General features: G+C 38.4%; 41 protein-coding genes and 1 pseudogene. 20 read left to right on the plus strand and 22 right to left on the minus strand.

Annotation, left to right across the window (positions count from 1 at the left end; all coding sequences use genetic code 11):
• From VLZ86_RS02465 to VLZ86_RS02480, 4 genes and pseudogenes are all read left to right on the plus strand, one after another.
• A pseudogene (locus VLZ86_RS02465) lies at positions 1 to 1,957 on the plus strand (hypothetical protein); the annotation flags it as partial.
• A 13-nt stretch (positions 1,958 to 1,970) separates the two neighbouring features.
• Positions 1,971 to 3,488 (plus strand): SusD/RagB family nutrient-binding outer membrane lipoprotein, encoded by a 1,518-nt coding sequence (locus VLZ86_RS02470; RefSeq protein ID WP_325448374.1) that lies wholly within the window; start codon positions 1,971 to 1,973, stop codon positions 3,486 to 3,488.
• 327 nt (positions 3,489 to 3,815) lie between these two features.
• On the plus strand, positions 3,816 to 4,826 hold the full coding sequence (locus tag VLZ86_RS02475) for a glycosyl hydrolase family 18 protein (RefSeq protein WP_325448376.1): 1,011 nt from the start codon (positions 3,816 to 3,818) through the stop codon (positions 4,824 to 4,826).
• A 373-nt stretch (positions 4,827 to 5,199) separates the two neighbouring features.
• Positions 5,200 to 7,248, plus strand: a complete 2,049-nt coding sequence (locus VLZ86_RS02480; RefSeq protein WP_325448378.1) for a beta-N-acetylhexosaminidase — start codon at positions 5,200 to 5,202, stop codon at positions 7,246 to 7,248.
• Positions 7,249 to 7,312: 64 nt separating this feature from the next.
• Here the strand turns inward: VLZ86_RS02480 and VLZ86_RS02485 are convergent, their stop codons facing one another.
• The 8 genes from VLZ86_RS02485 to VLZ86_RS02515 form a co-directional block, all read right to left on the minus strand.
• Positions 7,313 to 8,158 carry an SMP-30/gluconolactonase/LRE family protein gene (locus tag VLZ86_RS02485; protein ID WP_325448380.1) on the minus strand — a complete coding sequence of 282 codons (846 nt, stop codon included), beginning with the start codon at positions 8,156 to 8,158 and terminating at the stop codon, positions 7,313 to 7,315.
• A 26-nt stretch (positions 8,159 to 8,184) separates the two neighbouring features.
• On the minus strand, positions 8,185 to 8,571 hold the full coding sequence (locus tag VLZ86_RS02490; RefSeq protein ID WP_325448382.1) for a hypothetical protein: 387 nt from the start codon (positions 8,569 to 8,571) through the stop codon (positions 8,185 to 8,187).
• A 176-nt stretch (positions 8,572 to 8,747) separates the two neighbouring features.
• Complete coding sequence (locus VLZ86_RS02495; protein ID WP_325448384.1) at positions 8,748 to 9,233, minus strand: hypothetical protein; 486 nt, start codon at positions 9,231 to 9,233, stop codon at positions 8,748 to 8,750.
• Positions 9,234 to 9,372: 139 nt separating this feature from the next.
• A complete protein-coding gene (locus VLZ86_RS02500) occupies positions 9,373 to 10,110 on the minus strand; it encodes a sulfite exporter TauE/SafE family protein (protein WP_325448386.1) in 738 nt (245 codons plus the stop codon).
• 150 nt (positions 10,111 to 10,260) lie between these two features.
• A complete protein-coding gene (locus tag VLZ86_RS16280; RefSeq protein ID WP_414652534.1) occupies positions 10,261 to 10,620 on the minus strand; it encodes a GldL-related protein in 360 nt (119 codons plus the stop codon).
• A gap of 227 nt (positions 10,621 to 10,847) precedes the next feature.
• Positions 10,848 to 11,555 (minus strand): membrane or secreted protein, encoded by a 708-nt coding sequence (locus VLZ86_RS02505; protein WP_325448388.1) that lies wholly within the window; start codon positions 11,553 to 11,555, stop codon positions 10,848 to 10,850.
• Positions 11,556 to 11,886: 331 nt separating this feature from the next.
• Positions 11,887 to 13,368: a potassium/proton antiporter gene (locus tag VLZ86_RS02510; RefSeq protein WP_325448390.1), complete on the minus strand. Its 1,482-nt coding sequence runs from the start codon at positions 13,366 to 13,368 to the stop codon at positions 11,887 to 11,889.
• A gap of 226 nt (positions 13,369 to 13,594) precedes the next feature.
• Positions 13,595 to 14,011 carry a hypothetical protein gene (locus VLZ86_RS02515; RefSeq protein ID WP_325448392.1) on the minus strand — a complete coding sequence of 139 codons (417 nt, stop codon included), beginning with the start codon at positions 14,009 to 14,011 and terminating at the stop codon, positions 13,595 to 13,597.
• A gap of 391 nt (positions 14,012 to 14,402) precedes the next feature.
• On the opposite strand from VLZ86_RS02515, the gene VLZ86_RS02520 reads away from it, so the two are divergent.
• The 4 genes from VLZ86_RS02520 to VLZ86_RS02535 all read left to right on the plus strand — a co-directional run bounded on the left by VLZ86_RS02520 (position 14,403) and on the right by VLZ86_RS02535 (position 20,721).
• Positions 14,403 to 14,945 carry a hypothetical protein gene (locus tag VLZ86_RS02520; RefSeq protein ID WP_325448394.1) on the plus strand — a complete coding sequence of 181 codons (543 nt, stop codon included), beginning with the start codon at positions 14,403 to 14,405 and terminating at the stop codon, positions 14,943 to 14,945.
• 42 nt (positions 14,946 to 14,987) lie between these two features.
• Positions 14,988 to 17,483, plus strand: coding sequence for a TonB-dependent receptor (locus VLZ86_RS02525; RefSeq protein WP_325448396.1), 2,496 nt, complete (start codon positions 14,988 to 14,990; stop codon positions 17,481 to 17,483).
• Between the two features lie 4 nt (positions 17,484 to 17,487).
• Complete coding sequence (locus VLZ86_RS02530) at positions 17,488 to 18,816, plus strand: hypothetical protein (protein WP_325448398.1); 1,329 nt, start codon at positions 17,488 to 17,490, stop codon at positions 18,814 to 18,816.
• Positions 18,817 to 19,161: 345 nt separating this feature from the next.
• Positions 19,162 to 20,721, plus strand: a complete 1,560-nt coding sequence (locus VLZ86_RS02535) for a serine hydrolase (RefSeq protein ID WP_325448400.1) — start codon at positions 19,162 to 19,164, stop codon at positions 20,719 to 20,721.
• Positions 20,722 to 20,785: 64 nt separating this feature from the next.
• Here VLZ86_RS02535 and VLZ86_RS02540 read toward each other — a convergent pair whose 3' ends face one another.
• From VLZ86_RS02540 to VLZ86_RS02555, 4 genes are all read right to left on the minus strand, one after another.
• The gene (locus tag VLZ86_RS02540; RefSeq protein ID WP_325448402.1) at positions 20,786 to 21,238 is read right to left on the minus strand and encodes a nucleoside deaminase; all 453 of its coding nucleotides are present in this window, start codon (positions 21,236 to 21,238) and stop codon (positions 20,786 to 20,788) included.
• 36 nt (positions 21,239 to 21,274) lie between these two features.
• Complete coding sequence (locus VLZ86_RS02545) at positions 21,275 to 21,571, minus strand: cupin domain-containing protein (protein ID WP_325448404.1); 297 nt, start codon at positions 21,569 to 21,571, stop codon at positions 21,275 to 21,277.
• A gap of 43 nt (positions 21,572 to 21,614) precedes the next feature.
• Complete coding sequence (locus tag VLZ86_RS02550) at positions 21,615 to 22,907, minus strand: alkaline phosphatase family protein (RefSeq protein WP_325448406.1); 1,293 nt, start codon at positions 22,905 to 22,907, stop codon at positions 21,615 to 21,617.
• Between the two features lie 720 nt (positions 22,908 to 23,627).
• A complete protein-coding gene (locus tag VLZ86_RS02555; protein WP_325448408.1) occupies positions 23,628 to 24,206 on the minus strand; it encodes a superoxide dismutase family protein in 579 nt (192 codons plus the stop codon).
• A 224-nt stretch (positions 24,207 to 24,430) separates the two neighbouring features.
• Here VLZ86_RS02555 and hemN point away from each other — a divergent pair, with 224 nt between their 5' ends.
• From hemN to VLZ86_RS02615, 12 genes are all read left to right on the plus strand, one after another.
• Positions 24,431 to 25,795 (plus strand): oxygen-independent coproporphyrinogen III oxidase, encoded by a 1,365-nt coding sequence (gene hemN / locus VLZ86_RS02560; protein ID WP_325448410.1) that lies wholly within the window; start codon positions 24,431 to 24,433, stop codon positions 25,793 to 25,795.
• A 94-nt stretch (positions 25,796 to 25,889) separates the two neighbouring features.
• The gene (locus VLZ86_RS02565) at positions 25,890 to 26,720 is read left to right on the plus strand and encodes a universal stress protein (protein ID WP_325448412.1); all 831 of its coding nucleotides are present in this window, start codon (positions 25,890 to 25,892) and stop codon (positions 26,718 to 26,720) included.
• Positions 26,721 to 26,902: 182 nt separating this feature from the next.
• On the plus strand, positions 26,903 to 28,348 hold the full coding sequence (gene nirK / locus VLZ86_RS02570; RefSeq protein ID WP_325448414.1) for a copper-containing nitrite reductase: 1,446 nt from the start codon (positions 26,903 to 26,905) through the stop codon (positions 28,346 to 28,348).
• Positions 28,349 to 28,485: 137 nt separating this feature from the next.
• Positions 28,486 to 29,262 carry a formylglycine-generating enzyme family protein gene (locus tag VLZ86_RS02575; RefSeq protein ID WP_325448416.1) on the plus strand — a complete coding sequence of 259 codons (777 nt, stop codon included), beginning with the start codon at positions 28,486 to 28,488 and terminating at the stop codon, positions 29,260 to 29,262.
• A 94-nt stretch (positions 29,263 to 29,356) separates the two neighbouring features.
• Positions 29,357 to 30,079 (plus strand): SCO family protein, encoded by a 723-nt coding sequence (locus tag VLZ86_RS02580; RefSeq protein WP_325448418.1) that lies wholly within the window; start codon positions 29,357 to 29,359, stop codon positions 30,077 to 30,079.
• 58 nt (positions 30,080 to 30,137) lie between these two features.
• Complete coding sequence (locus tag VLZ86_RS02585) at positions 30,138 to 31,397, plus strand: alginate export family protein (protein ID WP_325448420.1); 1,260 nt, start codon at positions 30,138 to 30,140, stop codon at positions 31,395 to 31,397.
• A 163-nt stretch (positions 31,398 to 31,560) separates the two neighbouring features.
• Positions 31,561 to 32,325 (plus strand): NosD domain-containing protein, encoded by a 765-nt coding sequence (locus VLZ86_RS02590; protein ID WP_414652535.1) that lies wholly within the window; start codon positions 31,561 to 31,563, stop codon positions 32,323 to 32,325.
• The gene (locus VLZ86_RS02595) at positions 32,312 to 33,019 is read left to right on the plus strand and encodes an ABC transporter ATP-binding protein (protein WP_325448422.1); all 708 of its coding nucleotides are present in this window, start codon (positions 32,312 to 32,314) and stop codon (positions 33,017 to 33,019) included. Before VLZ86_RS02590 ends, VLZ86_RS02595 begins: the two co-directional genes overlap by 14 nt.
• Entirely contained in the window at positions 33,012 to 33,794 is a 783-nt protein-coding gene (locus tag VLZ86_RS02600; protein WP_325448424.1) for an ABC transporter permease, read from the plus strand. The genes VLZ86_RS02595 and VLZ86_RS02600 overlap by 8 nt, the downstream gene beginning before the upstream one ends.
• 71 nt (positions 33,795 to 33,865) lie before the next feature.
• Positions 33,866 to 34,261: a hypothetical protein gene (locus tag VLZ86_RS02605; RefSeq protein ID WP_325448426.1), complete on the plus strand. Its 396-nt coding sequence runs from the start codon at positions 33,866 to 33,868 to the stop codon at positions 34,259 to 34,261.
• A 95-nt stretch (positions 34,262 to 34,356) separates the two neighbouring features.
• Positions 34,357 to 35,205, plus strand: coding sequence for a hypothetical protein (locus VLZ86_RS02610; RefSeq protein ID WP_325448428.1), 849 nt, complete (start codon positions 34,357 to 34,359; stop codon positions 35,203 to 35,205).
• Between the two features lie 134 nt (positions 35,206 to 35,339).
• Complete coding sequence (locus VLZ86_RS02615; RefSeq protein WP_325448430.1) at positions 35,340 to 37,337, plus strand: TonB-dependent receptor plug domain-containing protein; 1,998 nt, start codon at positions 35,340 to 35,342, stop codon at positions 37,335 to 37,337.
• Position 37,338: 1 nt separating this feature from the next.
• Here VLZ86_RS02615 and VLZ86_RS02620 read toward each other — a convergent pair whose 3' ends face one another.
• The 10 genes from VLZ86_RS02620 to ccoN form a co-directional block, all read right to left on the minus strand.
• The gene (locus VLZ86_RS02620; RefSeq protein WP_325448432.1) at positions 37,339 to 37,800 is read right to left on the minus strand and encodes a hemerythrin domain-containing protein; all 462 of its coding nucleotides are present in this window, start codon (positions 37,798 to 37,800) and stop codon (positions 37,339 to 37,341) included.
• A complete protein-coding gene (locus tag VLZ86_RS02625) occupies positions 37,772 to 38,998 on the minus strand; it encodes a hypothetical protein (protein WP_325448434.1) in 1,227 nt (408 codons plus the stop codon). The genes VLZ86_RS02620 and VLZ86_RS02625 overlap by 29 nt, the downstream gene beginning before the upstream one ends.
• A 249-nt stretch (positions 38,999 to 39,247) precedes the next feature.
• Positions 39,248 to 39,979, minus strand: a complete 732-nt coding sequence (gene ric, locus VLZ86_RS02630) for an iron-sulfur cluster repair di-iron protein (protein WP_325448436.1) — start codon at positions 39,977 to 39,979, stop codon at positions 39,248 to 39,250.
• 110 nt (positions 39,980 to 40,089) lie between these two features.
• Positions 40,090 to 40,524 carry an Rrf2 family transcriptional regulator gene (locus tag VLZ86_RS02635; protein ID WP_325448438.1) on the minus strand — a complete coding sequence of 145 codons (435 nt, stop codon included), beginning with the start codon at positions 40,522 to 40,524 and terminating at the stop codon, positions 40,090 to 40,092.
• A 97-nt stretch (positions 40,525 to 40,621) separates the two neighbouring features.
• A complete protein-coding gene (locus tag VLZ86_RS02640; protein WP_325448440.1) occupies positions 40,622 to 41,323 on the minus strand; it encodes a sulfite exporter TauE/SafE family protein in 702 nt (233 codons plus the stop codon).
• Positions 41,324 to 41,770, minus strand: a complete 447-nt coding sequence (locus tag VLZ86_RS02645; protein WP_325448442.1) for a FixH family protein — start codon at positions 41,768 to 41,770, stop codon at positions 41,324 to 41,326. It abuts the gene before it with no gap.
• A 127-nt stretch (positions 41,771 to 41,897) separates the two neighbouring features.
• Entirely contained in the window at positions 41,898 to 43,322 is a 1,425-nt protein-coding gene (gene ccoG, locus VLZ86_RS02650; protein WP_325448444.1) for a cytochrome c oxidase accessory protein CcoG, read from the minus strand.
• 65 nt (positions 43,323 to 43,387) lie between these two features.
• Positions 43,388 to 44,266 (minus strand): cbb3-type cytochrome c oxidase N-terminal domain-containing protein, encoded by an 879-nt coding sequence (locus VLZ86_RS02655; RefSeq protein WP_325448446.1) that lies wholly within the window; start codon positions 44,264 to 44,266, stop codon positions 43,388 to 43,390.
• Entirely contained in the window at positions 44,263 to 44,448 is a 186-nt protein-coding gene (locus tag VLZ86_RS02660; protein WP_325448448.1) for a CcoQ/FixQ family Cbb3-type cytochrome c oxidase assembly chaperone, read from the minus strand. Before VLZ86_RS02660 ends, VLZ86_RS02655 begins: the two co-directional genes overlap by 4 nt.
• Positions 44,449 to 44,454: 6 nt before the next feature.
• On the minus strand, positions 44,455 to 46,486 hold a 2,032-nt coding region (gene ccoN / locus VLZ86_RS02665; protein ID WP_325448450.1), incomplete at its 5' end, for a cytochrome-c oxidase, cbb3-type subunit I.

Here is a 46,486-nt window from a genome sequence, read left to right on the forward strand (position 1 = left end):
ATTGGGAGATTCACCTAATAACCTAGGCTATTCTTTAAGTGGTTTGGCGCCAAATATTGATCAAGCTTGGTTGAAAAATTATAAAGCTGAAGATGGCACCATTTACAGATGGAACACCAACGATTATTTATTAAATCCGTATTACGTGTTGAATGAAAACAGTGGCGAAACACAAAAGGATCGTTTTATTGGCTACGTCAGTGGTTACTATCAAGTAAACAAATGGCTTGGTGCGAATTTCAGAACAGGGATCGATACCTACAGTTTTGGTTCAAAAGATTTTATGGGCAGCGGTCATACCTGGCCAGGTCGTGCCAACGGCTATCTAGGTTTAAATAATATTAATGTATCCGAAATCAACACCGATTTAATCTTCAACATTGATGGCATAAAATTGGCAGAAAACTTCACCTTCTCCAGTATTTTGGGTTTAAACAGAAGAGATTTTTTAAGAGAACAAAACTCGAGATTTGGAAACAATATTATAGAGCCAGGCACAAAGTATATTAGCAATTTTGCCATTCAAACAGAAAACGCACCTTCGGAAACCAAAACCCGAACAAATTCGGTGTTCGGATCGGCTAAATTTGATTATAAAGGGTATTTATATGCTGAATTTACAGGAAGACAGGATTGGTTCAGTGTCATTGATGATGCTGCCTTTTACCCAGCGGCATCATTAAGCTTTGTGTTTTCTGATGCTTTTGATGCTACCGGAGATGTATTTTCTTATGGTAAGTTTAGATCCTCATGGGCACAGGTTTCCAACGCCCCAGGTGCTTACAAAAACGCACTCAATTATACGGTACTTCCTTCTTTTAACGGGAGTAGTGTCATCAATATTAAAAATGATGCTGCACCAAATCCTAATTTAACGTATCAATCAAAAACAGGGATTGAGTTTGGGGTCGATTTAGCCTTTTTTAAAAATCGCTTAAGAGCAGACTTTACCGTATATCGTGAAGATATTGATGATCAAACTATGGATTTGCCATCTTCGGCAACCTCAGGATATGAATACATTTCTGTAAATGCTGGAAAATTACGCAACGAAGGTGTTGAAGTGCTTTTATCAGGTTCGCCTATAAAAACCAATGATTTCACCTGGGAAGTTACTGTCAACTATAGTAAAAACAAAAACGAAGTCATTTCACTCCATCCAGATATTGACACCTATGTCATCTCTGAAGCGAGATGGGCGGGAGCGGCGATTGTAGCTCCAGTTGGAGGGCAATATGGCTCTATTGTTGGAAAGGATTTCTTAAGAACCGATGCCGGTGAAGTAATTAACAGTGCCAATGGCCTTCCATTGTTTACGAATGACAAAGTAATTTTAGGGAATGGTATTCCTGATTGGACTGCTGGTTTAAACAATCGTTTTTCATATAAAGGATTAACACTTCAGTTTTTATTAGATATCAAACAAGGCATGGATGTGTATTCTATGACCAATTCCGTTGGAGCAACCAAGGGTCTTTTAAATGTGACCACTCAGGGGAGAGATGCCTTTAACACCGCAAGAGAACTCGCTGAAGCTGCCGATCCGGATTTCAATATCAATACTTGGGTGCCTACGGATGGTTACGTGTCTACTGGAGTAATCAATACAGGTACAGCAGAAAATCCTGTATATGTACAAAATACAACACCTGTAAATCCACAGAGCTATTGGAATACGGTTTTCAATAATACACCGGCACCATTTATTTATGATGCCTCGTACGTAAAGCTGAGAGAATTGAGTTTAGGCTATGACTTTCCTAAAAATCTTGTAAGTGGTCTTAAAATGACATCGCTTAACATGTCTCTTTTTGCAAGAAACTTGTTGACCTTCAGTAAAGACTTGCCAAACATTGATCCAGAATCGATGTACACCTCAGGTAATGGGCAAGGTTTTGAATATGGGTCTTTACCATCACGTCAATCTTATGGCTTCAATATTAAAGTTACTTTTTAAATAAAATAATATTATGAAATATAAACACATCATAGCTATAGTAATGATTCTTGTTGCTTTTAGTAGCTGTACGAAAGATTTTGACACCCTGATCGAAGATCCGATTGCCCTGTCTCCAAACCCTGACGGACAACTTTCTTTTGTTCAGTTAAGTATGTCTGGCGACCGATATTACCAATGGCGCGCCAACTTGATTTATTCGGGTGGTTTTGTGCAACATTATTCTGGAGCCTGGAACGTTACGGAGTTTGGCGGAAGATTCAAGAAAAATGACGATTATGCACATGCTTATTGGAGAAGAGCGTATTCCATAGAAATGAAAAACATAGTGGACGTTATTTCCAGAACCAATGATATTCCTGATAAAGCGAATATCAATGCGATTGCAAAAATTGTTCGCGTGATGATCGGGCAGCGTTTAACCGATTTATATGGAGATGTGCCTTACTCTGAAGCCGGCGTTGGTTTTTCACAAGGTATTGTCGCTCCAAGATATGATAAACAAGAAGAAATCTATAAGTCATTCTTTGTTGATTTGGAAGACAGTTTCAATCAGTTGAATGTTGATGGTGGCACGGTTACTGGCGATCTTTTTTATAATGGCGACATCACAAAATGGAAAAAATTAGCGAATACCTTGCGTCTGCGGACGGGGATGCGTATTTCTGAGATTGCACCTGCCGAAGCAGAAAAACAAGTCAAAGCAGCTTTTGCCAATGGGGTTTTTGAAAGCAATGCGGACAATTGTATCATGCGTCATGGCGATATCGCCTTTAATGGTGATTTGTTCGATTTCCGGGGCAATGGTTTGGCACATGCCTTTATTGGAAATGATAATGCCGATCACTTTTCGTCCTTGTTAATTGACTTTTTAAGAGATCATGACGATCCGAGATTACCAATGATTGCCACTCCAAAAACATCAAGTGGTGTGAGTTGGGGCGGACCAATTCAGCCAGGCGAAGATTTATATGTAGGCGTTCCAGCCGGCTCTTTTCAATGGGATGTTTTTGGTGGTGCTGCGGCAACTTCAGGAATCCAAGATTATTTAAAAGAAAACACCACACCATTTCTACATGTGAGTTATTCTGAAACTCAGCAATTGTTAGCTGAGGCCGCTTTTAGAGGTTGGGTTTCTGGATCCGCAGCCGATTATTACAAAAACGGTGTGGAAGCGGGAGTTAAACAATTGGTACTTTACGGAGCGCCAGAAGCTTCTCAAGGAGATATTAATAACTTCTTAGCGGCAAACCCATTACAAACCGGTAAGGAATTCGAGCAAATCAACACCCAACTTTGGGTGACCTACTTGTTCAACAGTATCGAAGCCTATTCCAACTGGAGAAGAACTGGGTTTCCAGTATTGGACCCAATCACCGTACCTGACTCTGAAACAGGAGGTGTAGTTCCAAAACGCTTGTATTACCCGAACGATGAATTGCAGAAAAACGAAACCAATTATTTGGAGGCTATTGGTCGCATGGGAGGCAATAATGATTGGCTGAACAAAGTTTGGTGGGATGCCAATTAATTAAAATTTAATACACATCCCCTAATACATTTTTAATAATAAGTTTATAAGCGAGGCGATCTATTTCACCTCGCTTATTTTAAAATAATACAACATGAAAATTAAATTACTAGTTCTAACAGACGTTATCTTTTTTCAGCAGCAGATTAAGGGGCAAGTGGACCAAAAGTACTTAAGCGCAACTTTTGCCGATACTAAAGTGGCTATAAGCTGACGACATTGACCAACGCATTTTAAAAGCTTAGACCAATTATTTACAACCTTAACTTCAACAGTTAGCTATGCTGATTTAAAATCTTAATTTTATAGACACTTAATCTTGGTAATATGAAAAAAAGTTCGATTCTAATAACCCTTATTCTCACTGTTCTACTTCTAAATGGGTGTGGCTCTGGCCATTCCAAGGAGTCCGCCAATCTAAATGACAAGGAGAAGGAAGTTGCTAAAGTGGTCATTGGTTATATTCCAACTTGGAAAGACATGCGGAAAACCATTGATGCTACCGATTTGAACATTTTGACGCACATCAATCTATCTTTTCTTAATCCCGATGCATCAGGAGCATTTTTGTTGAACGGCGAGCCAATCTGTAGTGATGGTGCTTCGGCGGACATAAAATATGTGGTGAAAAAAGCCCACGAGAACGGTGTCAAAGTATTAGTGTCTTTAGGCGGGGGAACGATTCCCCAATGCTCTGGAGATTGGAAGACCCTCTTGCAATCGTCTCATAGAACTACGGTGGTCAACAATTTGAAAGCCTTGGCAGATTTCTATAACTTGGATGGCATTGATGTGGATATTGAAGGTGGACTATTGAATGATATCAGTGAGGCTGGGGATTATACACCGTTTATCCAAGAGTTAAGAGCTGTGCTTCATCCGCTTGGTAAATTAGTTACTTGCGCTACTGCAAGTTATGTTGGAGGGATGATTCCAAAATCGGCCATTCCTTATTTTGATTATGTCAATATCATGGCCTATGATAACCATTGGAAGCGTGCAGAAAATCACGCCACTTTTGAAGATGCTGTGAGAGATATGGAGCTGTGGCTCGATTTAGGTTGTCCAGCAGATAAATTAGTGTTGGGCGTCCCATTTTACGGATATATGGGAACCGTGGGAAGTGGTGGTGTAGCCTACAAAACCATTGTCGAACAAGATCCGAATGCCGCACAAGTGGATGCCTATAAAGAGTATAAGTATAATGGCATCCCAACCATGCGGGCCAAAACAGAATATGCCATCAAACATGGCGCTGGAATCATGATTTGGGAAATTTCAAATGATGCCTCAGATAGTTTGAGCTTATTGCAAGCCATCGGAAAAAAACTAAAATAAGGGAAGTCTGTTGTAAAGAGGCCAGAAGTTAAATAACTGCCTTCATTTTATTACAATAAAAGGGGTTTCATCTGCTTTTCAAAAAACTGCCATAAAAGATATCTTCTTAATAATCTGCTTCTTAATTAACAATTCAAAATACTTATTTGATGAATTTTTCTGTCGTGTTCTAGATGCTGTCTATCTGCCAAACAACGTCGTTGATATAATTTCTTTTAAAATCATTTATTTTAGTGATAGTTTGGCTTAGCCCTCCATTCTATTTAATGTAGAGCAAATTAATCGCGTAGGAATCAATCGGAATATCATTGAAAAGTATTTGGAATCAATGAAACGCCACATTTTTAAAATTCAAATTCAAATTCAAATTCAAATGAACAAAATTATCTTAATTCTTATCCTTTTCTGCTTTTCAAACCATGCAAGCGCTCAGAAAGTCTTGTCAGAAAACTTGGATTTGATGCCTTGGCCCAAAAATGTAGAGAAAAAAAACGCTGAGTTTATTATTGATAATAGCCTGAGCATTTCAATAAGTCCTGCGGATGAGGGTCGCGTCCATAATGCGGCGGTCAATTTTTTAAGACGTCTCAGTGGCAGAACAGGCGTGTTTTTAAATGAAGGTTTTCCTGTAACAGACCAACAAGGTTCCATCCAAATTATATTTGAAAATGTATCCAAACTTAGCATTGAAAACGACGAATCCTATAGCTTAGATGTTGGTGATTCGGTAATAACTATCACGGCTAAAACCGATGTTGGCGCCATCAGAGGATTGGAAACCCTTTTACAACTGGTTCAAAATAATAGTACCAACTATGTTTTTTCTGGAGTAAAAATCAACGATACACCCCGATTTGTTTGGCGAGGTTTAATGATTGACGCCGCAAGACATTTTCAACCTGTAGGTGTTATAAAGCGGAATTTGGATGCGATGGCGGCCGTAAAATTGAATGTGTTTCACTGGCATTTAACCGATGATCAAGGCTGGCGGGTAGAATCAAAAGTATATCCTAAACTTCACGAAGAGGCGTCAGACGGATTGTACTATACCCAAGAACAAATAAAAGACGTGGTGGCTTATGCCGATAATCTGGGCATCCGGGTGATTCCTGAATTTGATGTTCCGGGACACGCCTCCGCTATTTTAACCGCTTACCCAGAATTGGGAAGTAAAGACGGTTATGACTATGCCATTGAACGTTTTTCTGGGGTGTTCGATCCCACGTTGAATCCTACTATAGACCTCACTTACGAGTTTCTGGAGCGATTGTTCGCCGAGATGTCACCCTTGTTTCCAGATGATTATTTTCATATTGGCGGCGATGAAAATGAAGGTAAACATTGGGATGAGAGCAAGGCCATTCAGAAATTTAAGAAGCAGCACGATTTAAAAACAAACCACGATTTACAGACCTATTTCAATATCAAACTTGAAAAAATCCTCAATAATTTAGGTAAAAAGATGATGGGATGGGATGAGATCATGACCCCCAATATGCCTACAACAACGGTCATTCATTCCTGGCGCGGCCAAAATGAAGGGTTCCCTGAAGGCAACTCTTTGATAACTGCCGCAAAAAGAGGTTACCAAACCGTACTTTCAAATGGGTACTATATTGATAGAATGGAACCAGTGGAGAATCATTATTTGGTAGATCCCATTGGTGATGCTAAATTAACAGACCTAGAACGCTCCCGTATTTTAGGTGGCGAAGCGACGATGTGGAGTGAATTGGTCACACCTTTGACCATCGATTCCAGAATCTGGCCAAGAACCGCCGCTATTGCGGAACGCTTCTGGTCACAAGCAGAGGTCAAGGATGTGGATGATATGAAAAAACGATTGAAGCAAGTGTCTTTCAACTTAGAAGAATTGGGGATTACCCATATTAAGAACAGAGATGTTATTTTAAGAAATATGACCGACAATCAGGATATTTCAGCGTTGGTCACCTTATCCGAAATTTGCGAACCTTTAAAGATCTATTCCAGAAATAAAGGGGGCATTGAATACAAAACCTTTTCGCCATTTACTCTTTTTGCCGACGCTTGTGTGGTTGATGCCGAAGACGCTTTGCCTTTTAACCGTACAGTCCACCAGTTTACAAGTGCTCCAAACAGCGTTAATGCGAGTCAGGTTTTAGCTTATCTGAACATCTGGGCTGGAAATTATGAAGCGTTTAAAGAACTGACTAAAAATCCAAAACTCACTCCTTTGGAACCTTTGTCCGAAACTCTTTCTTCCACCGCTCGTTTACTTTCAAAAGCGCTGGAAAGCAAATCGCTGACCTCAGAAAATCTCACAAAAATCAAAGAGGGCCTTCTTATTTTAGAGCAACCTTTTGCAGATGTTGAGGTGGTAATTCTAGAGGGATTGAGCAAGTTAATGGCCTTTTGTGAAAGTCATTATTTAGTGAATTAGTTTATGTGGCCTTTGTCAATGGAATGCCTGTTTTCGGCAGGCTTCATTGGCAAAATTAACCCAGTTACAAATCTACTACTTCAAGATTGCCTCTATCGGCCATGGTGATATAGCATTTTTTGTAATCGTTGCTGAAGGTGAGGTTGGAGGGATTCTTTCCTATTAATTGTATTTCTCTCACGATTTCACCCGAAGACGATAAAACCACGACGGTACCTTTTCCATAACGGCAGACATACAGATTTCCGCTATCGTCAAAGCGCATTCCGTCCAATCCAAAATCTTCAAACGAAATAAATTCCTGTTTGTTGTCTACAAAGCCATTGTCAAGAATATCGTAGACCCATATTTTTCGTTGGACCGATTCATTCACATATAATTTCTTACCATCAGGACTCACTTCAATCCCGTTGGTCGTTCCCATCTGGTCTTCCAACAATTCAAATCCGTTTTCTTTGGTCACTTTCCATATTTTACCGGTATTGTCTGTCCAATTCGGATCGCTGGCATACAGCGTGCCGTTTGGGGCAATGGCGATATCGTTCGGTTGATTGGCGGTTGGCTCGTGGGCAAATACGGTTATGTTTTTGCTTCGCAAATCAATTTCCAGAACGTTGTGATTGACATAATCCGCCACAAACATCTGGTGCTTTTCGCCAAACCGTATGCCATTACCGATACTCCCGTTGGGCAATTTTACAAAAACAGAACCTTCCCCGCTAGGAGTGACTTCCCCAATGGTGCCCTGTTCTTCAAAATTCACTGCATAGATATTGCCCTCATAATCCGTCGCTGGGCCTTCCACGCCACTGGTAAAACTTCCTTCCTTTGTAAAATCACTGCTCTTTAACTGTTGCGCGCAGGAGCTGGATAGGACGAGTAATAAAGTTAAATTTGTAATTAATTTCATTGATATGTTGATTATATAACGTGATTTTAAGTAATTTCTACATTCAAATTTTCCAGGAAAGTCTCTAAATCCGCCAAAGAATTTTCTTCAATAAGATTGGTGTCGATGATCAATTCATCCGTATCGGTTTTGAGTTTATAATCTCCGGAAAACTTTCTAATGCCCTTAATGTCCACTAGGTTTATTTTTTTTGAAATCAGATGGTTTTTGGTGATTATTCCGTTTTCTATGGTGAGATATTGTTTGTTGTGTTCAAAAAGATAGATGCAGAAATATAAAATCCCAATGATTAAATAGCCATAATTGAAAATGTTGTGTGGAAAATATATGACTGCCGGAATCCCGACGATTACCCATATGCTTCCTAAGATTAGGTAAGTTCTAAGTCGCCTTCTTTTGAATTTTATTTTCATAACATAATTTTCAGATATCCTTTATGTATATAAGTTGTGACATAATTCGTCACGGACAATTGCAAACAGGCTTGGCAGAGGAAAATCCTACCTGCCACGTTTTAGGGCGTCGAGGATTTTCCAATTAGGCGAGAACCAAGCAACCCGCTAGAACGATTCTTTCGGGCTGGGTATTTTTACACGGTGTTGTAATGCGTTATTTTTTCAGTTTCAAGATGTTCTTTGAAATATCTTATTAATTTTTTCTCTTCGCTGTTAAATATCAAACTTATAATTACAAAAAAAACAATTGGAAAGAAAAAGAAAAGGACTGGAATCTCTAATCCATATGACAATCGTAAAATGAGCATAATAATTGGGATTATTAATATTATAAAAAGTCCGTATTTATATTTTGTTTCAAGTATAATCTTTGTTTTACTCTCGGTCAATTCAGATACAGTTCCGTAGATAACAATTGCACTTTTTGATTTATTGTCAATGTCAAAGGTATAATTTGTTCCAATTGAAAAGTTTAAACTAATTATGAATTCATTTTCAGTCAGCCATTTCAAAAAGAATATTTTTCCACTATTTTCAGACGTTATTCTTTTTAGGTCATTAATATTTAAAGTGACATTTAATTCCTCTTTAATTAATTTCAAAAATGAGATCGTGTTCATTCGGTACTTCTGGTTTTAAATGCACCACAACTTATCTATACAAGCCTCTAATATAATGAAATCATCCAACTTCGTGGGTATATAATTATGTCTACAACAATCTTTAATCGAAATAATTTCCCACTAGAGATATTGGTTTTTAACTTATCAACGATTGGCTCAACAACAGTAATCCAATCCCAATTAATCCCATATAAACATAATTTAAAAAAGTACCATCTTTTAAACGATGGTTCAGATATCGACCCAAAAAAATAGCGGGGATGATCACGGGAATTGAAATCAAAAAATAATAGGTGACCGTCCAACTCCATAAGCCTTGATACCAATATCCAAACATTCCAATGCTACTGACGGGTAAGAAATAACCTTGTAGCGTAGCTCTAAAGTTTTTTGGCGTCCAATTGCGAAGATTGCCGTAAATAACAATGGGTGGACCATTCAACCCATAGGCTCCGCCTAAGATTCCGGATAGAAATCCGCAAGCAAATAGCCAAATTTTGTTGTCAGTTTTTAATCTGAAAGTACTTTTTGAAAGCAGGGAATAACTTGAATAGAGGATGATCAGTAATCCCAAGATTGTTTTTATAAAGTTTTCGTTACCATAAATAAGCAAGTATAAACCAATGGGAATTCCCAATATCGCAAAAATAATGAGCCATTTTGCACTTTTCAAATGGATTTGTTTACGGTCTTGCACAACCACAATGGCCGCCACAAAAATGGAAATCAATACCGAAAGTGGCACGGCAATTTCAATGGGAATCAATAGGAGCAACAATGGCACGGCAATTAAAGATTCGCCAAAACCAAAGGTAGAACGGACTAAGGTTGCAATGAAAATGATGAGTAGAATGTAAAATGTAATGAGATCCATAGGTTTTTATTGCATCCAAGTTTTCTCATCTTGAACTCATCTATTTTTTGAAAAGATGATTTTTATCGATTTGTATTGGAATTGGTAGAGGAGCGCCGGTTTTTCCTGCTTCCGTGATGTTGGGCAGTCATTTTTTTCAATGATTCTAGTTTACGAAAATTTTTGTCTGAGTCTCAATAATTTATTTCTCTGAATCAAATAAAAGATGGTTGAGATGGAAGGCATAATGAACATTGTCAAAACCCAAAAGGTCTTATGGTAAATTTTGTACTTCACCATATCACTCAAAACAATGATCCAAGTAGAGAAGAATAACATTAATCCCATGCTAAGTAGGATTTGCGAAAATTCCCAATGTTGAATTTTAGCCAAAGCTCCGAGAATTGTTAAAATAAAATTTCCTATTACTAACACCCATACTGTCTTGATATCAATTTTAAAGTCTTGATTCTTCATAATAAAATGTTCTTGTTTATTATCTAATAAAAGATGGAAACCCTTTAATTCCATTGTAATTACTCTCTATTAATGTTTTCGCCACGTCCCCATTGCTATCGGGAACACGAACAATTATGTTCTTTTTATAACCTTTTAACAGCTATTTAACAAAGCAGACTTTCTGCCAATATAAAACTACGGATTTCCAATCTATAGTGGTTTGTTTTTTAGGTACTTTATAAATTATGAAAATCTTGATTTCATTTGACTTTAATAATTATGAATGCGCAAAAGTAAATCTAGTCCCTCAAACTCCAAATCTCATTGATAGGGTCTCCCTTACTAGAGAATCCTTTATGATGCCATTGCCCATCAATCAGTTCATAATTAAATTTCAAGCTCATTCCAACTCTGGAATTGTCTCTGGAAAAGAATTCGATGTTCTCCGTGTAATCGCCATTTAAGGTGCTGTAGGTGCCGCCGCCGGTACCCATAAATTCCTTGGTTTCTGTATTGTAGGCGATCCATTGAAATCGGGTTCCTGAAAGAATTTTCATCGTTTTACGTGGACCGCTCGTGTCACGGGTTTGAGCTTCGCCATCCACCATGCGTCCGGACATGAGCCAAGCGCCCTCTAACGCTCCCGGTTGGCCATCGTCAATTCTCGTGAATTTTTTTTTCGAATCATAAAGTTCTAGACCATCATCAGCAAACTTCACTTTATAACTTATTTCCGTACCAACACGTTCGGGATTATCCGTGTCAAATTCTATTTTTTCGGTAACCACATCGCCTTGTAGAGTCCAACTGCCGCCATGGGTTTCAACAAATTCACCCGTCACGGCATGAAATGTTGTTGACACTTGATACCCATCAACAAAAACGAGCACAGTTTTAAGTTGGTCACCGTTTTCCGAAGTGGATAGGTTTTCCCACGCACCCGTAATATTTTGTGCATGGGTGATAATGGACAGGAACAGGCAGATGAGCGATAGACTTGTTTTCATAATTTTATATTTTTAGGTTCTTTTAAAAATGGATGACTTAATTTCTTTTAAAAACTCACAGTCCTTTTAATATCTCAGAATGTTTAAACAACGAAAACTCATGGGCATAGCCATGCCTCTAATATACTGAAATTATTCCAATTTGGTGGGGGAATATCTAGTGTTAAGCTGATCCTAAATCTTGATCATGACCGTAGCTTTATCCTGGTAATGGCGTGATATAAAAAAGCGAATAAAATAAAATCCAAGATTTAGTTGAAGAATAAAACTCAGAAAATTTAAGGATAGACGGAGTTAATTGCCATCAGATATCTCCTCTTTTTATCCCTAATTAAGAGGTTTTTGCATATTTGGGATGGAAGAGGCATTCTTCAACTTTTTCATAATCTTCAGGTCTATCTGCAAGCACCATTAAAACATCATTGGCTTTAATAACGGTAGAGCCGCCGGGGCGAATATATTGATTGCCGCGTTTGATCATGACTATAAATGCTTCTGCGGGAAAATGTAAGTCCACGATCCGCTTATTTATTGGCGAGAATTCAGGTGAAATGGTGAATTCCTGCAACGCCGATTTTGGGAGGTCTAAAAGAAGTTCATCTATAGGCGTGATCTTTTTTGCTTGCTCCGGGATGCCTACTCTCAGCCATTTTGCAACAACGCCCAAAGACGTACCTTGAATGAGAACGGAGGTCACCGATATAAAAAATACGATACTGAATATCATATCGGCTTTTTCAATGCCGGCCAGAAGAGGATAGGTCGCAAACACAATTGGAACCGCCCCTCGCAAGCCTACCCACGAAATGTAGAAGCGTCTTCTCAATTTCATTTTAAAGAAAACGAGACTTATAAAAACCGCAATAGGGCGCGCAACCACAATTAAGAATAAAGAAATGAGCATCCCCACGCCAATATAAGGCACAATTTTGGAAGGGAAAACCAAAAGCCCTAAGGTAAGGAACAGAACAATTTGCATTAGCCAAGCCAAACCATCGTACATTTTTAAAATGGTTTTCTTTTGGATAATGTCCTGGTTTCCGAGGTAGACCGCACAAATATAAATGGCTAAAAAGCCGTTACCACCTACAAAATCCGTTGCCGAAAACGTGATGAACATCAATGAAATGACCAAAACAGGGTAGAGACCTTCAAAGCCAAGATTGATGCGATTAATGATATGTTTACTGACAAATCCAAATCCGAAACCTGCGGCGGCACCTACAATCATTTGTTGTAAAAACATAGGTACAACTGAGGCTACACTCTGATCCTGATTGATCACCAGGGTCAAAAAGGCAATGGTAAGCACATAGGCCATCGGATCATTACTTCCGCTTTCCAATTCTAACGTAGGCCTGATGTTTTTTTTCAGGGCCAAACTCTTTGAACGTAGAATTGAGAATACTGCAGCCGCATCGGTTGAGGAGACGATAGAACCCAAAAGCATACTTTCATAGATGGTAAAATCGGTAACGTAATAAACAAATCCCCCCAGGGTGATGGCAGTCAACAATACACCCAAGGTAGATAAAACAATTCCTTCTTTAAGAATGGGTTTTATGGAGCTCCAGTTCGTGTCAAGACCTCCGGAAAATAAAATAAAGTTAAGGGAAATGACACCAATAAGTTGGGCGTTCTTGGGATTGTCAAAGCGAATGCCGCCAATGCCTTCAGAACCTGCCAACATGCCTATGGTCAAGAAAAGCAACAATGTAGGAACACCAAATTTATAAGAAGTTTTACCAACTATAATGCTTATAAAAAGCAATATAGATCCAACTAATAGTATGTTTTCAATGGTTAAACTCATAGTTTATGCTTCCTAAATCGATTTGCGCGAAGATACTTCTTTTTATTTTTATGAAATAATGTTTTTGGAAGTGGTGTTTAAAAACTTGTTTCAAATTAAAATAGGTTTCTTAAAATGGAATAAAATTACTAAAAAAGGCATTCACAGCACTTTAGGTGTGATTCGCGTTCTAATATAAATGCTTTCCTGAACTGAAAAGAGCGCTAATTTCGAGTTGTAAATTGTTTTAATTTGACGGAAAGTTATAGGTTTTCAATGTGTTTTCCAATACCGCCAATGAAGTCGGGTCTACAATTTGAGCATCAATGACAAGGGTTCCATTTGCGGTTACTAATCTTATATCACCAGAGAAATGTTTGATTGATTTTATATCGGAGAGTTTTATTTTTTTGGGAAACAGCGTGTTTTTTATTATTTCACCATTTTTAAATGTCACGTATTGTTTTTTGTTTTCAAAGAGATACACTAGAAACATGAAAATGTTGACAAAAATCTGTGCAATTCCAATGGCGTCCAAGGAGATGTTTTTCCATTCGCCAATTCCAGTAGATAACAAAATAAGGAGAGTCCCAATGAAGATAAAGACAATCCCCATGGTTAAATTACTTTTTATTCTTTCTTTAGAGTATCGGATGGTAGTCATGGTTCAAAAGTATGGAATGGTTTTTAGGACCACTAATATACTTATTATCCAATAGGCTGTAACGTATAGTTGTAAGATATTTCATTCATTGGAAATTTTCGCTTTCATACAGACGACAGTTTTTCAATTTCAACTGCAACTTGCTATGAGAAAGATTCCTATTTATGCCTGAGAAATGCGATTTTGCCTGTTTCAACTCTAATGGAAGGGATTAAAAACTTAAGTACTAGTTATGGACTCTAATGACAATTCTAAAAGTCAAACGGTTTAAAATTAGTGATAGAGGAATTAAATTGTCGATTTTAAGTTTTTTAGAAAAACTATGGATTCCATTTAGTCTTGTTCTAAATAAGGCTTAAATTTGCATGAAATTTAAAAAAAATCAAATTCTATGAAGAAATTAGTTTTATTGAGTGCTGTTATTTTTGGATTGGTATTTTATTCATGTTCCAGTGATGATGATAACGGTACAGAAAAAACCGTCAGCTTAGTAGGCGAATGGCGATTGACCAATGTGGATTTTATTACCATGACAGAAGGTGGAAGACCGGCTAGTGATGCCTGTATTGTGGAGCTTGTTGCAGGATATGAATTCCGCGCAGATTCCAAGGCTTATTTCATTTTAGGCGATATGGATCGGCCATTTTTTGACCCTTATGCACAGGATTACTGGACATGGGAAGGCGATGCTTCCGATTTTAAAATTGTGCAAACCAACCCGATGAGCCCTCCTTACAATTTTAGTTTAAGCCCTAAAAACATTAAAACAAAGCAGGTTGATGGTAAAGTCGTGATGACCTTCCAATCAATAATGGGGAATGGTTCTGAAGCCAATTTCACTCTGGTAAAAGAGGCCATTGATAAAAGTAAAACACCATTATTGACTGATGATGAAGGTGGGGCATTCTATTGTGGATTTTTTGATCCTCAATAAGCATATGTAGTATATAATAGAAGCGCCGTTAAGGTACTTTAAATGTCTATACGGGCGCATCCTAAATTCATCTTAATCTATTGGGATGTACAGGATGCGCCCGTTGCGGACAAAATAATCAGGAGTTTTACAGTGCTCCACTTTTCTATGTTAAGAAATTTCACACTCTTCTTTTTTTTATTGTTTTCTCTGTTTTCCATGTCGCAAACTACTGGAACGCTTCGAGGGAAAATAATCAACTCCCTAGATGATCAGATAGAAAACATTGAAATTCGTTTGGTCGAAACCAACGGTCGTACGTTGACCAACAAAGAAGGGGAATTTGTCTTTAATAATCTGCCTTCCGGATTCTATAATGTCTATCCTGTACATGACGGCTTTCAGTTTGAAATTAAAAACATCCAAATCAAGGCTGGTGAAATACAAGAAGTGACGCTCTACATTGAAATGATGACCTATAATCTGGACGAAGTAAAATTGCGAACGCTCAGCCTTAGTGAAAAGTTAAAAAGCAGTGCCATCAAAGCAAATATTATCTCGGTGGAAGCCAATACTAGGCGTGCCAATTCGGTGGAAGATTTAGTGGATAAAAGTCCAGGGGTTAAAATACGTAACGTTGGAGGTCTCGGATCGGCAAGTAATATTATTGTTGGCGGATTTACGGGCAATGCGGTGAAATTCCTTTATGATGATATCCCTATTGATTATTTAGGGTCCAATTTTGGCCTGACAAAAGTGCCAACCAACGCCATCAGCCGCGTGGAGATTTACAAAGGTGTTTTGCCTACAAAGATAGGCGTGGACGCTTTGGGCAGTGCGATCAATATTATTCCTAAAACCAGTAAAAAAACCTCGGGTACCGTGTCTTATGAAACGGGCTCTTACAATACCCATATCGCTACGGCCAACGCGAATATTAAATTGAATGAGCATTTGTTTTTGGGAGTCAATAGTTTTTATAATTATTCAAAAAACAATTATAAAGTAGATAATCTGCCCTATAAAGATCCCAATAACGGTCAGGTTACTTATATTAAGGAACGCTTGTTCCACAACGGATTTAATCAACATTCACTTGAATTTTCCTTAGAAGCGCGACAATTATCCTGGGCCGAATCGATTGAGTTTAAGGTAAATTCCTACGGATTGGAAAGAGATATCCAAAACGATCCATTTTCTAGAGCCCGACCTTTTGGAGAGGTCTATAGACAGGAACGCGGCAATTTTATTCCTTCCTTGAAATATAAAAATCATTTTTTTGAAAATAAGTTGAGCCTCAATCAGTTTTTGGTCTATAGTAATATCGATTTTGAGATTTTCGATCAAGGCAAAAACGTGTATTACGATTGGAAAGGGGTTGCCCACAGTACAAATTCGGCATCAGAGATGGGCAATATGCTCCTTGAGAATGGCTATATGCACACTAATTTTGAGCAGTTCACCTCCAGAACTAATCTTAATTATTTGATCTCCAATTATTTTCAAATAGAAAACAATACGGTATTCAGTAATTACAACCGAAAATCGAATATAGGCGACCAGAATCTAAATGGGACCAACTATAATAAGCTCATTACCAACTTTGCATTGAATGCACAGTTTTTTGATCGGAAATTGGAATCGAATACCCAATTTAAATATCTCTATGGGAATTTCGCCGGACGGTATAATGCGTCAGATAATCCTTTGGAAGAGATTATTGTAGATAAGGAAGTGGTCAATACCGGATTGAGTTTTTCACAGGCCTTAAAGTACAATATCAATGAGAAAAGCTATGTTCGGGTTTCTTATGAAAATACGTTTAGATTGCCAGAACAGCAGGAGTTGTTTGGTGACAATAACTTTATTGTAGCTAATTATGAACTGACGCCTGAAGAAAGTAAAAACCTAAACTTAGGTTACACTTATACGGCAACGGACTTTGGTTTTGAAATAAATACCTACTATCGGGATACGCAGAATTTGATTCGGTTAAAGGATTTAAACCAATACCAGGCCATCCATCTCAATCTTGATAATGTCAAAGGATTTGGTGTGGAGTTGCAGGCCAATTACGAACCCGTTGACAAATTGCAGGTGTCGGGAAATTTAACTTGGAATGACTTTCGGTTGCAATCATCCAAAGATAAATATTTAAACAACCAGCATTTCAAGGATGCTCGGATTGCCAACATGCCGTTTTATTACGGAAATGTCAGTGCCTCCTATAATATTAAAGAGTTGTTGAAGCTTTCTACCGATTTATCCTTCTTTTGGGACTATTCTTATGTGCATCAGTACTATTTGGACTATATCGAAAAGCAATTTGAGCCGGATGGCTTCTTAGGACTTTTCGGCACATCTAAAATAAATACCAGCCGAATTATTCCGAATCAGCACACCCACAATATTGGGTTTATCTATGTCCGTGATTTTTCAAAACAAAGCGTATCTTTTAGTGCAGAACTCAAAAATGCCTTTGATGAGAATATTTACAACGAATTCAAAATGCAAAGCCCTGGCAGACATTTTAGAATGAAAATAACCTATAGTTTTTAAGTGTATGAAGTTCCATTTTATATATAAAGTCTTGATTGGTGTACTCTTGTTAGGGCTGATTTCCTGTGAAGTTAAAAACCTAGACGATGAGAATAAAAATCCGAAGACGGAATATTCCTCTTTTAATTATGTGCTAGCCACTGAAGATGCTTCCACCGCCGATATTACCCGATTTTTTAGTTTTAATTTGGAAAGGTTAGAAGCAGGCACCCCTTATGATTTGATTCAGGACAACAAAACATTTATAAATTCAGATCCTTCCACATCATCAGGGCATCATTCGTTTAAGAATTTTATCTTTAGCATGGCTAAGGATAAAAGAGGCTATTCGTCCACACCCGGACTTTTCCGACTCACCCTGAACACTTCAGATCAAGTATTTATTGACAGCGAATTATATATTGGAAAAGGCAATCTCTTCCCGTCGCGTAAGTTGGCTTTGGTAAATGATCACCTTGGTTTTTATTATAATGAGGATAGTGGCGGCCAGACCATTCAGGCCTTTAATCCCTTAACCATGCAATTGGCCGAGGCATTGGATTTGCGTCCTTTTATCAAGGCGTTTCGCCCAGAGGTTAAATTTGAGGATGAGTATGGAAATAATTTGGTGAGAACGGGATCTTTGGTTTTAGATTTTAAAGAGGATAAACTCTTTGTGAGCATTGTCTTTTTGGAAGAAGCCAGTTTTAACCTGATTTCGGAAGATGAAGAGAATTTCTATTTGGCGGTGATTGATATCCCGACGTTTAGTTTTGAAAAGATCATCCAATATCACGGGGTTAAAACGGTCGGATTTTTTGTTTCCGAAAATAATCCTACCACGAAGGATGAGGCAGGAAATCTTTACTTCTGTTCTTGGGGCTGGAATCAGTTTAATAAGCACAACCCTTCAAAAGTATTTAGAATTAAAGCTGGGGAAACAGAATTTGATACCAATTGGGAAATTGATATTGAATCGTTATTTGGAGAGGGAAGGATTGCCCAGTCTATTATGTCCTATAATAACAAATTGTATTTACACATTTCTGAAGCCCCCTATTTATTTGACTCCAGTGAGGAGGTCGAAACCCGGAATGGCTTAAAACTTTCGTATTACGAATTTGACACCAATGCCCCCGAAAACTACACAAAATTGGCCGTGCCAACCTCCAATCCTGCATCGCGCATGAACGTATTCAATATTGTGGACGACCGGCTTTTTATGGTGGTTCCAAATGCCATTGCGCCCAATTTTAACGGGGTGTATTCGTTAGACCGCCAAGGTACTCTCAAAAATGAGATGCAAATCTCCAATAAATACCGACCGACCCGGTTTTATAAATTGGAGAATTAATTTGGGTTTATTGGCGATATATTGAGAATCAATAACCATCAGTCTCAAAGCCCTGAAAAGGACGACATATATTCTACGATATATTTGCAATGATCAATATCACTCCGAATTCTAATCCCAAACCTAGCGCTCATCAAACTCTATCTCATTACTCACCATGTACACGCGGAATTCATCCTGTGACATTGGCTGATGGTATCTCGGCCCTTCAGGGCTACCAAGGATTATTGCCCTCGGTTAGGTTATGACGTCCAATCGGGGCTAACACCACACTAAATTAGGATATTAATGGATGTTATTCCCATGTGTAAAGTTGTAAGTATATTTGTCTAAAATCAATTGATCATGACTACACATTATTTTAAGCGTTTTTCAATTACGCTGCTTGTTTTTGTAAGTTTATTTATCAACTCACTTGTCGCTCAAGAATCCCTCCCGGAGAACCTTGATGCATGGATTGAATCTGGGAGAAAGGATTGGAAAATTCCCGGCATGGCAGTGGGAATAGTAAAAGATGGGGAAGTGGTCTATGCTAAAGGTTTTGGAGAAAAACGGTTGGGAAGCGGTGAGAAGGTTGATGCCAACACTATTTTCAGTATTGCGTCGGTCAGTAAAAACATGACCGCGGCAGCATTGGCAATTTTGGTGGATGAAGGAAAAATAAATTGGGACGATAAAATTGTCCAGCATATTCCGTGGTTTCAGTTAAAAGATCCTTGGGTAACCCAGGAAATCACTATTCGGGATGTTTTGACGCATCGCGTGGGATTAGGACGGATTTTAGGAAATAGGCTTCAGTTTATGACCAAGAGTTCGCGCGACAGTGTTCTGTACCAAATGCGATATATGAACTTGGAAAAACCTTTCCGTTCTTCTTTTGTTTACAACAACGTGATGTATTCGATTGCCGGACAAATCATTGAATATGCCGATGGACGAACCTGGGATGCCTTTTTAAATGAACGTCTTTTTGCGCCTCTTGATATGAATGCCTCGTCCACCAGTATTACTCAGATCAATGCTAACGCAAATCAAGCCTATCCACATCAAGAAATTGAGGGGAAAGTAGTGCCTATTTCAAGGAGAAATTGGGACAATGCCGGACCTGCTGGAGGGGTAAACGCATCAATAAACGACTTAAACAAATGGATGTTGATGCAATTGGGAGTTTCTGGCGAGTATAATGGAAAGACCATCATCAGTGAGAAGCAGATGAACGAAATCCACAAACAGCAAATGGTCGTTCCACAGGCAAATGCAATGGCAGCCCAGGGCAGTTATGGTTTTGGATGGAATATCACCGATTATAAAGGAAAACGAGTACTCACCCACGGCGGGGCAACCGATGGTTTCAATACGGCTATGTATCTCATGCCGGAGTTGGATTTGGGGATTATCGTCGTCGGAAATAATTTCAATAGTTTAGGGAATGCCGTGGCTTATCAAGTAATGGATGCCTATTTGGGGCATAGTGATATAGATTGGAATGAGCGTTATTTACAAGGCTATAAACGGTCATACGCCCGAGCGTTGGAAGCACGTGAAAAAATCCATCAAGCTCAAGTGCTAAAAACAAAACCTAGCTTAGCTTTGGATGCCTATATGGGGGTCTATAAATCTGCTGGCTACGGAAAAGTAGAAGTAAAAAAACAGGATAAGGATTTGGTATTACATTTTTGGGATACCGACGGATTGGAAGCCAAACTTGAGCACTGGCATTACGATACCTTTAGAGCCGTGTGGAAAAATCCGGCCCAACGTGAAGAGTTTATGCAATTCCATTTAGGGAAAGACGGCATGATTGAAGCGCTCGACTTCGAGTTTTCCTTGCGGCCATTATCCTTGCAAGTAGGTGCTTATCCATCAAACTATACCCATACGGAGCGGTTTATAAAGCTGAAATAAGTTTCATCACTTTATTTAGAAATGTCCATGCTTTATTGGCGTAAAAAACTGGGTTCTCTAATAATCAGTCATGCAGCGCAGAGCATTCCTTTTCCAAAACACCTTTTACGATGGTCGGTGGGGCGCTCCATCTTTTAATTGTAGTATCCAACAGGATGCGAAAATGAGAACTGAATCCACCAATTTCTCCAGTGGTTATTCCCGTTACAACTATTGGAATTTTCATATGGCGGATCACATACGAACACATGATGCAAGGTTCGTGAGTAGTGTAAAGGGTGCAGTCTGAAAGGTCTTGTTTTTCAATGTGTTTTGTCGCATCTCGGATGGCTTCAATTTCCGCGTGGAACGTGATGTCTTTTTGCGTTTTTCCGCCTTCAATCCCTTGCCCAATAATTTTTCCATTTTGCACGATGAGGGCGCCCACCGGACTATCTCCGCGTTGTTTTGCAATTTTAGCCAGATCCATACACAATCGCATATAGGACTCATGCGCTTTTAAATATACGTTGTCCATGGGTCTATTCAAATTATATTAAAACACCGCTCAACATTAATTGAAGAACGTAAATTTGATCTCTTTTGGCATAAAATGAACACCTTTAAAATCGGTAATGGCTTCTATTTGATGCCTGACATCTGGGGGTACAATTATCGTGTCCCCTTGTTTAAGAATGTGTTCTTCATTGTTCATTTTAAAGAGACACTCGCCTTCTCGTACAAAAACAATCGATTCTAGGTTCGCAAGATGTTCTGGCAATAGTTGTCCAGCATCGGCCTGCATTTGTTTGGCGATCAACACACGGCCTTCCGCCAGCGTGGTTACTTTGGGTGGCGTTACTTTTTTCATGTTTTTATAGTTTTAAATGTATAGATTCCAAACGATAATATATTTATTTTTTAGGCGATTTCAAAACACCTTTTAGCGTGGATAGTTTGCCATCCACAGAATCAGGGATTTCCAATCCTAAAATGTCGCAGATTAATGGATAAATATCAATGTTCTGAAATGAAGGTATTCTATATCCCGTTTTAAAAGCGGGGCCCTTGGCGTAAAAAATACCATGCATATCTTTATTTGTACTGTCAAAGCCATGCACACCAATGGTTTTGATATTGTTTTGGTTCAAAAGCGCGATATTTTTTTCATTGGAAAAATAATAGCCGGAATCTGGTACGAGTTGGATGCTGCCCCAATCCTTGCTTTTTGGTGTGTATTCAAACCCTGGAGTCTCTTGAGTTTTATAAACTTTAAAATGCTTTTCTTTTTCTTTCAGATATCGAAAAACGGCGTCCGTTTCAACGCCCTCATTTGGATGGATATTGACTATAGAGCCATTATCGACCGTACGAAACAAACCATCGTTTTGAACTGTTTCGATAGGGATGAGGTGATCTGTAGAAACCGCTGCCATCCCATGGTCGGATACAATGATGATGTTAACTGGTAAGCCGGTCGCTTTCACGCCATCGAGCAAGATGCCTAAATTCTCATCTAAACGCGCGAGTGTTTTTTGCAATTCTGCTTCATTATTTGGCCCATAGCGATGTCCGGTATCGTCCATATCAGAAAAATACATGGTTATCAAATGCGGCCTTTGTTTTTCAGGTAATGCCAACCACTCTAATACCTGTGAGATTCGTGTTTCATTTTTTACTTTTCCGTCATAATCTTTAGAATAGGTTGGTCTTACACCTTGTATTTCGGCATCAGAGCCAACAAAAAAATAACTCGCCGTGACCATATCATGTTTATCTGCTTGCACCCAAATAGGCGTACCGCCGTAAAAATCGCCATCACTAACAATTTGTCGGTTTCGGATGTTATAGGTCGTGTTCTTTTTATGGCTATAAAAAGAATTGCTCAAGATGCCATGATGATCGGGATACATCCCGGTGGCAATGGAATAATGATTGGGAAATGTTTTGGAAGGAAAAGTGGAGATCAACGAAGCTGCACTGACGCCATGCTTACTAAAATCACTGAGATGCTTAGGCTTGTACTTTTCTACATAATCCCAACGAAAACCATCCAGGGAAATTAAGAGTACATATGGTTTTTTAAGCGAAGCTTTAGAATTGACCGTAGGAGAGGCCGTTCCTATGTTTGAACTGGATCCACAGGATGCCATCGTTATTGACAACAGCACAGAAAGAAGACCGTATAGAACTATTCTTTTCAACATAATTAGTTTAATTGGGAGAGGCGTTTCGCATTTTGCAAACACTCACATTACAAATGTTAAATGCGAATTTAAAGAATTTAAAAGGTTAAACTATGGTCTTCCATTTCAAAATATCATGGGTACCGCCCACTTTATATTATTTTACTGAGAACACGGATAAAAATATCCACGTGATCAAAATACTATTGAACAGCATTTAAAGAAAGTTAGTTTTGATCCGTTTAAATCAAAACCAGAATAAGATGCGTTGGGACCATTTATGATGTGTGTAGTGCTGTGAGGTTTTTGGACCTTACATAGCCCCTTTTTTTCTACTTTTTGGTATCAGAGCCTGTGTATTTTGATAGGTTCTTCTCTCAGCATCTGCCTGTGTTTTGGTTTTCTTTTACATTCCTCCCAGAAAATCAAATTTAAAGGAAGCTCACTCGAACCATTGTCGAACGAAACTGAGAGAAATTCCTTAAAAACGACATCGATCCGACAAAAGCAGACAAAAGTAGACAAAACACGACCTTCTAATGATCTTTAGGAGATGGATTTAATGAGCCTTTATCGAGAAGCACCACTGTGTATCTTGCTTTAAGAGATGGCTAACCCTCTATTGTAAATGATTACCCCTGTATGAACCTATTAAGTGTGAGGCTAGGAAAAGATTAAAATAAAAAAATAAAAAAGCCACTTTTGAAAGTGGCTTTTTGTATGATAAAAATGTTATGGGTGTTATTGAATGATACCACCACAACTTATGCGCCCGCCAGCATCACCTGTCGGTTGTGTTTTGAAATCGTCAATGCCCTCGTGGACGATGATGGCTTTTCCTATAATGTCTTTATTGGCGTCGCCACATCCAATGCACCATTCATCTGTAGTCATGGTAATGGTTGCGTTTCCATTGGCATCGGCCTTAAGGTTCCCAATATCGCCTTTGTGGTAGCCATCCGCACTTCCCCATTTACCGTGAGGTTGGTTGGTTGGATTCCAATGGCCTCCAGAAGAGGTACCATCGGCTGCTGAGCAATCGGCTTTTTCATGGAGGTGGATGGCGTGTTCACCTTCGGTAAGTCCGTCAAGGACCACCACCATAGTGACAGCACCGTCTTCTTCAGTGAAAACGGCATTTCCTTTCACCTTACTATCGCTTTTCGGTTCCAAGGCCACTTGTAGTTTTATGACTTCTTTTACCGGGACTTCTTTAGATAGTTCTTGGTCCTCGACCTTAGTTTCCTTTTTATCCTTTTTGCAAGAAGTTGTCATGGTCAAAGCAAAAACTGCTAAGAGTATCAGTGATATTCGTTTCATGGTTATAGTTTTTAAGTGTTTAAATGTTAATAATGAAGGATTAAAGTTACAGTTAATTTATGTGTTTTTGGCTATTGGGAATGTAAAATAAAACATTCATCTCAAATAGCTGCTATTCTTAGTCCCTGCTAAAAATAATTTAAACGGCCCAGATTTCATGACTTATATCATATTTTTTATAGCGTTATTAAAATAGTTTTGGATCAGATATAATCGAAATGAAAATGAATAGGTCTTTAATTGATAAATACAATGTTGCCGGTCCAAGATATACCAGTTATCCGACGGTTCCTTATTGGGTTGATGACACGTTTTCTATGAAAGCTTGGAAGGATTCACTTCTTAAGTCTTTTGCGGAAAGTAATGTAGAGGAGGGGATGAGTCTATACATCCATCTCCCATTTTGTGAAAGTTTATGTACGTTTTGTGGCTGCCACAAACGGATTACCAAGCAACATAATGTTGAAATACCGTACATCAATGCCCTAGTGAAAGAGTGGGACCTTTATTGTGATCTGTTGCCCTCAAAACCCAAAATAAAGGAAATGCACTTTGGAGGTGGCACACCCACCTTTTTCTCACCTACCCATTTGAGCTTGCTCATCAACTCCATTTTAAGACGTGCCACTTTGGCTGACAATTATGAGTTCAGCTTTGAAGGCCATCCCAATAATACGACAGTACAACATTTACAAACTTTTTATGACCTCGGCTTTAGACGTGTCAGTTTTGGAGTTCAGGATTATAATGAAACGGTGCAAAAGGCAATCCATAGAATTCAGCCTTTTGAGAATGTCAAACGGGTGACTGAGCAGGCTAAAGCCATCGGTTATGATTCGGTTGGACATGATCTTATTTTCGGATTGCCATTTCAAACCGAAGAGCACATCAAAGAAACTATTGCAAAAACAAAACAGCTTCAACCTGATCGGATTGCATTTTACAGTTATGCGCATGTCCCATGGATAAAAGGCAATGGCCAACGTGGTTTTAATGAAAGCAACCTGCCATCTGGAGACGCCAAAAGACAGCAATATGAATTGGGTAAGACCTTACTTTTTGAAGCCGGTTACCATGAAATTGGAATGGACCATTTTGCCTTAGAATCAGATTCATTGTATCAATCCATGATAACAAATCAACTCCATCGTAATTTTATGGGCTATACGGCTTCAAAAACCAAAGCCATGATTGGCTTGGGCGTGTCGGCAATTAGCGATAGTTGGTTTGGGTTTGCCCAAAATGTAAAAAACGTTGAAGATTATTACCATTTGGTAGAGGAAGGCATTATTCCTATTGTAAAAGGTCATATCTTGAACACTGAAGATCTTATTGTCAGAAAACATATTCTTAATTTAATGTGTCAATTTGAGACCTCATGGACATCAGAAAATCTGTATTTTGAAGAATTGCCTGAGATTTTAGAGAATTTGAAGGAAATGGAACAGGATGGGTTGTTGTTGCGTAATGAAGCACAATTGGCCATTACTGAGAAGGGTAGGCCATTCGTTAGAAACGTTTGCATGGCCTTTGATTTGCATTTAAAAAGGAAAAAGCCTGAAACACAGCTTTTTTCAATGACAGTATAAATTGTAAAGATTAAAATCAAAAGTAGACAGTAATTTTCGTTTGTCACTTTAATATAATATTACTAACTTAAATTTTTATAAAAACCACCTACCCATGAAAAAGATAATTGTTCCAATAGATTTCTCCAAGTATTCTGAATATGCCCTCGAGGCCGCAGCTATTTTGGCGAAAAAAAACAATGCTGAAATATTTGCATTACATATGTTAGAAATGTCCGATGCGATATTGACTGCTTCAAATGATGGACCAAAGCCAAAAATGTTGTTTTTCTTAAAGCTTGCCCAGCAAAAGTTTGATGAGTTTTTAAGCAAAGATTTTCTGCAAGGCATTAAAGTCACCCCAATTGTCAAACACTCCAAGGTGTTCAGTGAAGTCAGCGAAGTTGCTGAAGAGCACAATGCCGATTTGATTGTCATGGGTTCTCATGGTGTTAGCGGGTTTACAGAGGTTTTTGTAGGTTCAAATACTGAAAAAGTAGTGCGCCATTCCAAACTTCCTGTTTTGGTAATCAAGCAAAAACCGAATAATCTTACTTTTGAAACGGTAATTTTTCCGTCTGATTTTACGGAAAAGAGTGTAGATGTCTATAAACGGGTTTTAGAAACATTGGGAGAAAATTCCAATGTACATTTATTATATGTGAATGTTCCGGGTGAGAATTTTAAAAGTACCGCGGAGATGGAACAAAACGTCGCCAATTTTTTAATGAAAGCCGAAGGGAATATGAACAATTTAAACAAGGTTCATTATGTATCAGATTATTCCATTCAACAAGGGATTATGAATTTTTCGAATCTTTTTGGTGCCGATTTGATCGTCATGCCAACCCATGGAAGAAAAGGACTGGCAAATTTTTTTGAAGGAAGTATTTCTGAGGATTTGGCAAATCGAGCCAATCTACCGGTAATGACATTTAAAATATAGAGAAATATTTATGATATTTAAGACAATAATTTATATCTTATGTCATGTAACAAATAGTCATTAAGGCTATTGGTTACATGACGTCTTTAATTAGGACAATAATATCCGAGATATGATAAAAATCATATTTTGTGTGGTTAAATACCAATAACTTTGAACCGTAAACCAATTATAATCACAATATGAAATCAAAACTAAAATTCACAGTGCTCATCGCAACAGTTTTTTTATTTAGCTGTTTCCAAGAGAAAAAAGAAAAGTATACTGCTGCTGAAGATATCCCAGTCAGTCTGGAGATGATTGCAGAATTGACCGCACCACCCCACGTGCCAAAACCTGTAGGTAATCGTAAAGCAAAGAAACTAATTGTAAAAATGGAAATCCTTGAAGCCGAAGGTGAAATTTCAAATGGGGTACGTTATGTATTCTGGACGTTTGGAGGTTCAGTTCCAGGAAGTTTTATCAGAGCTCGAGTAGGAGATGAAATCGAGTTCCATTTGCAAAACCACCCAGACAACAAACTACCTCACAACATAGATCTACATGCAGTTAACGGTCCAGGTGGGGGTGCGGAGTCTTCTTTTGTTGCTCCCGGCCACGAAAAAGTGTTTTCATTTAAGGTATTGGCGCCTGGCTTGTACGTTTACCATTGTGCTACAGCTCCTGTAGGGATGCATATTGCCAACGGAATGTATGGTCTTATTTTAATAGAGCCGGAAGGTGGCTTACCTCCAGTAGATAAAGAATATTACGTTATGCAGGGCGATTTCTATACAGCGGGCCCTAACGGCGAACGTGGTTTACAACCTTTTGACATGCAGAAGGCAGTTGATGAAAAAGCGGATTATGTGGTCTTTAACGGAAAAGTAGGGGCATTGACTGGCGATGGCGCATTAACCGCCAAAGTAGGGGAGACCGTAAGACTTTTCGTAGGTAATGGTGGACCAGGATTAGTGTCGTCTTTCCACGTTATTGGAGAAATATTTGACCGGGTAACCGTTGAAGGCGGTAGCTTGGTCAATGAGAATGTCCAAACAACATTAATTCCTGCCGGTGGTGCAGCCATGATAGAATTTAAGGTCGATGTTCCGGGGTCTTACGTTTTGGTAGACCACTCTATTTTTAGAGCGTTCAATAAAGGTGCTTTAGGCCTGTTGAATGTAACCGGTGATGAAAATGAAAAAATCTATTCTGGAGAGCTTATGGATAATATTTACCTTCCAGAAGGTCCAGGAATCCAGAAAATGCCAACAACAAGTGAGATTAAAGAATCCGATATTCCTGCAAAGTCATTTGAGGAGCAAATGAAATTTGGAAAGCAGATTTACGGACAAACCTGTATCGCTTGTCACCAAGCAGAAGGACAGGGGATCCCAGGTGCCTTCCCTCCTTTGGCAAAATCAGACTATCTAAATGCCGATGTTGACAGAGCTATTGAAGCGGTTCTTTTCGGATTAAGTGGAGAAATTACGGTCAATGGTGAGAAGTATAACAGTATCATGACCGCCCAAATGATTTCACAAGAAGAAGTTGCCAACGTAATGACCTATGTGTATAATAGCTGGGGCAATAATAAAACCGTGGTAACTCCTGAAATGGTGAAAAAAGTGAAAGAGAGAAAGAAGTAGTCGACATTGAAATTGCCCGTCTGAATGACGGAGTCGAGCAGGAAGTTGAAGTTGAATCCCGATCGGGAGAGGTTGAAAGCGATTTTTTAACAACCGACAACTGACAACAGAAATAATAAATTTAAAAAACACAAATTATGCGTACCAAATTCTTCAGATTGTCCTTTGTTTTGATTTTTGTCCACATATATAGTTTTGGGCAATCTGGGGATATGGCACGTATTAATGGCGCCCGTTACATTCCGTTATACGGAAGGGATTCCACAGTAGTTGAGGTTAAGGATTTTGATTTGGATAAGTATCCGGTGACCAATGAACAGTATATGGATTTTGTTAGGAAATATCCAGAATGGCAGAAATCTAAAGCAAAAAAGATCTTTGCGGATGGGATGTACTTGCGAAATTGGAAGAATGATTTTGAACTTAATGACGACGCCAAATTAAATAGTCCTGTTACTTATGTCAGTTGGTTTGCAGCCAAAGCCTATTGCGACTGTATGGGCAAGCGCCTGCCAACCATGGACGAATGGGAATATGCGGCCATGGCAGATGAAACGGTTAAGGATGCCAGAATCAAAAAATCCTACAATGAAAAAATTCTGTCCTGGTATGAAGCCCCGCGATCCAATGAAAATTATATTGGTCAAAACCCAAAAAATTATTGGGGTGTATATGATTTACATGGCTTAGTTTGGGAATGGACCTCCGATTTCAATTCCGTTTTGCTTTCGGGTGAATCAAGAAAAGATCAGGAAACGGACAACAATTTATTCTGTGGAAGCGCCTCCTTGGGGGCTACAGATTTAATGAACTACGCAGCGTTTATGCGCTACGCATTTAGAGGCAGTATCAAGGCCAATTACGCGATAAAGAATCTCGGATTTAGATGTGCCAAGGATATTGAAACCCCATAATGATTATGAAACGAGCATGCTATAATTATCATTACCCGTGGAAATGATTACTAGCGGAAAGCATGTGACTTTTGAAAAACAATACATATAACACATGAAAAAAACACTTTTTATACTTTGCAGTATCCTTTTTATAGGATTTACTGCTTGTAAAAATGATAGTTCCAAAGCATCGGAAGAAGCCATTGCCTATTACTGCCCAATGGAATGCGAAGGTGATAAAACGTACGATAAACCTGGAAGTTGTCCGGTTTGTAAAATGGATTTAATCCCCGTGGAAAGCTCCAAGACCGTTAAAAAAGACTCAGATGAAATTTCAGACCTTTCAATTTTCAACCTGAAATCGACCTGGACCGATCAAAATGGCCAAGACCTTCAATTTGAAGATCTCAAAGGGGATGTTTTGGTGACGGTTATGATTTACACCTCGTGCAAAGCCGCCTGTCCAAGATTGGTGGCCGATATGCGGAATATTGAGGAGCGATTGTCAAAAAGCACAAAGGAACACGTTAAAATGGTATTGGTGAGTATTGATCCAGTTACAGATACTCCGGAACGTTTAAAGGCCTTTGCTGAAGAAAACGTCATGGATAAACACCCTTGGCTGTTTTTGCGATCATCAGAAGATAATACCCGTGAATTTGCTGCCGTTGTAGCGGTTAATTATATGAAAATTTCACCAATTGATTTTTCACATTCAAATATCATCACGGTCTTTAATGATCAAGGCGAAATGGTATTTCAACAAGAAGGTCTTGGAGTCAATTCTGATGCCACTGTTCATAACATAGAAAAAGCGGTCGCCGCCATAAAATAGGCTAATAACTTCTTATTGCACAAGCCAAAACCACTATAGGTTCTTATAAATAAAACTCATGAAAAAACTACTCCTTTTAATGTGCTTCGTCACATTGAGCCAGACATTCTTTGCCCAGGAATTTGGCATCGATCTTCAGTTAAGACCACGGGCTGAGTACAGACATGGCTTTAAAACCCTAGTTCCTGATGCGGCCGATGCAGCAACATTTGTATCACAACGCTCCCGCCTTAATTTGAATTATGGCAGCGAAAAATTGAATGCTTACATTTCTTTACAAAATGTAAGAACTTGGGGAGAGGTCAGCACCTTATCGGCAAGTGATGCCAACGGCACCGCCATCCATGAAGCCTGGGCATCATTTAAATTGGATTTGGAGTTTTCATTTAAAATGGGACGTCAAGAAATCATTTATGATGATTCGCGAATTTTTGGAAATGTAGATTGGGCACAGGCGGGAAGAAGCCACGATGCGTTTATAGCCACTTACCAACCTAATTCTAAAAACCGATTGGATATTGGTCTCGCTCTGAATGAAGAAGATGAAACCCTGTTTAAAACCGATTATGATGTCAATAACTACAAAGCATTCCAATATGCCTGGTACCATACAAGTTTTGATAATTTAAATTTAAGTCTCTTGGCGCTCAACACAGGATTCACCTTTGATCAAGCTGGAAAACAAGAAGTGGATTACAACCAAACGCTGGGCGGTTTTGTATCCTTTGGAAGAAAACACTTGAAGGGCGATGCATCGGTTTATTTCCAAACTGGAAAAATTGCCGATCGCAACTTAAGTGCGTATAATTTGGCGGGAAACTTACAGTATCAAATCACTGCAGAATTTGCTTTTGGTCTGGGTGCCGAATTGCTTTCAGGAACCGACATGGATGCGACATCAGACAAATTGAACTCTTTTAACCCGTTGTTTGGGACCAATCATAAATTCAACGGATGGATGGATTATTTCTATGTGGGCAATCATATTAATTCTGTGGGACTCTTGGACATCAGTGTGCCTCTAAAATATCAGAAGGAAAAAGTAACGCTACAATTAATACCGCATCTGTTTTCATCTGCTGCAAATGTGGTAGACAATCAGGGGAATAAAAAAGACAACTACTTAGGCACAGAAATAGATTTTTCATTCGGTTATAAAATTGCTTCTAATATTGAGTTTCAAGTGGGCTACTCCCACATGTTCGCCACTGAAACCATGGAAGTTATAAAAGGCGGCAACAGAAACAATACCACAAATTGGGCTTGGGCCATGTTTGTATTCAAACCTAAATTATTCACCCACACTGTAAATAACTAATCTTTGTTTTTATTGTAATTTCTTTGAACGGAATTTCGAGAAAAACACCTTAAAAAATTCCTTGAGGACAACCGTATTATGTCTTGAAGGATTTTTTTATGCGTGATTCTTATCGATTGTACCATGCGTTTTTTGATAGATGGATGATAAAAATTCCATTAAAATGTTAGGTAATGAGGTCTTTAGTTTAAACTATTTTTATAAAGAGGACAAAAATATCCTAAATATGATTATTGTCATGTTTTTCTCCAGTAATATAGCCATCACGGATAATTTCAGTAAGAACAATGTGCGCTATGGCCTGCATTTTATGTTCAGTAATAATAATAACGTCATTAATAACGTGTTTGAAACCAATGGTGCTGGAATAGCTTTGATGTTTTCAAAGTTTATGGAGGTAGAGCACAATGTGATTACAAAAAACTGGGGAACGGCGGCCTACGGGTTACTTTTGAAGGAAGTCACCGACGTTAACCTCAAAAACAATGTGTTTATTGAAAATACAGTTGGAATAACGGTTGAAGGAAGTAACCGTTTGGTGTATTCCAACAACGATTTCACGAGCAATGGTTACGCCATAAGAGTGAAAGGTGCCTGTTACGAGAATGAAATTATTAAAAACAACTTTTTATATAACTCCTTCGATATTTCCTATAATGGAAAAATCAATGATAACAAATTTGATAATAATTTTTGGAGTAATTACACCGGCTACGATTTAGATAAGGACGGCATTGGCGATGTGCCCTACCGCCCAGTAAAGCTCTTCTCATATATAGTGAATAGAACCCCAGAAGCTATAATTCTATTGCGAAGTCTATTTATTGATCTTATAGATTTCTCTGAAAAGGTTTCTCCAGTGTTCACCCCAGATGATTTGATGGATGAAAATCCAAGAATGAAACGCATAGACCATGATAAAAATTAAGGATTTATATAAAAAATTTGGAAAAAATGAGGTTTTAAGTGGCCTCAATTTGGAAATCGGTGAAGGCGGAATATTTGCCGTCTTAGGCCCAAACGGCTCAGGAAAAACAACCTTGATCAAGTGTTTGTTGGGCATGGTTATTCCAAATAAAGGCGAGTTCACTGTATTGGGAGAGAATATAAAAAGTGGCTCTAATTACCGACACAAAATAGATTATTTACCTCAAATCGCTAATTTTCCAAATAACTTAAAAGTAAAGGAATTAATAACAATGATTAAAGATCTACGTGGTAAAACCTCTTTGGATCAAGACTTAATCAGTCTGTTTAAATTAGAACCGTTTTTAGATAAAAAATTAGGAAACCTTTCTGGGGGCACCAAACAAAAGGTAAACTTGGTATTGACCTTTATGTTTGATAGTCCTTTGGTGATCTTGGACGAACCAACTTCAGGTTTAGATCCCATTTCATTATTGCGTTTGAAAAAATTAATCCAAGCAGAAAAAGCCAAAGGTAAAACCATTCTGATTACCTCACATATTATGAGTTTTGTTGAAGAAATTTCAGATGAAATTGTATTCCTATTAGAGGGTAAAATTTACTTTAAAGGAACGATTTCAGAACTTAGAAACAAAACCAATCAACCGGATTTCGAACATGCCATCGCATCCATATTAACTGACAATCATGTTTAAGATATTAAAATATAGTTTTTACGATTTAATGCGTAGCCGTTGGAGTTACGTGTATTTTGCCTTTTACTTATTGCTGGGTGTGGTGTTGTTATTTTTAAACAATGATCTTTCCAAAGCGGTCATCACCTTGATGAATGTCATTATTGTTTTGGTACCTCTAATAGGGACCATTTTTGGCGTCATGTACTATTATAATTCAAAAGAGTTTACCGAATTATTATTGGCACAGCCCTTAAAACGATCGTCCATTTTCTTGGGTCAGTATCTTGGAGTGGCTATTTCGCTGTCTATGAGCTTGATTTTAGGATTGGGGATTCCGTTTGTTTTCTACGGCCTGTTCATGTCCAATGCCATTTGGGATTTTTCCTTATTGCTGATTACAGGAACGTTTCTGACCCTCATTTTTACGGCTTTGGCCTTTAACATTGCATTGTCCAATGAAAATAGAATTAAAGGTTTTGGTTATGCCATTCTACTGTGGTTGTTTTTGGCCATTATCTATGATGGCATCTTCTTAATGTCCTTGATTATTTTTGAAGATTATCCTTTGGATAAATTATCCTTGATTGGAACCTTGTTAAATCCGATAGATCTCTCGCGTACGCTCATCTTGCTTAAGTTGGATATTTCTGCGTTGTTAGGCTATACCGGTGCCGTATTCAGGCAGTTTTTTGGAACCAATTTCGGATTGATCGTATCTTTTTCAGCTTTGAGCTTATGGGTGATTTTACCAGTGCTGAGAATAACCATGAAAGCCAAGAAAAAGGATTTTTAAGTCTTTTATGTCGGAATTAAATTGTGATACTTATCATATAAAATACAAAATTTGAGACTTAAATTTGCACTATGATTGCGACCATTGCACATAAAATCACAGCCTATGTTTTGGTGTTTATATTATTTGCACATAATATCAATACCCTTGTGATTATAGGTGATTTTTTGGCAAATCAGGCCATCATTGCAAAAAACCTGTGTATTCAAAAGGACGATCAACAAGGCTGTAATGGGAAATGCCAATTGACCAAACAGATTGTAGAAAGCACACCAGATTCCAACAACGATCTTCCAGCACAAGAGACGAGACGCATGTCTTTGGACGCGTTTTGTTTGTACGATATAGTGGTCACAGAAAGCCAAACTGAAATCTTGGTGACTACCAAGAACACAATCTTCGATTACTCACCAGCAATTATTCTTCAGTATCAGGATATTGATACGCCACCACCCAATTTTAGTTAATTTTTTCGGTATAAATTCTTCCTTCCCTTTTCTGGCTTGTTTCAACGAGCGAGTAGGGGATTTCAAAACCTGTTTTAAACTATAATACTCAAAAAATGAAACTAAAATATATCCTCCCAATCCTGGTTATCGCTTTATTTACAGTGTCATGTTCAACTGATGACGATAATTCAGATACCATACTCAATGAAATTGAAGGTCTCAAAAAAATCCAAGACCTGACCAACACCACACATACTGTTGAATTGTACAATAGTTCCGGTAAATTTGAAACCGGTTATAATGCCATAAGCCTCCGGATAAAGGACAATGCTTCCAACCACTATGTTGAGAACGCTTCCTTATCTTGGATCCCTGTGATGCAAATGCCTTCAATGAAACATTCTTCTCCAAAGTCGGAGATCACTAAATCTCTGGGCAAGAAAACGCTTTTTGAAGGATTTATCGTTTGTCAAATGGCTAACCTCGATGGTTCTGGATGGTCTCTAAAAATTGATTATTCAATAGATGGCATTGATTTTTCTGTCCATTCAGAAATTACTGTTATGCAAAGTGAATATCAAAACGTGGCCAGTTTTATGGGAGCCGATGACCAACGATATGTTCTTGCGTTGATGGGACCAGAAAAAGCTAAGATTGGTATCAATAAGTTAAAGGTTGGTTTGTTTAAAATGGAAACCATGATGGCTTTTCCAGTGGTTGCAGATTATAAAATGACCTTGGATCCGCGCATGCCAGGCATGGGAAACCACAGTTCTCCCAACAATACCGATTTGAGCTATAATGTCGCAGATAAAACCTATGAAGGTAATTTATCGCTCACCATGACAGGTTACTGGGTGCTCAATCTGAAGTTGTTGAATGCTTCTGGTGAGGTCTTGAAAGGCGAAAGTGTCACCGAAGCACATCCGAAAAGTTCCCTCTACTTGGAACTTGAATTTTAACCCATTCTATTTTATAAATTTCACAAAACTATCTAAACACATCGTTCTGTCAGGTTGAGCGTATTCGAAACCAAATTGAATTTTCGAGCAATCTCATTCTGACAGAAAGGATAGTTTTTATACCCACTACGACAATGAAAAAGCTTATAACAGCTGTGATTTGGGTGTTTTGTGGCGGATTTATCTTCGCTCAAGAATCTCATGACACTAAAAAAGATACCACTAAATTAGACGAAATTACTTTGGTGGGCCGACGGAAATTGAGCAATTATCGACAAGAAAAAACCTTATCGAGTATTGACGATTATTTAGAAAAATCGAATAAGATTACCATGATCAAACGCGGTAATTACGCTTGGGAACCCGCTATGAACAATATGAATAGCGAACGCTTGAACGTGACTATTGATGGCATGCAGATTTTTGGTGCGTGTACCGATAAAATGGATCCCATTACTTCTTATGTTGACGTGTCCAATTTACGGAAGGTAAGTATTGGATCAGGCCAATCAGGATCAGAAAATGGACATACGATTGGAGGTGGTATCGATTTGCAATTGAAAAATTCAAAATTCCACCAATCCGGATTAAGAACAAGTGTCGATTTGGGTTATGAAACCAATGGCAATTATAAAACCGGTGGTTTGGATCTGGAGTATTCTGGGAATAAGTTCTATCTTCATGCGGATGGGATTTATCGTAAGTCGGATAATTATGATGCTGGCAAGAATCAAGAAGTGCTGTATTCGCAATTTCAAAAATATAATATGTCGTTGCAAACGGGTTATAAATTAACAGATCATCATACTTTTGAAGCAGCTGTTATTTATGACAAGGCAACAGATGTTGGCTATCCAGCATTGACCATGGACGTGTTACTTGCCGAAGCGCTGATCACTTCAGTCACGCATAAATATGAGAATGATACGACCTTTATTCGGTCTTTGGAGTCTAAACTCTATTTCAACACCATCACCCATGTTATGGACGATTCCAAGCGCCCAGATGTGCCTATTCGCATGGATATGCCTGGATGGAGTGATACGTATGGGGTTTATAGTAAAGCGTCTATGAACGTCAACAAACACGCACTTGAAGTCAGTCTCAATGGGTATTACAACCGCTCTTTGGCAGAGATGACCATGTATCCCAATGATCCTAACCAAGCTGCTATGTTTATGTACACCTGGCCAGATATTAGAACTTTGTATTCAGGAATTTATGTAAAGGATACTTATGATTTTAATGATCATACATCGCTTTCAACGGCTCTGAGAATCGGTTTTCATCAAAATGAGATTGCGAAAGAAACTGGCTTGGAAAGTCTTCAAATATTCTATCCAGAAATTGGAGCAACAAAGAACCGTGTGTTGTCCAGTTTTACATCGAATTATCTATTTAAAAAAGAACATTATGATCTGTCTTTTGGAGCAGGTTACGGTGAAAGAGCGCCTTCAGTAAGCGAAGGTTACGGGTTTTTCCTTTTCAATAGTTTTGATAATTACGATTATATCGGCAATCCGACGTTAAAAAATGAAAAAGCTATTGAAGCCAATTTTAAAGCAAATTACCATGAGAATAATTTTCATTTAGGATTTGAAACCTCCTATTTCTATCTCATGGATTATATCATTGGAAGTATGGATAAAAGCTTGAGTCCAATGACTATCGGTGCTGATGGGGTAAAAGTTTATAGCGCCCTTTCAAATGCCAAGATTTTTAATGCCTATTTGAATTCATCCTATAAGTTTTCAGAGTCATTTTCGATAAACGGCACTGTGGGGTATAATTATGGACGTGGTAGCAATGGCGAGAACTTGCCATTGATAAAGCCTTTTTCTTATTTGGCAGAAGTTAATTACTCAACCGCCAAATTCAATGCTGCTCTACAGCTGGAGGGCAATGCCAATCAAAGTAGGTACAGCAATTTTTATGGTGAGGATGAAACCGCTGCCTACGGGATTTTAAATATAAACCTTGGAAATGAATTCAATCTCAACACGAATAAAGTGATCTTGAAATACGGAATAGAAAATATTTTAGATGCCAATTATTCAACTTACGCCGATTGGAACAATATCCCACGGCAAGGGAGAAATATATATGTAAATATGTCCTATGTCATTTATTAAATTAGAGCCAGAACGCATCGTCCATATTATCAACAAAGCGTTCATCGTGATGGATATCGGCAATGAGGGCCAATTGTTCTTCTGTAGCGTTTTTTTGTATCTCCGGGAATAGGATGCGTTCTTCAAAACGGATGTGTTGTTCTAATTCTTCTTCAATTTTGTGCAAAGACTTTTCAATATCTTTATCATCATTGAAGAGACGTTTTAAGCGTCTATGCTCAGCCAACGCACGTTTTATCAAGTCATTATCGGCATCTAGAAGCGGGAAGATGTGGCTTTCTTCAAGTTCAAAATGTGGGATTAATTCATTTTTAAAAAACCAATCGGCATAAGTTTTAATGCGTTCTATGTCTATGTTTTTGCTGAATCCACTTCTGATCTTCCAAGAAAGCAATAAGCCATGATGGTGCTCTCTGCTAAAAGGTTGAAGTGCTTTATGTCGTTTTAATGGTTTTGGGTTCATGATTGAAAATATTTAAGATGAAAAATAAAATGCCTAAAGGCAAAAGAATACTGCTAATAAAAAGTAGCAAATAATAATTGGGCAACATCCCAAGGTCAAAATAGTAAAAAAGACCTTGGATAAGCAATAAAACCTCAGTAGTAATGAATCCAATAGTAAAGGAATAGATGCCAAAGGTCAAATATTTACTTTTAAGAGAAATCAGCGAAGAACTTAAAAGAAATGCAAACAAAAATCCGGTGATGACACCCAACATCATTAAATGGATAAAACCGATAACAAAATTGTGATATTGATACGCCATTCGAGAAATGGTAGGGACGATGGAGCTTGTTTGCAAGGCTATTTTAAGAATAAAAGAGATGAGCGCCAAGGCGTACATCCATTTGATTAAGGTTGGTGTTTTGAGCCAGAAATCTTCCCAATGAGGTCGCAACAAGAGAATGAAATAATAGCCTGTTAAAAGCTGTAAAAATGCGCCAAGGCCATTGATCCATAAAAGCATGGGATGAAACGCAAACCAACTGACAGGTAAAGCGAAGGTCAGCACGGTAGAGGCAATAAGTGTAATGAAAAAACGCTGAAACACTGTGGTGTTCTTTATGTGAAATTGCTGCAAGAAAATCGCTAAAACAGCAAACATAAACCAACCATTAAATTGAAAATGCAGGAAAAATTGAATGGCTGTTTGGAAAAACGCCGATTCTATCCCTAACATGGCGGCAGCTGGACCTAAACACCAAATACCAATGGTTGAAATGAACATAAACACTAAGGACGCCTTCAGTAATAACCGGATAGGCTTGGCAGTGATTTTATGGTTTTTCCAGATCACTCGGATAAACAAGTAGCTACAAACAATGTGTAAGGTTGAAAAACTGATAGATATTGCAGCGTACCCTTGAAATGGAAAACTGACCATCATACCAATAACCGCAACCTCCGTGAGCCAAAATAAACGGTTGTAAACCGGTTTTTTATCTGGAATAAAATGATGGACTATCAGAACATATAACATGAGATAGACCCAGCCCAACATGGCGCCATGGGAATGGGCATGCATTAGGCTCCTAAATTCAAAAGGTAACGGTTTTACAAATTCATGAAGAGGAATCACAAAAACATATCGTAACATTAATCCCATAATGGCCGCGACCAAAAAGTTTATGAGACAGACAATAACAAGTTTTTTTTGCATTTAAGAGGTTTTCATTACTCAAGAAGTGAATCCACTATGATAGGATTTTTTTTGACTAATAAAGAATTTACAAAGTAGAATTCTTCGGTCATTTCACAAAATGTTTTGCATTGAAAATTTCAATGTTTAATAAAGAAACACTTCCTATCGTTTCCTATTATGTGGATCTTGTTTTCCCTCAAAGAAACATTCAATACCACAGCAGGTTTAGAAACGAAAAGGAAGTGTCTTCAACAATTAAAACCAAAATCAATTAAGAGTCTGTTCCAGCTGAATAGCTTTAGGGAACAAAATGTTGTTTTCCAAGTGTATGTGCAAATGCAAATCCTTCTCAAATTCATCCAACATGGCATAGGTTACTTTGTAGGTGTTGCAAGCATCGGCAGGTGGCGTATAGTTATTGGTTAATTCCACAATTTTTCTGAAACGATCGCCTTCCAGTTCATGGTCATGTTTCATCAATGCAATTGGATTCTCAACCGTGGTAAACTGCGGGGACTCAATTTTAGTGCCTTCCATTTGTGCCTTGACCATACGTTTTATAAAAGGGAAGAGGATGAGCTCTTCTTTTTTCATATGTGATGCCATTTCTTTGGCGCATCCTATAAAGAGTGCGGTAACTTCTAAAAGTTCAGGATGTCTTTGTCCGTGCACTTTACATAGTTTATCTAAGAATTGACGTAAAACTGGCGCTTTTTCTTCAACATAGCGGTGGTGTTTCTTCTCAATGTACTCTGCCAACAAATCCAATGGCCACGACTTATAATCGATGGATTGCTGGGTGTTTGAAATTTGAATTTCTAGCAGTTTGCCCAGTAATTCCTCAATCTCAATATTGTTTTTTTTACAAACTTCTTCGACAGTTCTGTCGCCTTTACAGCAAAAATCGATACCGTAGTTAGAAAATACAGCTGCAGTTCTAAAATCGTCAGCCACAAATTGACCGATCTGTTTTTGTGCGTCTTTATGTAATGTTTCCATAAAATTATTCCCATCCTCAATAATCAAGGATTATTTTGGGTTCTTATTAATTAGACAATTATTATTTCGGATAGTTTTATCCTATTTATATTCAATTTTTTTAATGTTATCTAAACTTTTAAAAAGGAAGCTCCAGATTTGATGTCCAAAGCCAATTGTTCAAGATTTGTGCTTTGGAGCATCTTTTTTAAATCGTTACGGATGGTGGCAAATTGTTCGTGCACCGGGCAGGGGTGATTTTCATCACAGACATTTAAACCTAAACCACAGCCATGGTAGATGCTGTCACCATCTATGGAATTGACAATTTGAGAGAGTTTAATGGATGAGATTTGTTCTTTTGGAATTTCAAATCCACCATAAGCGCCTTTTACTGAATTTATAATGCGATCCCTTACTAAGGCTTGAAGTATTTTTGCGGTAAATGCTTCTGGGGAATCGATTTCTTTAGCTATTTCCTTTAAACTGACACGATTACCATCATAAGAGTTCAAGGCTATATAAATTGATGCTTTGATCCCATACTCGCAAGCTTTTGAAAACATTTGAATTTCTTTTTAAGTTAAACAAATATACAATAATATTCAATTCGGACAAAATTATCCACATTAAAGTTTTCTATGATATTTTAAATTGAAATCATTAGTCGCAGTTAATATTTCCTTGGACCATATCAACAACAGGGGCAGGAGAGATGTATGGAATGCCTAGCCCCATGCCCCGAAGAATAAACAAGATGCCTATAACCACCACAAATACGGGAATTGCTTTTTGAATTCGCTGCTTTACTTTCGTATTCAGAAATTTTCCAAGATAGATTGCTGAGGTCATTAACGGGATGGTACCTATACCAAACAAGGCCATGTATAAACTCCCCTTAAGGGTACTTTCCATGGCTAAGGAAGCAAAAACGGCCATATAGACCAATCCACACGGTAAAAAGCCATTGAGAAATCCGATGGTAAGAAAGGTGTCGGCAGTTTTTTTCTTGAACGCTTGGCCTAAAGCTCTTTTTACTCTAGAAATCAGCTTATAGATAGGTTTTGAAAAATTATATTTGTTGAAGATGCTTGTAGGCATGAGCACGACTACAATCATTAATATTCCGATACCTATGGAGAGTTGTTGCTGTAGGCCAAAAATATAGAGACTTTTGCCCACCAATCCGAAGAAAAGACCAATAATACTATAGGCTAATATCCGACCGAAATGGTACGTGAAAATCTGGAATACTTTTTTTGCGGAATTTTCACGATCTACCGGTAACATAAAAGCAATCGGACCGCACATGCCAACGCAATGAAAACTTCCTAAAACACCAAGTATGACGGCAGACCAGAGCATTTAATAAACGATTTCCTTTTTGTAGATGTATAAATCTTCTTTGTATTGCCAATCGACCTTTATATTCCAACGACCACCTAATAAACGTTTGTCAGGTATGAGCAAATTATGGTCAGACAATGAAATTTCACTTTCAAAGTCCAATTGTTTATTAGATGGTCTATATAGGAATACTTTTCCTGTAACTTCTGAAGGTTCCATGTCATTTGGAAAGGTAAGAACAACTCCTTCCGGAACACGTTTCCAGGTAATATCTTCTTTTAGATGTTGTGCGTTTTTCTGTTTGTTGATTTCCTTTTCAAATTCCAATTCCTGCTTATAGTAGTTTTCTACAACCAAGTCATGTTCATACTTCTTGTTGACCGTCATGGAAATAACAAAATACATTATAAAGCTTATAAAAAATATAAACGCCAACACAATCCCTGTACCCCAATTAATTTTCATAATTTCTCAGATGCCTACGAAGGCAGACATCTCTTTTTAATTCGTTAATACCTAATTTCTCAAACCCACATGTCCTGACTCTTTGGGAGTAAAACCTCTCCGCTTATTTCGTTCTTTTTCTGCTACGCTAATTATAGCTTCTTGGTCCCAAAAAGTTGACGGATGTTGTTTCAATCAATTCGTCATCACTGTAAACCTCAATCATTACTTTATTCTTATCGGATTTTAATTCACTCTGATCAATTTCAATAAACATAGTCCCTTCGGCTAAACCTTGCATGGGAACGATAAAGCGATCCTCTGCAGAAACCACCTTAACAACCCCATTATATCCTCTTAATTTGAAATTAATTTCCGGAATATCTCTTGTGGTTTTGTTGATCAGTTTATAAGTAAAGACATTACTGATCATATTGTTTTCTTTATGTTCGTACAACTGACCGGGAAGTCTTAAAACTCGAGCTTCCACATCATTTCTTAAGAGTAACATCCCAATAAGAAGACCGGTCAAAATCACTAAAACTGCAGAATACCCCTTTAATCGAGGTGTAAATTCGAATTTCTTTTTCTTTTCAATATTTTCTTCACTGGCATATCTAATCAGACCCTTTGGAAGATTGATGCTCTCCATTATATGGTCACATTCGTCAATACAAGCCGTACAATTGATACATTCCAATTGGGTGCCATTTCTAATGTCAATACCGGTGGGACAAACATTCACACACTGAAAACAATCAATACAGTCTCCAAAGCCAAGAGCTTCCCTATCTTCATTTTTTCGGAATTTTTTCCGGCCGTTTTCACCTTCACCACGCTTGTGGTCATAAGCAACAACGATCGATTTGTTATCCAATAAAACGCCTTGTAGTCTCCCATATGGACAGGCTATAATACATACTTGCTCTCTAAACCATGCAAATACAAAGTAAAAGACCCCTGTAAAAATAAGCAAGGGAAGTAACGTGCTGGCATGTGCTACGGGACCTTCCGCGATATAGACCAACAATTTGTCACTGCCTATTAAAAACGCTAAAAACACGTTGGCAATGATAAATGAAATCACTAGAAATAGAAACCATTTAAATCCGCGTTTCCTGATCTTTTCTGCATTCCACTCTTGTCGATCCAAACGCATCTGTGCACCTCTGTCGCCCTCAATGGCGTATTCAATCCGTCGGAAGACCATTTCCATGAAAATGGTCTGTGGACAGATCCATCCGCAGAAAATTCGGCCAAAGGCCACCGTAAACAGTGCGATGAAAATCACACCAATCAACATTGATATGACAAAAAGATGAAAATCTTGAGGCCAAAAAGGGAATCCAAAAATATTAAATCGGCGTTCTAAAATGTTGAACATTAAGAACTGGTTGCCGTTAATTTTAATAAATGGGGCTGACAAAAAGAAAGCCAAAAGGACGTAACTCACCCATTTTCGATAATCGTAAAATTTCCCGCTTGGTTTCTTGGGAAATACCCATTTTCGTTTACCTTCCTCTGTAAGTGTGCCTATTGAATCTCTAAAGCTTTCGTTATTAGGTGTTTCCACGTTTTTTTATTTTATCCCGAAGGATATGATCGGTTTTTCAAAATAAAATCCCGAGTAATTATAAATTATTCTTCTACCCAAATATCACCTTCTGGCTCTTTTGGATTTGCGGGTGTTGTACCTTGGAAGGTCAGGATGTAACTTGATACCTGGGCAATTTCTATTGGTTTTAAAGTTGACTTCCATGGGACCATCCCTTTTCCACTACGGCCACCCTCACTGACGGTGTGGAAAATATTTTTGATTCCACCACCCAGAATCCAATGTTCATCGGTAAGGTTTGGACCAATTCCACCACCACCATCTGGCATATGGCAAGCAACGCAATAGGCTTCATAAACCACTTTTCCATTTGCTAAATCGGCAGGGTCGGTCATTACGGTTACAGAATCGAAATCGACCAAATCTTTGGCATTCTTTTTATACTCTTCCAACTCCATTTTGGCAATTTCTAAAGTGGACTCTAATTCGTCATATTGGTTAGCGCCGTCAAACACGTGAAACCGCAACATATAAATCGCTGCGAACACTATGGACGCATAAAAACCATAACGCCACCATGGTGGAAGATCATTATCCAATTCTCTGATGCCGTCATAATCGTGGTCTAGAATAATTTCTCCTTCTTTCTCAATTGGTTTGGAACCCAACATTTTGACATAGGTTTTTTTAACCCAATCCACTATTCCAGGAGTTGATTTTTTAGTCGCTAAATATTTGGCCTTGGCGGCTTCATCCAAACTTTGAAACATCACATTCTCCAAAGCGGCCAGGATAGCCTCAATACCTAATATGAGAAGTAATACCAACCCCAAGAACAATACAATCATAGGATTGTTCATAAATGCGGGATGGTGCGGGGTGCCCACAAATAGTTCTATAATACCCCAGATTATAAAAAACAACAAGGGTACTCTAACGTATGATGGAATCAAATTTCTCATAATTGTGTCTCATTTTGATTGTCTAAAGGAATCTCGCTCATTCTGTCGATATATTCTTTTTTTGCGGTAATTACCCACCAAAAAAGAGCAACGAAAAAAATGAAAAATATCAGCAAGGAAATCATGGGGTATATTTCAATCCCTGAAATACTGTCCATATGGTGTTTTATATATTTCAGCATAATGGTTTAGTTTTGTGTTGTTTCTAAATCTTTAACTTTAATATCAGTGCCAAGGCGCTGTAAATAGGCAATAATTGCCACAATCTCACGGTCTCTCATTTCAACAAAATCGGCGCCACCGTTCGCTTTATCTTTTTCGTAGGCCTCAGCAAAAGCTGGATCCCCATAAAGATTCTCTTCAATTTTTGTCCCTTGTTCGGTCATGCTTTGTTGTGCATTTGCTACGTCTTCTTCAGTATATGGTACTCCAAGGGTCATCATGGCTCTCAATTTTCTTTCGGTCACAGACTTATCCAATTTATCCGTAATCAACCATTTATAACCCGGCATAATAGATCCAGAAGACGTACTCTGCGGATCATACATGTGGTTAAAATGCCAACTGTCAGAATATTTGCCGCCAATTCTATGCAAGTCAGGTCCCGTACGTTTACTTCCCCAAAGGAATGGATGGTCATAAACATACTCGCCGGCTTTTGAGAATTCACCATAGCGTTCTACTTCATCCCTAAACGGTCTAATCATTTGAGAGTGACAGCCAACGCAGCCTTCTCTAATATATAGATCTCTACCTTCAAGCTCAAGCGGAGTATAAGGCTTAACACTTGTAATGGTTGGAATGTTTGAATCAATCACTAAGGTTGGTACAATTTGAACGATACCGCCAATAAGGATGGCTATTGTTGCTCCAATGGTCAATTGAACAGGTCTACGCTCTAACCAGCTGTGCCAGTGCTCGCCAGCTACCATGCCTTTTGAAACGCGTTGTAAGGCTGGCGCTTCTGCAAGCTCGTCAGTCACTTCGCTACCTTTTCTAACCGTTTGAATAACGTTGTAGATCATGACGATCACTCCTGCCAAGAATAACGTACCCCCAATGGCACGCATCCAATACATTGGCATAATCTCAGTAACAGTTTCCAAGAAGTTACCGTAAACCAAGGTACCGTCAGGATTAAATTGTTTCCACATACTTGCTTGGGTAAAACCAGCAACATATAATGGCAAGGCATACATGATGATCCCTAAAGTTCCGATCCAGAAATGGACGTTTGCTAAACCTATTGAATAGAGTTTTGATTTGGTCAATCGCGGGATCAACCAATAAATCATTCCAAACGCTAAAAATCCGTTCCAAGCCAAGGCTGCCACGTGTACGTGCGCAATAATCCAATCGGTATAATGTGCGATGGCGTTTACGTTTTTAAGCGATAGCATTGGCCCTTCAAACGTAGCCATCCCGTATCCGGTAATAGCCACCACCATGAATTTTAAAACAGGATCAGTCCGTACCTTGTCCCAAGCACCACGAAGGGTCAAGAGTCCGTTGATCATCCCTCCCCATGAAGGCATTAGTAACATAACCGAGAATGCGACACCTAAATTTTGTGCCCATTCTGGTAAAGCTGAGTATAGTAAGTGGTGCGGTCCTGCCCAAATGTAAATAAAGATCAAAGACCAAAAATGGACTATGGAAAGTCGGTATGAGTATACAGGCCTGTTGGCTGCTTTAGGGACGAAATAGTACATTAATCCTAAAAATGGCGTGGTCAAGAAAAACGCTACGGCGTTATGGCCATACCACCATTGTACCAAGGCATCTTGCACGCCAGCATAAACAGAATAACTTTTAAAAGCACTGACCGGTATCTCTAAACTATTAAATATGTGAAGTACGGCAACTGTAACAAACGTGGCAATATAAAACCAGAGCGCAACATATAAATGGCGTTGTCTTCTTCTTAAAATGGTCCCGATAAGGTTCCAGCCAAAAACAACCCAAACCACTGCAATGGCAATATCAATTGGCCATTCTAGTTCAGCGTATTCTTTTGAAGTTGAATAACCCAATGGCAGTGTAATTGCCGCAGCAAGAATGATTAATTGCCATCCCCAAAAGTTGATTTTACTTAAAGTGTCACTGAACATCCTGGCTTTCAGTAACCGTTGTGATGAGTAGTACACCCCAGCAAAAATGGCATTACCTACAAAGGCAAAAATAACTGCATTGGTGTGTAAAGGCCTCAACCTTCCAAAG

It is taken from the genome of Gelidibacter sp., from assembly GCF_035515035.1.
In the GTDB taxonomy this organism is placed as follows: domain Bacteria; phylum Bacteroidota; class Bacteroidia; order Flavobacteriales; family Flavobacteriaceae; genus Gelidibacter.

Coding starts and splice junctions, on each gene's coding strand:
- VLZ86_RS02470 (WP_325448374.1), top strand. CDS start 1,971: ATGAAATATAAACACATCATAGCTATAGTAATGATTCTTGTTGCTTTT.
- VLZ86_RS02475 (WP_325448376.1), top strand. CDS start 3,816: ATGAAAAAAAGTTCGATTCTAATAACCCTTATTCTCACTGTTCTACTT.
- VLZ86_RS02480 (WP_325448378.1), top strand. CDS start 5,200: ATGAACAAAATTATCTTAATTCTTATCCTTTTCTGCTTTTCAAACCAT.
- VLZ86_RS02485 (WP_325448380.1), bottom strand. CDS start 8,158: ATGAAATTAATTACAAATTTAACTTTATTACTCGTCCTATCCAGCTCC.
- VLZ86_RS02490 (WP_325448382.1), bottom strand. CDS start 8,571: ATGAAAATAAAATTCAAAAGAAGGCGACTTAGAACTTACCTAATCTTA.
- VLZ86_RS02495 (WP_325448384.1), bottom strand. CDS start 9,233: ATGAACACGATCTCATTTTTGAAATTAATTAAAGAGGAATTAAATGTC.
- VLZ86_RS02500 (WP_325448386.1), bottom strand. CDS start 10,110: ATGGATCTCATTACATTTTACATTCTACTCATCATTTTCATTGCAACC.
- VLZ86_RS16280 (WP_414652534.1), bottom strand. CDS start 10,620: ATGGAATTAAAGGGTTTCCATCTTTTATTAGATAATAAACAAGAACAT.
- VLZ86_RS02505 (WP_325448388.1), bottom strand. CDS start 11,555: ATGAAAACAAGTCTATCGCTCATCTGCCTGTTCCTGTCCATTATCACC.
- VLZ86_RS02510 (WP_325448390.1), bottom strand. CDS start 13,368: ATGAGTTTAACCATTGAAAACATACTATTAGTTGGATCTATATTGCTT.
- VLZ86_RS02515 (WP_325448392.1), bottom strand. CDS start 14,011: ATGACTACCATCCGATACTCTAAAGAAAGAATAAAAAGTAATTTAACC.
- VLZ86_RS02520 (WP_325448394.1), top strand. CDS start 14,403: ATGAAGAAATTAGTTTTATTGAGTGCTGTTATTTTTGGATTGGTATTT.
- VLZ86_RS02525 (WP_325448396.1), top strand. CDS start 14,988: ATGTCTATACGGGCGCATCCTAAATTCATCTTAATCTATTGGGATGTA.
- VLZ86_RS02530 (WP_325448398.1), top strand. CDS start 17,488: ATGAAGTTCCATTTTATATATAAAGTCTTGATTGGTGTACTCTTGTTA.
- VLZ86_RS02535 (WP_325448400.1), top strand. CDS start 19,162: ATGACTACACATTATTTTAAGCGTTTTTCAATTACGCTGCTTGTTTTT.
- VLZ86_RS02540 (WP_325448402.1), bottom strand. CDS start 21,238: ATGGACAACGTATATTTAAAAGCGCATGAGTCCTATATGCGATTGTGT.
- VLZ86_RS02545 (WP_325448404.1), bottom strand. CDS start 21,571: ATGAAAAAAGTAACGCCACCCAAAGTAACCACGCTGGCGGAAGGCCGT.
- VLZ86_RS02550 (WP_325448406.1), bottom strand. CDS start 22,907: ATGTTGAAAAGAATAGTTCTATACGGTCTTCTTTCTGTGCTGTTGTCA.
- VLZ86_RS02555 (WP_325448408.1), bottom strand. CDS start 24,206: ATGAAACGAATATCACTGATACTCTTAGCAGTTTTTGCTTTGACCATG.
- hemN (WP_325448410.1), top strand. CDS start 24,431: ATGAATAGGTCTTTAATTGATAAATACAATGTTGCCGGTCCAAGATAT.
- VLZ86_RS02565 (WP_325448412.1), top strand. CDS start 25,890: ATGAAAAAGATAATTGTTCCAATAGATTTCTCCAAGTATTCTGAATAT.
- nirK (WP_325448414.1), top strand. CDS start 26,903: ATGAAATCAAAACTAAAATTCACAGTGCTCATCGCAACAGTTTTTTTA.
- VLZ86_RS02575 (WP_325448416.1), top strand. CDS start 28,486: ATGCGTACCAAATTCTTCAGATTGTCCTTTGTTTTGATTTTTGTCCAC.
- VLZ86_RS02580 (WP_325448418.1), top strand. CDS start 29,357: ATGAAAAAAACACTTTTTATACTTTGCAGTATCCTTTTTATAGGATTT.
- VLZ86_RS02585 (WP_325448420.1), top strand. CDS start 30,138: ATGAAAAAACTACTCCTTTTAATGTGCTTCGTCACATTGAGCCAGACA.
- VLZ86_RS02590 (WP_414652535.1), top strand. CDS start 31,561: ATGTTAGGTAATGAGGTCTTTAGTTTAAACTATTTTTATAAAGAGGAC.
- VLZ86_RS02595 (WP_325448422.1), top strand. CDS start 32,312: ATGATAAAAATTAAGGATTTATATAAAAAATTTGGAAAAAATGAGGTT.
- VLZ86_RS02600 (WP_325448424.1), top strand. CDS start 33,012: ATGTTTAAGATATTAAAATATAGTTTTTACGATTTAATGCGTAGCCGT.
- VLZ86_RS02605 (WP_325448426.1), top strand. CDS start 33,866: ATGATTGCGACCATTGCACATAAAATCACAGCCTATGTTTTGGTGTTT.
- VLZ86_RS02610 (WP_325448428.1), top strand. CDS start 34,357: ATGAAACTAAAATATATCCTCCCAATCCTGGTTATCGCTTTATTTACA.
- VLZ86_RS02615 (WP_325448430.1), top strand. CDS start 35,340: ATGAAAAAGCTTATAACAGCTGTGATTTGGGTGTTTTGTGGCGGATTT.
- VLZ86_RS02620 (WP_325448432.1), bottom strand. CDS start 37,800: ATGAACCCAAAACCATTAAAACGACATAAAGCACTTCAACCTTTTAGC.
- VLZ86_RS02625 (WP_325448434.1), bottom strand. CDS start 38,998: ATGCAAAAAAAACTTGTTATTGTCTGTCTCATAAACTTTTTGGTCGCG.
- ric (WP_325448436.1), bottom strand. CDS start 39,979: ATGGAAACATTACATAAAGACGCACAAAAACAGATCGGTCAATTTGTG.
- VLZ86_RS02635 (WP_325448438.1), bottom strand. CDS start 40,524: ATGTTTTCAAAAGCTTGCGAGTATGGGATCAAAGCATCAATTTATATA.
- VLZ86_RS02640 (WP_325448440.1), bottom strand. CDS start 41,323: ATGCTCTGGTCTGCCGTCATACTTGGTGTTTTAGGAAGTTTTCATTGC.
- VLZ86_RS02645 (WP_325448442.1), bottom strand. CDS start 41,770: ATGAAAATTAATTGGGGTACAGGGATTGTGTTGGCGTTTATATTTTTT.
- VLZ86_RS02655 (WP_325448446.1), bottom strand. CDS start 44,266: ATGAGAAATTTGATTCCATCATACGTTAGAGTACCCTTGTTGTTTTTT.
- VLZ86_RS02660 (WP_325448448.1), bottom strand. CDS start 44,448: ATGCTGAAATATATAAAACACCATATGGACAGTATTTCAGGGATTGAA.